Here is a 57,671-nt window from a genome sequence, read left to right as displayed (position 1 = left end):
CGGTACCGTCATCATTGATGACGATGATTGTTTTTTCATCTGTATTCATTTTATTTTCCCTCCAGGAATCGTTGTCTATCGAGGTACGATTGCAGAATTTGAACTGCAGCCAACTGATCGACTACTTGTTTTCTTTTTTTACGTGACATGTCTTGGTCAATAAGGACGCGGTTTGCCGCAACACTCGTGAGACGTTCATCCACAAGCGTAACCTTAACATTAAACCAAGTTTCTAATGTGTTTTTAAAATCTTCTGATAATTGCGCGCGGTCTCCAACATCATTGTTCATCATTTTGGGATAACCTAGGGCAATATTTTTTATGCGTTCTTTTGTAATTAGTTCTTCTAGCGGAGCCTTAAGTTCGTCTATAGACTCTTTATAATAGAGTGTTGCAACTGGGTGCGCATACATTCCTAACGCATCCGACATTGCAACCCCACATGTTTTAGAACCAAAATCTAATCCTAATGCTTTTCCGAGCATTACTTCTCCTCGAGATAGAAACGCACTAGTTCTTCAATGATTTCATAACGTTCAACTTCTTGAATCGTATTTCGTGCGTTTTTGTGTGAAGAAATATAAGCGGGATCATTTGAGATTAAATAACCAGATATCTGACTGACAGCTTGATAGCCGCGGTCGTCAAGAGCCTCTTTTACTTCCTTAACAATTTCTTTAATTCTTGCTTGACGAACTACTTCAGAATTATAAGCCATTGTTTCTGCTACATTATCTTTAGACATTTGTATCACATCCTTTGTTTCTATTTTATCGTATCACTGTGAAAAATTAAAGGATAATCCCTACTTTATTGTAGATTTCGCCTTTCGCATCACTGAGTTTGCTTAAATCTTTACCACCCGCTTGTGCGAAGTTTGGACGACCGCCACCGTTTCCGCCAGTTGTGACAGCTGCAAGTTTTGCTAAATCACCAGCCTTAAACCCTGCTTTAATTGCATTTTCGCTTGATCCAGCAACAAATACGAGTGATGATTCTTTCTTGTTTACTGCAACAACAATATCAACACTGTTTCGAACGCGTTCGACCATATCTTTTACGAAGTCAACATCTTGATCATCTAATTCGATCCACGAGAAGGATAGTCCAGCTTCGTTGCTTAGTGCATTCGCAATGTGATTTTGTGCTTGAACTGCAATAATTTCTGAAATCATCGCTGCGTATTTTCCTTCAAGGTCTTTCATTTCATCAACCATTTCATCGATTCTCATTTTTAATGTTTTTTGCGGTGTAAGGTGCAAGGTATCGCGTAAAACAGCGACTTCATGTTCATAAGCTTGATATGCTTCCAAGGCACCTTTACTTGTTTTACCTGTTATACGACGAACTCCTGAGCCCACACTTTCTTCAGAAATGAGTTTGAATAAACCGATTTCTCCGGTTCCTGTTGCATGAGTTCCTCCACATAGTTCTATTGAAACATCGCCCATTGAAACAACACGAACAACATCACCGTAGTTTTCTGAGAAAAGTGCCATCGCTCCCATTGCCTTAGCTTCATCGAGTGGTTTTTCTTCCGTAATGATTGGGAGGGATGCAGCAATCCATGCATTGAGTTGATCTTCAATTTGTTTATGCTGCGCATCTGTAAGTTTGTCAAAATGTGTAAAATCAAAACGGAAGTATTGATCATCGACATAAGATCCCGCTTGTGTAACGTGGTCTCCAACAATGTCACGCAACGCAGCTTGCAACAAGTGAACTGCAGAGTGGTTCTTACGAATTAAAATGCGACGTTCTCGGTCTACCTTTAAAGTTAGAATCTGCCCAACTTCAAGTGTTCCTTCAATATTCACAAAATGAAGGTTTTGCCCTCCGTTAGCACGTTTAACATCCAATACATGACCGTGAACAGTATCTGAAGCAAGCACTCCAGTGTCAGCAACTTGGCCACCACTTTCAGCGTAAAACACTGTCTTATCAAAGATAACATGACCTTTCCCTTCGAAAGATGTCACTTGTTTTCCATCAACAAACAATCCGATTACTTTAGCCTGCGTTTCAAGAGCGTCATACAAAAATTCACTTGGTTCTTTGAAATTCATGATATCTTCTTGTTGAGATCCCATTGATTCAGATTTTGTTCGACTTGAGCGTGCGAGTTCACGTTGTGCTTCAAGACTCACTTTAAATCCTTCTAAATCAACTTCAATGTGGTGTTCCTGAGCAATTTCTTGTGTTAATTCAATTGGAAATCCATAGGTATCGTAGAGTTTAAAAGCAACAGCACCTGGTAGTTTGTCATCTTCGAGATGTTCAATTGTATCCAACAATAATTTTTCACCACCACTTAATGTTTTTGCAAAACGTTTTTCTTCATTAAGAATCAATTCTTTAATCATCTCTTGACGATCTGTTAGATATGGATATGCCGGTTTCATGGTATCTACTACAACATCCACCAATTCACTTAAGAATAAACCTTCAATATTGAGAACCTTACCGAAACGAACTGCACGACGTAAAAGACGTCGAAGAACATATCCGCGTCCTTCGTTTGAGAACAGTGCGCCATCAGCAAGTGTAAAGACTAATGAACGAATATGATCCGCAACGACGCGATATGCCATCACATTCTCTTCGTATTTAATATCTGTCAAATTCGAAATTGCTAATAATAATGGTTGGAAAAGATCTGTTTCAAAGTTAGTATCTGTTTCTTGAACAATACTTACAAGTCGTTCAAACCCCATTCCAGTATCAATGTTTTTCTGTGGTAATTCTTTGAACGTCTCAATGGGTTGACCTTCTACAGCATCAAATTGAGAGAACACAACATTCCATACCTCGACATAACGATCATTTTCTAAATCTTCGAAAAAGAGTCTTTCACCGATGTTTTCGGGATCATATTTTTCACCACGGTCATAGAAAATTTCACTATTCGGACCACTTGGACCATTTCCAATCATCCAATAGTTATCATCGGTACGTAAGATTCGGGCAGGATCTACACCGTGATCATTTACCCAATAGTTGAATGCATCATCGTCAAGTGTATGTACACTAAAGTATGCTTTATTAACATCGAGTCCTAACCATTGGTCAGAAAATAAGAATTCGTATGCATATGCAATTGCTTCTTTTTTGAAATAATCTCCAATAGAAAAATTACCCATCATTTCAAAGAATGTATGGTGACGAGCAGTACGACCTACATTATCAATATCATTTGTACGTAGGGACTTTTGAATATTTGTAATACGCGGATTTTGTGGTTTTACAGAACCGTCAAAGTAGCGCTTTAAAGCTGCAACACCTGAGTTAATCCATAGCAATGTATCATCATTAATTGGAACAAGGGGAGCCCCTGGTTCAATCATATGGTTCTTTGATTCAAAGAATTCCAAGAACATTGTCCGTATTTGTTGACTTGTTAGTTGTTTCATTGTTTCTTCCTCCTGAATATAAAAAAAACATCCCCAACAGGAACGTTTTCACGCGGTACCATCCTGATTTATACTAGCCGTATACACCTCAATGTTTTTAACGCAAACACTACGGGGTACACGACCCATCTGTCAAAGGAGCACTTTTATTTATTCCACAAGATGTTTCACCAACCCATCTCTCTCTTAAGAAGAATTTAATATAAGTATATCTTTGGTACGATTTTCTCTTTGATTTTATCACAAAAAAAAGGCTATGCCTAGCCTTGTACCAACATTTCAACCTTAATCACATCTTGAATATGTCCGACAACCACAAGAACATCTTGTGCTTCAAAAACTGCGTCTGGACCTGGTGACAACATCATCTCTCCCTGTCGGCTAATTGCAATGATTGTCATATTCGTAATTTGGTAAAATGACGAACTGCGAATACTCTTACCAACTAGTTTGGACGATGGATCAATGTTGTACTCAAATCGTCTTAGGGGATCTGACGATGCAAAACGACTGGAGATATCCATTATTTCTTGAATCACATTGTTGATTTCTACATCAAGTTCATGACGTTTATCCATTAGAGACGTCAGTTTATGTTTTAAGGCCGTCGCATCATTTACCGATGCATTCCCATCTAAGTAGGCAAGCGCCTGAACCTTTGTACCAACAATGACACCGTAATTTGGTGCGACTTCGACGACATTTTCTTCCTCAAGTAGATTGATTGCTCTACGAATTGTTTCGGGAGACACTGCATATTCACTCGATAGTACCGAACGTCCAGATATACGTTGCCCTTCTTCAAAATCATTACGCGCAATCCGGGCAGCAATATCCATTGCAATTTGTTGATAGCGTGGTTGTTTCTTCATATCTTTCATTCGGTCACCTCTTCTTTTACTAATATATCAAAAAAGAACTGTTAATAACAGTTCTTACTCTGCAAACATTGGTGTTGAAAGGTAGCGCTCACCCGTATCAGGTAAAACAACTACAATTGTCTTTCCTTTGTTTTCGGGTAGTATAGCAAGTTTCATTGCAGCACTAACAGCCGCTCCTGAAGATACCCCAACGAGAAGTCCTTCTTCGCGTGCTAATCGGCGTCCCATTGCAATTGCTTCATCATCAGTAACTTTGGATATTAAATCATAGATTTTTGTATCTAGAATTCCAGGCACAAATCCAGCACCGATTCCTTGAATTTTATGAGGTGATGGACTTTCACCACTTAATACTGCTGAACTTGCAGGTTCTACTGCAACAACTTGGATATCAGCATTCTTTTCTTTAAGGAATTTTCCAGTTCCGGTAATCGTACCACCTGTTCCAATTCCAGCGACAAGAATGTCAACTGTGCCGTCGGTATCATTAAAGATTTCTGGTCCAGTTGTTTTATAATGCATTTCTGCATTGGAGTAGTTTTCAAATTGTGAAGGGATAAATGCATTATCATACGACCCCTTGAGCTCTTCAGCCTTCGCAATCGCACCTTTCATCCCAAGCGGACCTTCAGTTAATACGACTTCTGCACCGTACGCCTTTAAAAGATTACGGCGTTCAACACTCATCGTTTCAGGCATCGTAAGGATTACTTTCATTCCAAGAGATGCCCCGATTGATGCGAGTCCAATACCTGTGTTTCCACTTGTTGGTTCGATAATAACGGTGTCTTTATCGATAGCACCCTCTTCAAATGCTTTTGTAAGCATCCCTAACGCTGCGCGATCTTTCACACTTCCGCTCGGATTGAAGTATTCAACTTTAGCGTAGACATCAGCAACTGCACCTTCTGTTTTAGAGATATTTTCTAGTGCAATCAGTGGTGTATTTCCAATTAATTCACGTATGTTTTTATAGATTTTCATTTTAAACCCACCTTTTCGATATGTTAACTATGTTTTAAGTATACCATACCGTTTATCGGTTCGTAAACTGAAATGGTTAGAATGATTGACATTAATTTTCAAAACGAATAACATAGTGAATAAGGATGTGATAAAAATGAAATTATCCGCACGTACACGTTATGGCATTGCAGCCTTAACTTATATGCATATCAACGACCAAGAACTTACCACTCTAGTAAATATTGCAAAACACCTCAATATTTCTAAGATTTATCTTGAACAAGTCTTTTCGAGTTTGAAACAAGCCAACCTTGTAGACGCTGTGAAAGGTCCCGCAGGTGGTTACTATTTAAAATCTAATAATTGTAATATGTTGAATATCTTACTTGCTTTGGAACCTTCACTTTTTGAAAAAACACCACCGTCAACAGATGATGATGTTATCAATCGCGTGTTATGCACACATTTGTATACACCTTTGGATCAGTCAATTCGTGAACGCCTCGAAGCGATTCGATTAAAAGACATCGCCGAAATCATAAAATCTGAGTCCGGCGATGCCATAATGTATTATATTTAGATTAATCTTGCAAGTCGTCTTCGACTTGCTTTTCTTTTGTCACGCGGACTTTCGCGATAACCTTCTCATCGAGTTCGATAATAGAGAATCGATAGCCGCCAAAGACAGTATCAGACTCATCATTGATAACGTCTTCCATAGTTGGAATCCGGCCAAGTTCACTTACAAGGAACCCACTAAGTGTATCGTAGTCATCAATCGGTAAACCAATATCCAATACATCTTCAAGTTCTTCAAGATCAACAAGACCTTCGACAAGGTATTCCCCTTCATGCACTTCGACAATTTCGTTGCCTTCCTCGTCATCATACTCATCCATGATATTTCCCATGATTTCCTCAATAAGGTCTTCCATGGTTACAATTCCAGCCGTTCCACCGTATTCATCGATAACAATGGCCATATGCATTTTGACATTTTGAAGTTCTCTAAAGAGTTCATCAATTCGTTTTGAATCGGGAACATAGTAAGGTTCGCGAATTAATTCTTTAATATCAAACGGTTTTCCGTTTGCTTCTTTAACGTATCGAAGTAAATCACGCAAATGGATAATCCCAATGATTTTATCAATGCTATCGTCGTAGATTGGATAACGCGTAAAACGTTCTTCATCCACGAGATTCATAATTTCTTCAAAAGTACTTGTTGCATCGATACCAACTATATCTGTACGGTGCGTCATAATATCTGACACTTCTTGGTTGTCAAATTCAAAGATGTTATTGATCATTTCTTTTTCATTGAGATCAATTTCTCCTGCGTCAACCATGATTCGGATTTCTTCTTCCGTTACTTCTTCTTCCGCAGCATGTGGATCAATTCCAACTAAACGTAAAATTAGGTTGGTCGACATTGACAAGAACTTAACGATTGGTTTCGTAATTTTTGAAAGTATCGAAATTGGGTAAACTACAAAAAATGCAAATCCTTGCGGATTGGTCATCGCAATTCGTTTTGGAACAAGTTCTCCAAATACAAGCATCAGATATGATGTCAATAATGTAACTGCAATCATAGCCCCTGGTTTAACAACGGCTGGTGTTAAGTTCGCATTCGCTGTAATCCAATCTGTTAAGACTTGCGCAAATGCTTCAGACGCAAATGCCCCAGATAAAATACTTGCAAGTGAAACACCAATTTGGATGGTTGATAAGAATTGGTTTGGGTTTTCTTTTAAAGCTAAAACCGTAGCCGCCTTCTTATTTCCTTCCTCTTTCATTTGTTTAAGTTTGTTATTGTTAATCGATACGAACGCAAGTTCGCTTCCTGCAAAGAACGCATTAAGCATTACCAATACAAGTAACATTACTATTTGTAAACCCATATTATGCCTCCTCCTTTATAAACAAAAAGGATCTGAACGCCTTCTCCACATCAATTTTATGATTTATTATATTTAAAATAAAACACGTAGGACTACAACTGTCCTGGTCACTGTTTTCCACAAACAATCCTCCATTAATATATTCTACTCATAATTTTACACAAATCGGGTCTTTATTGTCAACTAAGTTGGTCTGATTCAAGTCGCTTTCTCGATAAAAAAACTCCCGAAGGAGTTTTAGTTATCAAAGGTCTTAAGCGCTTCGCTCATGTTAACATCATTGGCACGACGTGACATCACAAGATTGGTCACAACCGAGATAATGAATGTGATGAGTGTCGCGATAATAATACTAGACCACTGCAGTTCACGGTTAAACATAATTGCATCCAGTTCTGCCGATAAAACAACATAGCGATGCAGTATAAATCCAAAGACGATTCCACCCATTACACTTATAAACGTTAAGATAATATTCTCACGCATGATATAAGTTGACAATTCTTTAGGATAGAATCCTAGAACTTTTAATGTAGCCAGTTCTTTTTTACGCTCACTCATATTCATAGTAATAAGATTGAGTAGAACTATTAGCTCGAGGGCAAATGCAGCACCAACGATAACATACACAACGATATCAAAGTTACCCATGGACTCTCGGTAAGTTTCTTGCATAACATCCATATATTGCACCGAATAGACATTATCATTGGCGAGAATTTTTTCCGAAAGCATTGTATGATCGGCGTCTGTATTAAAGAGTGTTAAATTGGGATGAATGGTCTTCCCTGTTACCGACTCATACGTTTCGTCACTCATGTAAACATAATGAAGAACATAGTTTTCTGTGATTCCACCCACTGTAAAGGTGTAGTCAATATCATTTCGTTGGAGTGTAAATGGATCCCCAATACTTAACCCTTCAAGAATTGCTAATTTTTCAGTGATTACAACAGTATCATTCTTTAAAGGAATGGGTTCTTGATTACGTCGTGTTTGCATCGAAACAAATTCTGGTAATTTTTCAAAATCCTCAACTACAAATAATTGGCTATTTGTACCCGCTACATCGACAAACTCAGATGTGACATCTAATGTCGCAGTAAACGAAACATCACCAAAATCGCTCGCACCATCGTGCATAATCATGCCATCATATTTATTAATGGTATCAAACTGTTTGTCGACGATTGAGTAAATTGAATGGCGAATTCCAATCCCAGTGATTAGTAATCCGGCACAGCCACCGATACCAATCAGGGTCATCATAAACCGTGTTTTGTTTCTAAACAGATTCCGCAAGCTTACTTTATAGAGGAAACTTAGACGACTCCATACTGGCGTTACTCGTTCTAAAAGCATCCGATTTCCTGCCTTAGGCATTGGAGGACGCAAGAGATTTGCAGTACCTTCACGACTTACTTTCGCAGCTTTCACAAATGCAATTCCGACACTCGAAATAAAACTTACGAGCAACGGTTGCCATGCATACGACCAGACAATTTCTGGCACAAGCGGTGGTGTTTGATACATAATTCGATATGCATCATAAATAAGTGTTGGAATAAGATAAAAGCCAAAAATAATCCCTATTACCGAACCAATGAACCAACTAAAGAATGCAAAACCAACAAACTTCATTGAGGCGTAAATCCAACTATAACCCAAGGCTTTATATACGCCAATTTGTGATCGTGATTCATCAATCATTCGTGAGATGGTACTTAAAGTGACGAGAATTGCGACACCAAAGAATATCAGTGGAAAAACCTGACCAATTGCTTCAATACGGTCACTATCTTGATAAAATTCATTGTACCCTATGAGGACGTCTTTACGCTCAAGTACAAATTGTTTTCCATTGTTTTTACTTTCAAGTTCAGTGTAGCCATTATCGATTTTACGTTGTGCATCATTGATTGCGGCTGCGACTTCGGTTGTTTTCGTTTCTAAGGATTGGACACCGTGTTCGTAGGTTGCCATTCCTGCATTATATTGTGTAATACCTGCTTGAAGTGTTCCTTGTGAACTTCGAAGTGAATCGATGCCTGCATTTGCTTCCGCAAGTTTCGATTCTAATTCTTGTTTCATTGCGATGGCTTCGGCCTTTTGGGCAAGCAGTTGGTATTTTTGACTATTCAATTCCACAAGGCTAGCATCAAACTGTACAATGCTTGCTTCAAGAGCAGCTTTTTCCTCATCCGTTAAAGTTGGATTCGCCAGCAATGCAATAGCATCTGCTTTCTTTGTTTCAACTTGGGCAATCCCCGTGTTTAATTCAGCTTCGGTCGCTTCAATCACGCTAAGATTTGCGTCAATTTGTGCAATTCCATCAGTCAATTGTTTTACATCAATATTTACTTTTCCATCAGTAATTCGTACGAGAGCATCAAGCTTGTCTTGAAGAGATCCTGTGACAGTTTGCGTTCCAAGACCTTGCGCCATAGTGTTTAATCCCGCGTTTAAATCAATATAGGCTGCATCAAGAGTTTCTTTCGCTGCGGCTAAGTCTTGTTTTGCTTTATTAATTTCTGTGACAGCCGTTTCGTTTTCTGCATTTAACGTTTCTTGGGCTGCTTCAAGTTCTTCAATGATCGGAGCACTTAGGCGATCAAATCGATTCTTAATTAATGACTGCTCTTGATCAATAACAGCTTGTCGTTGGACACTCACATCTGCTTCAGGATTTAGATTAAACCGTGCGCTTGTAAAGACATCTACCTTTTTATCCAAGTCTTGTGCATAAATAAAGCCTGAAACATTTCCCGAACCGATGGTTGTGGACCCACGTTCAAGATTCATATAAAGATTAGACTGGACATAGCCAACAATCGTCAGATCTGATGCCTCAAAGATATCATTACTCTTAAGTTGAACTTTACCGCCAATTTGGAAGTTGCTGCGTTCCTTAAACATACTATCGACAACAACTTCATTTTTTTGTGTTGGCATACGTCCTTCAATAAGTGTTAAGTCACGCGCAGTGCTATCATTTAGTTCCACAACATGAACGACAGCGTCTCCTTGAGAAATACCGATAAATGCATCCGTATCGTACACTCCCACCGCAGTGCCATCAACGATTGTACTCAGCTCATCTAACATTTGTTGGTCAATTCCTAATGTATTGCGGTATTCAAAGTCGAGTGCCTCACTTGTTTCCATATAGCGGTCTGCTGTAGTTCGCATGTCGTATCCTGTAACGCGAATTCCAGCAAAGAAACCAACACCCAATGCAGTAATCGTAACAATTGCGATAAATTGAAACCATTTGGCTTTAATTTCACGCAGTATATCTTTTACCATTTGATATCATCCACATCTTTCACAAACATGTTTTCACGATCGGATACTACGCGGCCATTTTTAATTTCAATGACACGATCGGCGACTTCTGTAATTGTCTGATTATGCGTAATGATGACGACGGTCATACCGTAAATATCTGAACATTCGCGAAGGACACGCAAGATTTGCTGCCCAGTTTCAGTATCTAAAGCACCTGTTGGCTCATCACACAATAAAAGTTTTGGGTTTTTGGCAATGGCCCGTGCTATCGCAACACGTTGTTGCTCTCCACCACTTAACTGTGCTGGAAAGTTATCTAAGCGAGCTTCCAGCCCTACTTGTTTTAATACATCTTTGGGGTTTTTCGCTTCTTTTCGAATTTGAGTTGCAAGTTCTACGTTTTCCAGTGCTGTGAGATTAGAAATCAAGTTGTATGATTGAAAGACAAAACCAACATCATCACGACGGTATTGGGTCATTTCTCGATCATTAAGATCGGTGATGGTTTTTCCATCAACGATAACCGTTCCCGATGTCGGTTGATCCATACCTCCAAGAATATTCATGACTGTCGTTTTACCAGCACCCGAAGGTCCCACGACAACAATAAACTTTCCTTGGTCCAAATTAAATGTCACACCATCAGATGCTCTGATTTCGACGTCACCGACTTTGTATACTTTTGTAATATCTTGAATTTCTATATAGCTCATTGTAATTCCTCCATTATATATGCAGTTAATGCTTCTTTTGTATTTGTGATGGTTTGGTTAATGACGCCATCTAAAAGACGTTCTAGAACAATTTGAGTCTGCGAAAGCGCAACTCCTAACGCTTGAATTTCTAGTGGTGACAACGCTAAATCTCGGACATGTGTCGGGTAATTTTCTTCTTGTATGGTTTGAATGAGTTGTTCGAATTGCGCTGTCTTCTCCAACTGATACGCTGCTTTATCCGATTTAGCTAAATTATCTGCGTGCTTGAGTCGAATTAGATCTTGGGTCCATGCAAGTCCATGAACTCTAATTAATTGTTGCATCTGACTCAATGATACTTCTAAATGCATGCTGTGATACGTTATTAAATCAAGAATATAGTTAATTTGCTTTTTGGGAAGTTGCAATGACTCTAAGATGGGTTGTGCTAGGTGTTTGCTTTCAATGGCATGGCCACGGTAGTGTGCAATCCCTTGATTGTCAATTGTCTGCGTGTTTACTTTACCGATATCATGAAATAATGCCGCATACCGGATTTCTAGTTTTCGGGGTGTTCCTGCGACGACAGTCAATGTGTGGTTAAAGAGATCTCGATTGTGGTAGGGATTCTTTTGGTCAAAATGGATCGTCGCTTCAAGGGGCGCAAATACCTTTCCCAATACCCATGGATTCGCAATCATCGTTGGATAACATCCAACACTTAATAAGAGTCGTGTAATTTCATGACGTAAATTTACACCCTGAACTGACATTAAATGGTCTCGATTCATGTAGGCTGCATTAAACGTTGCAGCATCAACCTGATACTGATGTTCACCCTGGAATCGAAATAAACGTAAAATTCGAATGGGATCTTCTCGAAAGCGGACAATGGGATCACCAATCATTCGTATGCGCCTTGAGGCTAAATCAGCCATGCCACCATGAAAATCAAGAATGCCATTGCTACGATTGTAATAAAGAGCATTAACTGTGAAGTCACGGCGAACGGCATCATCAAGTGGCGTCGTAACGAATTCAAAGGCGTCAGGGTGACGTGTCGTATCATTATAAGTCTCACGTCGCATGGTGGTAATCTCAAAATTGTATGCGCCACGTTCAAATTTAATGCCATATTGGTTCATTTTCACGTTCGTTTCAATTGTTTTGAATAATGGATACAACTGCTCTGGACGGGCATCTGTTGCAATATCGAGATCAGTACTCAGTTGACCTTCAAGGGCATCGCGAACAAATCCCCCGACAATATAAGCCTGGTATCCTTGGTGTTCTAAGTGTTGTAATACGTCTTGAATTTCATCTGAAAGTCTAATCATAGGCCACCTCTTTTGATAAGTATAACAAATTTTTGCAATCGAAACGTGAATCCTAGTTGATAATCTTAACAAAAAAAGAGTTGCCTGAGGCAACTCTTAAACCGCTGTTTCGTTTTCAATCTTCTCTACTTTAGTGAGTAATGCATATCCAATTATAAATAGAACCACCAATAGTAAGACACCATAACGTGAATGTCCGAATACAACCGATGAAATTGCTATGATTAAAGGTCCCATAAAATCGGCAAATTTTCCAAAAATATCAAAGAAGCCAAAGTACTCGTTTGCTTTGTGTTTGGGAATCATTTGTCCAAAGTATGATCGTGATAAAGATTGAATTCCACCTTGGGCCATTCCAATCAAAATCGCTAAGAACCAGAACTGCCATGTATATTTCAAGAAGAAACCAAAGACCGCAATAAACATATACATGAGAATGTAGAATTTGATGACTTTAATTTGTGAGTATCGTTTCGCAAAATTAACTGAGAAAATTGCAAATGGGAATGCTACAAATTGCGTTAATAACAACGCAAGAAGCATTTGGTCCGATGAAATTCCGACTTCGCCACCATACGCTGTCGCCATCGATATAATCGTATAAACTCCATCAATGTAGAAGAAATAAGCTAAAATGTAGAATAAAATACGTGGTGATTGTTTAATATCTACCAGTGTTTTTCGAACGCGACTCACGCTTGAAGTCACAATATTATCTTGTTTTTCTAAATAATGAATTTGCTCAACATTTTTGATGAGAGGAATAGATAATACTAACCACCAAACAATAATGATGACAAATGATAATTGTGTTGCCAGTTGTGTTGAAATTCCAATTTTCTCACCAAAGAAAATAAGCAAGATTCCTGCAATAAATGGAATGGTACTTCCAATATATCCATATGCATACCCTAATGACGAGATATGATCCATCCGCTCATCTGTGGTGATATCAACAAGCATTCCATCATAGAAGATATTACACGCGGAATATCCCAAACGCGCAACAATATAAAGTGCGATAAATACTTGCCAATCTGTCGCAAACGTAAATGCGAAAGCAGAAACAACTGAAATCAGTAATCCAATAACAAACAAACGTTTTTTATAGCCTTTATAATCAGCCATTGCGCCTAAAAATGGTGATAAACACGCTAATACAAGTAAAGAGATCGATGTCGCAGTTCCCCACCACGCACTGACAATATTGTCAGCTACGCCAGCGGATTCTGCCATCGCCCGAAAGTAAATTGGAAGTGTCGCTGTAATAATAAGTGTAAACGCTGAATTCGCGACATCATAAAGAATCCAAGATCGTTCTTGTTTTGTTAGTTTCATAGTAATCCCCCTTAAGGTTACCGGAATAGTATACCGCCGATTAGTTTGGTAGTCAAAGTAAATCGTCTCTCCCTACTATCTTTATACCACAAACAAAAAAAGCATGATACCTTTTTAGGAACCATGCTTTGTGATTAACAGAATCTTTACTTAATCGTAATTCTGTTAACGATATCTTCTTTATTCTTTTTCGGTAAAATAACTTTTAGAACACCATTTTCATAACTGCCGTCAACTTTGGATTCATCAACGTCTGCAAATCGAATTTGTCGGTGTACACGATCTGTCCGACGTGATTTATAGAAATAATCCTTTGTTTCATCTTCAGATTTTACGGTATGTGAAGCTTGAATGGTTAAAACATCACCATTAAACTGGACATCAATATCTTCTTTTTGGAAGCCAGGAATTTCCAAATCCACGATATATTTATCATCTTCTTTATAAATATCGATTCCTGTTCCGTAGGTAACATTATTCGCGATATCATCGCCGAAGAGGCTTTCGAATAATGTACTTGGTCGTTTCGTTACTTCATTTCTCATAATGTACCTCCTTGGCACTCTCGTGTATAGAGTGCTATTACATAGTTAGTATATCACATCATTTAGCAATGTCAACACAAGAGTGCTAAAATATCATAAAAAGAAAACTCAGTCTCCTGAGTTTTAGGTTTTAGAATACTTTTACTTTGTCGGCAACAGGTGCAAGTTCTTTTGCTTGAGGTGTATCGACTGCTTCACCAAATGGCATTTGAGCTACCAGTTTCCAGTTTGCAGGAAGATCCCACTCTTGTGCAGCAGCAGCGTCAACGATTGGATTGTAGTGTTGTAAGCTAGCACCAAGACCTGCTTCGGTTAATGCTGTCCAAACTGTATATTGGAGCATTCCATTTTCTTGTTGTGCCCAAATTGGGAAGTTATCTGCATATAATGCGAATTGTGATTGTAACCCTTCAACAACGTTTGTATCGTAGAAGTAAAGAATCGTTCCGTTACCTTGTTTGAATGATTCTAATTTAGCAATTGTATTTTCAAATCCTTCTGCGGGAGCAACTTTACGAAGCTCTTCACGTGTTAAATCCCAGAATTTGTCTGATGCGTCATCAAATAATACTACAACTCGTTGTGTTTGTGCATTGAAAGCTGATGGTACAACTTGAACTGCTTCTTCTACAAGTGCACGCACTGCATCGTTTGAAACTGTTGTACTCTTAGCTAGACCGTAACGTGTGCGGCGTTCGTTCATGATTGATAAAATCTTTGACATTTTAATTCCTCCTGTGTCACTATGTTTTACAATCGTCATTATATAGTGGTTAACTATGTTATTCAATACTTTCGCACTATTATTTTATTTTTTTTATACCACCTCACGTGCAAAGATTCACAATTGGGTGTACACTATAATTATCTTATGAGGAGGAATCAATTTATGATGCAATTAGTATTAGTACGACATGGCGAAAGTGAATGGAACCGAAAAAACCTCTTTACTGGGTGGGCTGATGTCGAATTATCTGAAAAAGGCGTTGAAGAAGCAATTCAAGGTGGTAAATTACTGAACGAAGCACAGTTTGATTTTGATATTGTTTATACGTCTTATCTAAAACGTGCCATCCACACAATGGAGTACATCCTTAATGAAATGGATCGCAATTGGTTACCAATCGTTAAAGATTGGCACCTAAATGAGCGTCATTATGGCGCCTTGCAAGGTCTAGATAAAGCCGAAACGGCAGCAAAATATGGTGAAGATCAAGTACTTATCTGGCGCCGTTCATTTGATGTCAAGCCACCCGTTCTTGAAAATGACGACCCACGAGCACCTCGGAATATGGATGCCTATCGTGATGTCAGTGATAAATCGATATTACCACTCCACGAATCATTGAAAGAAACAATCGAGCGAGCTGTTCCCTATTTTGAAACGGTCATCAAACCACAAATGGTTGATGGTAAACGCGTGCTCATTGTTGCTCACGGAAATTCATTACGTGCTCTGGTTAAATATTTTGACAATATGAGTGATGATGCAATTATGGGTGTCAATATCCCTACAGGTGTTCCTTTAGTTTACGAATTTAACGAAGACTTCACTGTCGCGAACTCGTACTATCTTGGTGACCAGGACGCATTAAAAGCAAAAATGGAAGCTGTTGCCAACCAAGGCAAAGCCAAATAACAAAAAATCCGCGCATCAATGCGCGTTTTTTTATGACTATTTAAGATAAAAGAAAGTTACATGACTAGGCGAATATCGTGTCATGTTGTACAATGATACCAGAACTTGGAGGTAGTTTATGCAAACAAACAATATAGGTGTCATCGGATTAGCCGTAATGGGCTCAAATCTCGCACTGAATATGGCAGATCACGGGTATCAGGTAGCAATTTATAACCGTACATACGCTGTAGGGGAAGCTGTTATTGCCGATAATCCACATGACAATTTACATTTATACAAAACACTTGAAGATTTTGTGGCTTCATTAGAAACCCCACGAAAAATGGTACTTATGGTCAAGGCTGGAATGGCTGTTGATAAAGTGATTGAAGGATTACTTCCTTTATTAGACGAAGGCGATATTATTATGGACGGTGGTAATTCCAACTTCCACGATACAATTCGTCGTACACAAGAAATTGAAGCTCAAGGATTCCGCTATCTAGGTGTTGGAATTTCTGGTGGTGAAGAAGGAGCACGCTTCGGCCCTGCTATCATGCCAGGCGGAAGTGCTGATGCATACCAATATGTCCAAGCCATTCTCGAAGACATTTCAGCGAAATATAAAGGTGAACCATGCGCAACATACATGGGAACTGACGGTGCTGGACACTATGTCAAAATGGTTCACAACGGTATTGAATATGCAGATATGCAATTAATTGCTGAAGCTTATTCAGTGCTGAAACACATTGGTGGTTTCAACAACGACGAGCTCGCCACCATTTTTGATACATGGAATAATGGTGAGTTAGAAAGTTTCTTAATCGAAATTTCAGCTCAAATATTCAAAGAAATTGATCCCAAAACTGGTAAGCATCTTGTCGATGTCATTACAGATACAGCCGCTCAAAAAGGAACTGGTAAATGGACTGCTGAAGAGGCGCTCACAACGGGAACTGATGCTTCCTTATTAGCATCCGCAGTTTTCGCACGCTTCATGTCGAGCCAAAAAGATGCACGTATTCATGCAGCATCCATTCTAAACTTTGATGCTCCACGTGTTACCATTGAGGACAAAGATGCATTTATCGAATCCGTACGTCAAGCATTATATGCAAGCAAGATTATTGCTTATGCACAAGGATTTGATCTCTTGAAGAATGCTTCAGTTGAGTATAACTGGGACTTAGACTTTGGAGCAATTGCACGTACTTTCCGCGAAGGTTGCATTATCCGCGCCGCATTCTTAAACCGCATCAGTGATGCATATATCACAGATTCAAGCTTAGCAAATCTGATGATTGATGCATCCTTTAAAGAAAATCTCATGGACTACCAACAATCTTTGCGTGATGTCATCGCATCCGCAATCCAACAAGGAATTAGTATGCCGGCTTTCACCAGTGCAATTAGCTACTTTGACGCTTACCGCACCGGACGCGGTAATGCAAATCTAATTCAAGCACAACGTGACCTCTTTGGCGCACATACTTTCGAGCGTCTTGACGAGCCTGGACATTTCCATCATGAATGGAATCAAAAAAATGCATAAGGACAATCACATTGTCACTATCTTTGGCGGTACGGGGGACCTTACGTATCGTAAGCTCCTCCCTGCTTTCTACAATCTGAAGTGCACGGATAACTTTCCGGACCACTTACATATTGTCATAATTGGTCGTCAACCGCTAACCTCTGAATCGTACCGTGACCTTGCGCGCCCATGGCTCCAAGAACATAGTCGCATTCATGTGAGTGATGACCACCTCGATGCATTTTTAAATCATGTCACCTATTTTGAAATGACCTTTACCGAAGATGAAGGTTACGAACGTCTGTTCACACGGTTCCAAGATATCGATGCCAACGCAAAAAAACTCTACTATTTTGCAGTCGCCCCTTCTTTTTTCGAGATAATTGCTCAAAAACTTGAGAAACACAACCTCGCCAAAGATAGTAAAATTATCATCGAAAAACCGTTTGGTAATGATTTAAAATCTGCAGAATCCATCAATCACACACTTTCCAATATATTTGATGAAGATCATATCTATCGCATTGATCATTATGTTGCGAAAGAAATGGTACAAAACATCTTCACCATTCGCTTTGCAAATGAAATCTTCAAAAATATCTGGAATGCTGATAATATCGCGAATATCCAGATTTCTGCAAATGAGCTTGTCGGTGTCGAAAATCGTGGAAACTATTATGACCACACTGGTGCACTCAAAGATATGTTCCAAAATCATTTACTTCAAATTTTATCAATTGTAACGATGGATAAACCTGAAACAATGGATGCAACATCAATTCATGAAGCACAAGAAGCGATTCTCGATAACTTATACATTGAAAATATGGATCAAGACGTCATCTTTGGTCAATATACACAAAATCAAGAATCCATGAGCTATCGTGATGAAGATAAAGTGGATGAGCATTCACGTACTGAAACATTTGTTGCGTTGAAACTTGGTATTCGAACACCACGATGGCGCAACACCCCAATCTATGTTCGAACTGGTAAAAGGATGCATAAACGCATAACCGAAGTAGTCGTTGAATTTAAGCAACAAGATCATGCACCGGCAAACGTCTTGATTATCAAAATTCAACCGGAAGAAGGTATCTACCTACGCTTCAACATCAAGAAACCTGGCCAATCCCATGAAACACAATCTGTGTTAATGGACTTCTGCCAATCATGCGACTATGAAAACCGTATGAATACGCCTGAAGCCTATGAACGCCTTCTCAATGCAGCTCTTGAAGACGACCACAGTCTCTTCGCTAGCTTTAATCAAGTCAAACGCAGTTGGGCCTTTGTTGAAGACATAATTCGACACCATCAAGGAGATGAACCGGAAACTTATCCAGCGTTTACCAATGGTCCTCAGGGATCACACGATCTCTTAGCACGCGATGGATTCACATGGATTGAAGAAGAAATTCGCAATGATGCCTATGACCTTTAAATCTACCCTCGGGTAGATTTTTTGTTTAATTTCGAAAATAAGTTATACTTAATATAGTGCAGCTTTATTAAAAAGCGTCAAACACAAACATTTTACTGTATGAATAGAGAAAGGATGATTTTTTGGACATACTTTTAGATAAATTTAAAGAAGTTGCTGGGTCCGTATTGCCAATTGTTGCGATCGTACTCCTTCTTCATTTCACCATTGCACCACTTGCATTAGATGTACTCATTCGCTTTATAATCGGATCCATCTTTGTAATCATCGGATTGGGTATCTTCCTATTCGGAGCTGAAATTGGAATTACCCCCATTGGTTCATTACTTGGAAAGACCATTGCGAAAACAAATAAAACGATTGTAGTTATTGTTTTAGGCTTTATCCTTGGGTTTTTAATAACAGTCGCTGAACCGGATCTTGCTATCTTAGCCAATCAAATTTTTAGCGCTTCAGGGGGTGCTTTAGCTCCAAGTTTTATTATTACGATTGTTTCAATTGGAGTTGGAATTATGGTTGTAGTAGGACTTTTGAGAATCCTCTTCAACGGATCCTTAAATCGCTTTTTCATCGGTTTTTATGGATTGTTATTTGTTTTGGCATTTTTTGTCTCCGAAGAATTTCTCGCTATTTCAGTGGATGCTTCCGGAGCAACTACAGGTGCCATGACAACACCATTCATCCTAGCACTGGGATATGGTGTCTCTCAGCTTAAAGGTGGTAAAACAGCTGAAGAAGACAGTTTTGGACTTGTTGGGCTTGCTTCAATCGGACCTATATTAATGATTATGTTGATGAGCATCATCCTTAACTTTACGGAAATTCAAGGTGATGCGGTTGCTGTAATTCCGACTGTCGGAATCCTTAAACCATTTTTAATAATGCTTCCGCATGAATTTCAAGCAGTCACCATAACGTTAATTCCATTAACAATCGTCTATCTTTTATTCAATCATTTTGGGTTTAAATTAAAACGCCGGCGCCATCATCAAATACTACGAGGACTTGCCTATACACTTGTCGGATTGACCTTATTTTTAACTGGGGTTAATGCAGGGTTTATGGAAGTGGGGCGTATCATGGGTGAGACACTCGCACGTGACGTATCTGGACTCGTACTTGTTCTAGTTGGGTTTGGTATAGGAACCGTTGTTGTTTTAGCAGAGCCCGCTGTATATGTTCTCACCGAGCAAATTGAAGATGTTACTGCTGGTGGGATTCCGAAAAGAATTATACTGATTACACTTTCCATTGCGATTGCTCTAGCTGTCAGTCTTTCAATGATCCGCATTCTGATTCCTTCAATTAAGCTTTGGCACTTCTTACTCCCAGGATTTGGTCTTGCGCTATATCTTTCGCGTAAGGTACCACCTATTTTTGTTGGGGTCGGATTTGATGCCGGAGGCGTAGCTTCAGGTCCCATGACTGCCACATTCGTACTTGCTTTCGCACAAGGTGTCGCCACTGTCATCCCTACTGCAAATGTTATGGTGGATGGCTTTGGTATTATTGCGATGATTGCTATGATGCCAATTGTTGCTGTACAAATCTTAGGTGTTATTTACAAGAAAAAGAGGTCTCAATCATGATCGATACACAATTCGCACATTTAAAACTTATCATCGGTGTTGTTAATGTACATCAAGCGTCACGCTTTTTGGATTACACAGACCCTAACCTATATCTTGGTTCATTGATTATTCCAGGGCATACCGTAATTCATGATATGTTGATGAATTGGTTTGGCTTTGAAGATCAACGAAAAGAACTTGCGCTATTGATTGCTGAATCGTCATATGAAGAAGCAATTTATGAAAATATAAAGAAACGGTGGAAGAAACGTCTGAATGGGACAATTACCACAATTAGTTTAGATATTGATTATGGAATGACACCGACAACCTTATACAACTGTCGCCAAGAAGGAGGAACCGATATGGGTTATGAAATAATAGTTACAATCGTTGATCACGGTAAAGCAGATACAGTCATTGATGCTTCAAAAGAAATTAGTAGTGTTGGTGCTACCGTGATTCATGCTCGAGGACGTGCAAATCCAAACGATCCGAAACTTTTTGGTATAAATATTGAACCTGAAAAAGATATGGTATTAATCCTTGCACCTAAGGATCAAACATTAGCCATTATGGAAAAAATCCGTGAATCATTGGATATTGAATCACCAAATAAAGGAATCATATTTACCCTTGATGCAAGTCGGGTTATGGGCTTAAACGATTACAATACATCAAAATAAAAAAAGGGAGACTGCATGAAGCAATCTCCTTTTCTTTACATTTTCTTCTGAACTGAACGTGCAATCGCTGTCGACAGCCTTGGTATGATCTGGTTCTTACGTGACACAACGTCAGGTAGGAATGAGCGATCGTCCGATTCTGATTGTGGGAAGGCATCCAGAACCGAAGATTTCAATGAACCCGCTGAAACAATAATCGATCCATTATCTTCGATACTTGTGAAGACAACGACAAGTAAGTCTAAGCCATGTTTATTGACATACTCTTCCATTGATTCTTCAAAAGTTTCGTGGATGGCATCGAGTTCGGTGAAGTGATAAATAACCACTTGCGATACCATAACTTCTTTTCCTGAGATGTGGAATGTCTTGATATCTTGATTAATGATGTCTTCATACGGTTTGTTTCGTAATGATGACGTGACTTCATACATCTCTTGCGAGAATGAGTAGCGATCCAATCCTGATATTGCCTCAAGTTGGTGTGCTATGCGAAAATCTTGCTTCGTTGTTGTTGGCGACTTAAGATTTAAAGTATCGGAAATCAATGCCGCTAATAAAATAGATGCAATATTACGTGGAATGTTGACACCATTTTCATGATACATTTTTGTAATAATTGATGCGGTAGATCCGATAATTTCGTTGCGGAAATAAATGGGTTTAACCGTATTTAAATCTCCAATACGGTGATGGTCAATGACTTCAAGAATTTCAGCCTCTTCCACCCCTTCAACACTTTGGGAATATTCATTATGGTCTACCAAAATCAAACGTTTACTTGGGCTGTTGAGAATATGGTAGCGTGCGACAAATCCGAAAATACGGTTATCATCATCAACAACTGGGTAGGATCTGAATCGCGTTTTAAGCATCTGTGACTCTACATCGTCTACAAATTCGTTCTTATTAAAGTAGAGTAAATTGGTTGTCATGATTTCACGAACACTTGGCGAAAAAATAAGATAACGTGACGTATTCATTGAACCATGGGACGATAAAATAATGGCACAACCGAATTCAATTGCATGTTGTAAGACTTCATCACTAATTTCTTCCGTCCAGACAGCAACAATACATGCTGCACCTTTATTGATTGCTTCAAGCTGGGCTTCTGAATCATTCCCTAAAATGACCAAACGGTCTTTGAGATTATAGTTTTCTAACTTTGATGATGCTAACGCAACGATGCTAGTTTTTCCATTGAAACGGAATTCTTTAGGTTTATAGACTAGTGTTCCATCGATTGCATTTACAATATTCTCTACGGGTGTTCGTTTCAAGAGTTCAATAGAGTGCGCCGTATCACCCATGGCAATGTGTGCCAAATTTGATGATGTAACAACCCCAACCAGATTATGGCGGTCATCAACGACAGCAAGCGTTTGACGCTTTTCTTGAAGAATGTCCATCGCATCCTTGATCGATGTATCCAAATGAATTTCAGTTGCCTCATCCAACTCAATTTCATCCAAAGTTGCACGTGCATCTTTTAATAAGATTGGTGCCTCAAAACCGAACTTATCAAGAATGTACTCTGTTTCTTCGCTTAACTTCCCCAAACGACACGCTATGGCAGGAATCCCTTGTTCGTTTTTCAAATGTGCATAAGCGATCGCTGATACAATTGAATCCGTGTCGGGATTACGGTGGCCATGGATATAAATGTAATCCTTTTCGTTTTTCATATATTACCCCTTTATAAAGTTATATCTGCATATAGTGTACCATAAACCATCCATAATGGAATAGAATCTAAGTGTCTAAAACAATACAAAAACAGGTAGCATAATGGAGTATATGCTACCTATTTCTTATGAGAACAATGGTGTTAGTTCATTAACCATATCTAAAATTGCTTGGTATCCGCCTTCTGTTAAATACCAGCTTTCTGGATTTACATAGATAATTCGATTGTTTTTTGCTGCTGGAGTGTTGTTGACATAATCGTTATCCATGAGTGTTTTGGCTAAAGTTTTGCCACCTGTTACTGCAGCTCGGTCCATAACAATCATAATTTCTGGTTGTAATGCATTAATAAGTTCAAATGATACGGATGCACCATGTGTTGATGGATCAAGTTCATGATCAACTGGAGTAAAACCAAATTCGTTAAAGACATGATCGTAACGACTCTTTGCTCCGAATGATTTTGCTTCATCACCATTTGCCATGATAAACATTGTTGAAAGGTTCGATGCTTTTGCTTTCGTAGCCAGATTTGTTACAGCATCATTTAACGGTTTCATAGCATCTTTGAAATCTGTATCTGTATAGATTTTTGAAAGAGTATCGATATTTGCTGCGACGGATTCTAATAATCCAGCATCACTCGAATCACGTCCCATATAAATTGTAGGCGCTATTTTCGAAAGTTCATCGTAGTGTTTTGATGCACGTCCCGAAACTATAATTAGCTCTGGTCCAAATTCTGCTAGAGCCTCTAAATTAGGCTCAAACAATGTTCCTGCGTCCATAACGGCCTCATCATTATAAGCATCCAACGACTTTGGTAGAGACGCTTTAGCAACTGCACCAACCGGCAGTTCAAACTTTTGATAAATATCTAAAATTCCCATGTCAAATATGACTACTTTATCGGGATTTAAGGTAACATTGGTCGTTCCAAGTTTATGGGTTATTTCAATATTTCCCTGTGTTTTTCCTTTGGGTGCACACCCTGCTAACACGAGCACCGCCATTAAAACTACAATAATTTTTTTCATATTTTCCTCTATTCTATAAATGCAACTTTATGAGAAGCACATCCTTGTACCGTAAACTTCATTCCATAAATATCAAACAACATGCGAGGATTGAGCACATCCTCAACACACCCATCACACATCAAACGACCATGTTTTAGTGCAATCACATTGTCAGCATAACGGTACACCATATTAATATCATGCATAATAATCACGACAGTTTTGTTTCGTTCATCCACAAGTCGACGAATGATTTCCATCATTTCATGTGCATGTTTTAAATCAAGATTATTTAAGGGTTCATCAAGCAACATGATGTCTGTATCCTGTGCAAGTATCATCGCTATATAAACCCGTTGGAGTTGGCCCCCACTCAACGTATCAATGTATTTATCACGTAAATCTAAACAATTCATAAACGCTAATGATTCTTCCACAATCAAAAGATCCTCATCACACAGTTTCCCCTGGTTGTGTGGATACCTGCCAAAACAGACGAGATCTTTAACCGTCAATCTGAGGTTAATACCATTCGATTGTTTTAAAGTTCCTACCTTTTGCGCAAATTCCAAGTGACTATAGTCGTGGATATCTTTATGCGCTACAGATACACGTCCCTGAGTAGCTGGTTGGAGACGCCCTAAAATATTAAGTAATGTTGATTTCCCAGAACCATTCTCGCCAACAATGGCTGTGATTTTATTGCGATGAATGTCGAGTGTTAACGTATCCAATGCAAGAAAATCACCATATTTTTTTGATAGATTTGTTATTTCAATCATTTAAATCGCTCCCTTAACATGAGATAAATAAAGTAGACGCCCCCTAAAAGGTTAATAAATACACTAACACTTGTATTCAAATTCAACAGTCTTTCAAAGAGAAGTTGTGATGCCAGTAGCAAACTTGTAGAGAAGAAGACACCCTGCGTAATAATCGAACGCGTTGTGTGTTTCTGCAAGAATTCTCGTGCTACGTTCGTGCCGATAAGTCCTAAAAAACCTATAGGACCGACAAGCGCTGTAGAAATCGCAGTAAATAGCGCAACAATCGCTAAACTATAAATCTGAAATTGTGGTATATGAATGCCAAGATTTATAGCATGGTCAGTACCCAGAGCCACAACATCAATTTGATGATGGATGCGGTACACGAGAAACCAGCCTACCAAGGATAATCCCATACCAATAAATAATACATTGGTATCAACTGCATTAAACGATGCGAACGATTGACTTTGAATCATCGAGAATTCATTCGGATCCATCATCATTTGCATCGTGGCACTGATACTGGAAAATAACGTTCCAAGAACCGTTCCAACCAATAGTAATACAAACAGATCCCGTTGCATTTTTTTAAGAATAATGCCATAAAACAATGTACCAATACCGACCATTACAAAAACGGATACAAGAAAGTTTAAGGATGGTTTCATGAAGATTCCCAGTAAAAACACAATAACTGTTTGAACCAGAATATACATGCGTTCGAATCCCAACAGTGATGGCGTTAGAATTCGGTTGTTAGTCGTAACTTGAAAATAAGTTGTCGCGGTTGTAGTTAGCAGTGAAACGAACCACATCGCCAGCAATCGCGTACTACGACGATACATCAGGTATTGATAATTATTGCTATTCATTCCCCAAAAGAAGTATACAAGGGATAACATTACGGCAATTATGAGCCATTCATATCTACGTTTCATAATTACCTCGCAACAAAATAAATAAGAAGTACGCTGAACCTATAATCCCTAAAACTAGACTTACAGGCACTTCATATGGATAAATAACTAAGCGTGCTATGAGGTCACAAACGAGCAATAAATTTGCGCCCAACAATGCTGTATCAAAAAGCATGTCTTGATGACCATCGCCAAACCGATACGCAATGACATTGGGTACAATTAACCCTACAAACGGAATGCTTCCTATTGTTACAATGACACTTGCGCTTAGTGTTGCGACAATCAAGATTCCTAATAGCATGACACGTTTGTAGTTCATACCAATGTTATGGGCAAAATCTTCACCCATGGCGACGATACTAAACCGATGGACATAGTGAACCGCAATTATAATAAGTGGAATACTAATAAATAATAACTCGTATTTTCCTTGCAGGATTGGTGTGAAGCTACCTGTCATATAGCCTGACAAAACTTGTAACAAGTCAAACTTAAGGGCTAAAAATGTTGTGATAGAATCGATGATCATACCAATCATAATTCCTAATAATGGGACAAACACGATATTCTTAATTTTTAGTTTTGAAACTGCAGTCATAAATAGCACTGTGCTGACTGCAGCAAAGAGTAATGCAAAAATGGAAATGCTCCACAGCGATTGGTTTGATAAGACGATAAACGCAACCAAGATTCCCAAACGGGCGCCGTCCATCGTCACGGCAGTGGATGGTGAAACAAAGCGATTTTGTGATAGCTTTTGCATAATGAGACCTGCAATAGACAGCGAAATACCCGTGAGAATAACTGCAATAACTCGTGGCAAACGACTATACATTAATGTATGCCACGCATTGGTATTACCTGCGAGTAACTGTAACAACGACATGTCCAAAGCGCCTACGAATAACGATGCAAGTCCTAAGAGAACAAGACATCCAACAGCTAAGTATCGATACTGATTACGATCAACTAACATATGAATTACCACATTCCTTGTACTCAATATCACAAACTTCACGATTTCTGACATTGAGTAAAAGCACTGCAAACGATGCATTATAAACATAGACTCGAGATTTTATTTGCATTATGTTCATTGAAATGCCTCCCTTGCTCTCTTAGTTTAGTTTTATTTAGAGAGCAAAACAATACAATTCACTAATCTAATTCGCAAATACTTTCACAAAGAACTGAATACTGCGGTTGTAACAATATTCTTGTGAAACACTGCACAAATTATACTAATGGATGATGATGGCTATTGAAATCATTATCATATAAAAAAAACAGCATGTGCTGTTCTCTTTTAAAATCTAGTACTGTGCATTATAGAGAGATGCATAAACTCCTTCTTGACGGATTAACGACTCATGGTCTCCAGTCTCTGCGATTTTATGATCATCCAACACAATAATCCGTTTCGCATTTCGAATTGTCGAAAGACGATGCGCAATGACGATTGTGGTTCGGTTAGCTGCAAGAGTTTCCATAGCTTCTTGAACGACACGCTCACTTTCATTATCCAACGATGAGGTTGCTTCATCAAAAATAAGTACAGGTGGATTCTTTAGGAACACACGCGCAATGCTTAAGCGTTGACGTTGTCCTCCCGACAATTTCACACCACGATGACCTATATCGGTTTGGTAACCATTTGGCAGTGACATAATAAAATCATGGGCATTGGCTTGTTTGGCAGCCGCAATGACATCGTCCATACTTGCATCATGTTTCGCATAAGCAATGTTCTCGTAGATTGTGCCCGAGAATAGATAAACTTCTTGCTGAACAATTCCAATGTTATTGCGCAATGAGTCAAAGGTAACATCACGGACATCTACTCCATCAATTCTAATCGCGCCGTGTGTAACGTCATAGAAGCGAGGTAATAAAGAAGTTAATGTTGATTTCCCCGATCCCGATGCACCAACAAGCGCTACAAATTCTCCTGAGTTGACTTCAAAATTAATGTCATCAAGAACATTGATTATTCCATCGTCATAGCAAAATGATACATGTTCAAACTCAATATTGCCATCCACTGTTCCAAGTACAATTGCCCGATCTTTTTCTTTAATGTTTGGCTCGATATCCATAAACTCTAAAAAGCGTTTGAACCCAGATGCACCATCTTGGAATAGAAGCATTGAGTGCATAAACTTAAGAATCGGATTGGTGAAATTAGACATGAGTAAGAAGAAAGCAAGAAGGTCTGCTAAGTCAATCGCATTCATGTACAATGCAAAGCCTCCAAAAGCAAGTAAGATTGCAGGCATAGCCGTTATAAACCCATCAAGACCTTCATAGAATAAAATCTCCGATCGATAGAACGCCTTTTTACCTTCGATAAAAGTATTGCCTAACTCTGCAAACATCGCTTTTTCATGATCCTCATTCGCAAATGATTTAACGACACGAATTCCCGACAATGATTCTTCAATCGACGCATTCATATCGCTCATAATACCTCGGTTAACACCATATTGTTTCCCCATTCGTTGACTCATAACAAGAGCATAAATGAAAATTAAGGGAATCAAGGCGAAGAGTATCAGTGCAAGCTTTACATTTATGAGAAGCATTAGAATTAACGCTCCGACAAAACTCACACTCGTCATAACCATATCTTCTGGTCCATGGTGTGCAAGCTCTCCAATATTGTATAAATCACCGGTGATTCGTGACATTAAAGAACCTACTTTATGATTGTCGTAAAAATCCAGGGATAAATCTTGATAATGTGAAAATAATTCTTTACGCATATCATTCTCAATACGAGCCCCCGTCATGTGGCCTTGGTACGATAAATAGAATGATGCTGCTGTATAGATAAGAACCAGTAATAACATTCCTGTGACAACTGGTACAATGATTGACACGTTACCGACTTCAAGTTCTTTTGTCGCATAGCGAATAATCATTGGAAAAAGTAGCGAAATCAGTGATAATGCAAAAGCACTCAATAACACCACAGTAAAAATAGCCTTATATGGCTTATAATATGAAAAAAAACGTTTAATATTGTTCATGTGAACCCTCTCTTAATTAATAATCGCGAGGTGTTTTCACAGTCAGAGTATTCTTATAGACTCGAGTGGAGCTGTGAACGCACGCTCATTTCGTTTTGGTTAGTAATCTTATGTAGAATTTTTTGCATGGTAATGCTCCTCTCTTTAATATGATTTACTATACACAGATTTATTTTGAATTGCAATCATTGTTCTATTATTTGAGAAAAAAGGAGCCTTAATTGGCTCCTTTGTATACATTTTCACTATTTTTGAAGACGTCGACGTTGCACTATTAGAAGACCAGCCGCTGATAAAACCAGTCCCACAAATACAAAATTATCGGAACTTTGTCCCGTTGCTGGTAACGTTTTATCAATAGATTTTGCTTCCCACTTCGCGAAAAGTGTAATATTTTTATCGACAGTGTCTGTATCAAAATTCCAAGATGTTGTCATGGCTTCATCCACAAACCATCCTTTAAAAGTATATCCTGAACGGCTTGGATCTAGCGGTTTGGAAATTTTTGCACCTTTTAATAGCCCCACTTGACTTGAAATGGCAGAGCCGCCATTACTGTCAAATGTAACATCAAACGTTTCAACCACTGGATTTACATCCCACTTAGCATAAAGTGTTGTGTTTCCAGTAACTGTGTTCATATCAAAATTCCATGATGTTGTCATGGCTTCATCCACAAACCATCCTTTAAAAGTATATCCTGAACGGCTTGGATCTAGCGGTTTGGAAATTTTTGCACCTTTTGATAGCCCCACTTGACTTGAAACGGCAGAGCCACCATTACTGTTAAATGTAACATCAAACGTTTCAACCACTGGATTTTCATCCCATTTTGCGAAAAGAGTCATATTATTCTCAACACGATTGAATGCAAAGTCCCATTTTTGTGTTAATGCTTGGTCAACGAACCACCCTTTGAAAGTAAATCCAGTTCGGGTTGTTTGCGGCATGGATATTGTTGAACCTGCTACGATATCGAGAATACTTTGAACTGCGGTTCCGCCGTTCGTCTCAAAATTTACAGTATACTTCGGTTTCGCAATATTTATCATGAGATTCTCAATATCTGTTTTGTTCGCAAAATCACCGTTCGTGTAAAGACCGCCTTCAAACGTGTAATTTGCCTTAACGGTTGAATCATCAAGCTTAAATTGTTGAACAAATTCACGCGACTCACCAGGTGCGATCACATCATAACCCGCTTCAGTAGTTATGGGTTTGACGAAAATATCATCAATCAATTGCCAACCACCCTCTACTGGCACAAAGCCGTTTGCTTTTTCAAATAGATTAATATTTGTAATGTTATACGGACCTGTGTTTGTCACGGTATATTTGAGCGACAACGTTTTGTCTGCTGGGTTGAACGGTGTCTCAACTTCACGCGTTAATCCGTAATCTGCAAAGTAAACATAACCAAATTTATTATTTGCAGGCAAATCGCTTTCTGGACTAAAAGCACTGAACACAAAATATGGGTATGGCTTATCTGCACGTGGTTGTCCATTACCAACGACTTTATAATTAAATTTGATTGGACCTGATGCCTTCATTGATTTATATTGGGCACCATAAACACCATAATCACTGCCTTCTTCTGTTGGGCGCACATAGACACGGTATCCATTCTTTGTAAAATCTTGCGTTAGTTCCACAAATTGATCACGGTTAATCGTTGTATAATCTTCTCCACTTAACCATGTTGTAAATTCAATACCATCCGTTTGACCAAAATCCATAATTTTAACAACAGCACCATAATGTTGGTTGTCTTCAGTTACAAATTCTAATTTCGGAAATTCGATGCTTTGGAGTTCAATCGAACTATCCGTGGACTCAGAAAAGAAGTGAAACATCAGTGCCTCACGATACATCCCCTGCATGTGAGTTTGAACATCTGTATCAAACTCAAAGTTATTAATGGAATACGTAAATTCGTCTCCAACTTTGACTGATTTGGAAGATGTGGTGAGACTGAGATCCGGATAGACCACTTTCTCTTGCGCATCCGCATGAACATTCATGCTTGCACCACTCATTAGTAAAACAAGGGTGACAAAAAGACTCATTATTTTTTTCATATTATACCCCCCCGGTATGTTTTCATTATAGACCTATTTTATGTGTTTGTGAATATTTTTACATAAAATTAATATTTGCATGGCGTTCACATCAATAAAAAAACCAATTCCACAAAAAATTGTGAAATTGGTCGAGAAATATTATTTTTTAATTAAAGATGTTTCCCATACTGGATTTGGTTCAATATCAAGTAAGTCGGCAACTGTTGCTGCGACGTTAGCGAGTCCATAATTACCGTCTTGTTTTAGTTCCACATCGCGGTTGTAAACGATGAATGGTACTGGGTTCAGACTGTGTGATGTCTTCGCATTACCTTTTTTATCAATCATTTCATCAGCATTACCATGGTCTGCAAGAACGATTAAAGTTGCATCATGTTTTTCAACAACTGGTAACAAACGACCGATTGCAAGATCAACTGCTTCAACTGAAATAATCGAAGCGAGCATATCACCAGTATGTCCAACCATATCCCCATTAGGGAAGTTGAGACGAATGAAGTCATAGTTTCCACTTTGGATTGCAGCAATAACTTCATCAGTGATCTCTGCTGATTTCATCCAAGGACGTTGATCAAAAGTAACATCATCACCTTTGATTTCAACAAATGTTTCGAGTGTCTCATCAAATTTATCAAGTTTATTACCATTCCAGAAATATGTAACGTGTCCATATTTTTGAGTTTCTGAAATTGCGAATGATGACTTGTTATTTGCGATGAGTGTTTCAGTTAATGTATTTGAAATACGTGGAGGTTCAACTAAGAAGTTCGCTGGAATTCCTAAATCTCCATCGTATTGAAGCATCCCTGCAAATTTGACATTAGGAACACGAACACGGTCAAATTTATCAAATGATGCATCGCCTTCAAATGTTTTTGAAATTTCAAGCGCACGGTCACCACGGAAGTTAAAGAGAATTACGGAATCTCCATCAACGATTGGTGCAACTGCTTTACCATCTTTACCAACCACCCAAGCTGGAATATATTGGTCTGATAATTTTGGATCTTCAGTACGGAAGTGTTCGATTGCAGCTTGTGCCGATTCAAACATTTCTGCTTCACCCAAGACATGAGTTTTCCATCCACGTTCGACCATGCCCCAGTCCGCATCATAGCGATCCATTGTAACGAGCATACGACCACCACCACTTGCGAATTCAGCGTGGAATGTGTCATCATTCAATGCATCCATAACTGCTTGGATACGGTCAATATAAATAAGTGCTGATTGTTGTTCAACATCTCGACCATCTTGAAGTGCATGTAATGCTAAGTGTTTAACACCAGAATTTTTAGCTTCTTTAATTAATGCCTCGACATGGTTAACATGTGCATGAACATTTCCATCTGATAATAACCCTAAAAGATGTAACGTATTGTTTTCGAGTGAATCGGTTAATAGGTTCCATGCTTTTGATTCAAAAAGACTGCCATCTTCGATTGATTCATTAACAAGTTTCGCACCTTGTGAGAAAATTTGTCCAGATCCTAAAGCATTGTGACCTACTTCTGAGTTTCCCATGTCTTCATCTGTTGGTAATCCAACTGCAAGTCCATGAGCTTTTAATTCAATATTTGGTGAGCTTTCCATTAATTTATCGAGGAATGGAGTATGTGCTTGAGCAACTGCGTTACCTTCAACTTGGTCTGTTAAACCAACACCATCCATGACAATTAAAACTACAGGTTTCTTATTCATAAAATCCTCCTACATACTGCTCTATTTTAGCATTTTTTTTGGGTGCTTGCTAGACAAAAGAAAAGCCTGTATGCTACAGGCTAAAAGAATGTTAGAATTTCATCCATAGATGCTAGTATTTGTGAAGCCCCATGCATTTTTAACTCTTCCACAGCACGGAAACCCCATGCGACCCCGATTGGTGTCATGCCAGCATTTGCGGCAGTCTTCATATCGACATCACTATCACCTACAAAAAGAATTTCGCTTGGGTCTACACCCATTGTTTGTGCAATGGATAATGGATAATGTGGGTTTGGCTTATGTTTGCCATCAAACTGATCACCAATCACGGCCACAAAATCAATATCACCCAGATACGCTTCTACAATTCCATCAGTATATTCTTGTTTTTTGTTGGTTGCGATTGCGATTGGAACATTACGCTCATTCAACGTCGTTAATGTTGCAACAACGGTATCGTAGGGCTCAGAATCATCCGCATAATGATGCGCATAATCATCGAGGAAATCTTGAAGTAATCCCTCAAAATCACCATAACCCTCAGGCATGGAACGCTCTGCGAGTTTAGGAATGCCATTACCAACAAATGTTTGATAGGTTACGAGTGTATGTGTTGGTAAACCACGCTTTTCAAGTGAGCGGTTCATACTGTTTCCCATATCTGCAATGGTATTCATCAATGTCCCATCCAAGTCAAAAATTACTGCTTTATACATTTAATACTATGCCTCGATTCTAAAAATATGATTTTTATACAATGGTTTGTAACACTGTGTACTTGCTATTTGCTCTGTCCAATTCAAGAACGATTCAAGATTATGAATACTTTCTCCAAACTGCATTGGGAAAAAGTACTTCGGTTTAAAACGCTTGATAACAGTTCGTGCACCTAAGTCATAGTCTTGCATCATTTCTGGATCAATTGAAAACATCATTAGATCGATTGTCTCAAAGCGATGGAGTGGAATCAAGGCATTCTCAAAGCGTTCAACAGCTGACTTGATTTGTCGTTGTGTTGAAAGTCGTGACCAATGCCAGTTGTTCAAATCACCACCGTGAACAATCACGCGATGCTTTTCCTCGATTACGAAATAGACACCCGAGCGGGTCGCTTGATAGACATACACACGTGCATGACCCAGGTGAAGGATATCCCCGGGCTCAACCTTTTGTACATCAATCGAGCCTGTTACATTCTTTGTACCCCCATAAAATACAGGTTTACGATATGCCAAGATGGAGTCACTAAACCGCTTCTCATCTGTGCTCGTCACAAAGAAATAGGTAGGCTTCTTACTAAATAAATAATGCGATGGTAATTGTCCCCCTACATAATCAAAAACATAAATACCAGACTCTGTTTCAACCGTATATCCACAATTATCTAAATATTCTACATTTAACATATATGTTACCCCCGACAGGCTAATTATAACAAGAAAAAGGTGGCAAAAGCCACCTTTACGTTAATTGTGTTTGACCTGAGTACAGCGATGCATAGCGACCACCCATAGCCACTAATTCATCATGATCCCCACGTTCAATAATTTCTCCGTGTTCTAAAACGATAATTGCGTCGGAATTTCGCACCGTTGAAAGACGGTGAGCAATAATGAAAGTTGTTCGACCTTCCATTAAAGAATCCATTCCTTGCTCGATTAGACGTTCTGTTCGGGTATCGATAGATGATGTTGCTTCATCAAGGATTAAAATACTTGGGTTCGCAACTGCTGCTCGCGCAATATTGAGCAGTTGTTTCTGTCCTTGTGAAAGCTCAGAACCCGTACCACTTATTACAGTATTATAACCATGTTCTAAAGTTTGAATGAAATGATGCGCGTTCGCAAGTTTCGCTGCGTCGATACATTCTTCATCGGTTGCCTCAAGATTTCCATAACGAATATTTTCCATGATTGTTCCACTAAACAAGTGTGTATCTTGAAGTACCATTGCAATATGCTTCCGTAAGCTATAACGGTTGATTTCCGAAATTTCCTGACCATCTATAAGAATTTTTCCTGCATTGATTTCGTAGAATCGTGAAATCAAGTTCGTAATAGTTGTCTTACCAGCACCCGTTGATCCAACGAATGCGATTTTCTGGCCAGGGTTTGCCCAAAAGGAAACATCTTTAAGAACAGGAACATCTGGATTATAGCCAAATGTAACATTCTCAAAACGAACATCTCCAATTACGTTATCCAAGATAACATCATCAGCATTTACCATTTCCTCTGTCCAATCAAGCAATTCAAAGATACGCTCAGCTGAGGCAATTGCAGATTGCAATGTTGTGAACTGACTCGATATCTCATTGATTGGTTTTCCTTGTGTCCGTGTCATATTAACATAGGCACCAAGGTTTGCGACACTCAACATCCCATTAATCGATAACCAACCACCCGCAATCCCAATGATTGCATAGCTTATTGTATTAATATTCTGCATTAAAGGATAAATCATAATAGAAATAATTTGTGCAAACTGCGAGTTTTTTCGATAGATTTTATTCTTAACTTGAAAATCTTCTCGCGCTTGTGCTTCATGGTTGAAAAGTTGCATCACCATTTGGCCTTCCATCGTTTCCTCGATATAACCATTTAAATCACCCAATGATTGTTGTTGTCGCTTCGAGTAAATTCGCGATTTCTTAATAATGACATTTGACATCAAACTTAATAACGGAATGATAATCAGGGTTAAAACAGTTAAAATCGGACTCAACATAAACATAACGATAATTGTACCAATCAACGTAAAAACATTGATGATAATGGAAGCTGCAGCGGTATTTAAGCCTTCACCAACCAAATCAATATCGTTGGTGAAACGACTCATTAAATCCCCATGTGCATTCGCATCATGATGGCTGACTTTCATACGTAAGACATGTGAGAACATTTCTTTCCGAATGGTTTCCACCGTTCTCTGAGATATCTTTACCATCAAACGTGCAGACAAATACATTGTTGCAACTTCAATAGCAAAAATGACAGCCAACACTAGAATTTGAACTCCTAATTGTTCAATCATCATGTTGCGGGTAATAACACCATTTAAAGCATTTTGAATAATTTGAATCATTGGTGAGATGGCATACGCTCCATAAAGCCCACCTAATGTCGATAAGACCGACGCAATGATAACTACGGTCAATAAGACTTTACTTTCACCAAGGTATGAAATCAAACGTCCCAAAGTTTTCTTCTGATCTTTAGGCTTATGCTTTCCGATAACTAAACTTTTTTGACTCATTACTCCATACCTCCTTTACTCATTTGACTGTGATAGATTTCTTGGTAAACGGTACATGATTCAAGGAGTTCATCATGTTTACCCAAACCAACAATCCGTCCTTCGTCCAATACCACAATTTTATCGCTGTCAGCAACTGAGCTGATTTTTTGAGCGATACTAATTACCGTAGTTTCACTATACATTTTGGCAATGGATGCTTTGACAGTTTGTTCCGTTGCAGCATCCAATGCGCTCGTACTGTCATCCAAAACAAGGATACGTGGATTCACCATTAACGCACGAGCAATACATAAACGTTGACGTTGTCCACCTGAGAAGTTCGTTCCCCCCTGTTGTACAGGATAATCAAATCCTTGCGGATTTTCTTGGATAAACGAGTAGATTGAGCTTGCCTCAGTAGCTCGACGCATGTCCGCTTCAGTTCCATTTTCGTTACCGAGTCGTAGGTTTCCACCAATTGTTCCAGTAAACAGGACATTCTTTTGCGGCACAAAGCCAAATTGGCTACGTAAGAAGGCCATATCCAGATTTCTGATATCAACACCGTCTAGCGTAATCTTTCCTTCAGAGACGTCGATTAAACGGGCCATGAGGTTTATTAAGGTAGACTTACCACTTCCCGTTGATCCAATAATTCCAATATGCTCACCCGGGTTAATATCTAGATTAATGTTATGAAGTACATTATTCGCATCATCATAGTAACGATACGACACATCTTCAAATCGAATATGTCCTTTAACATCATCTAATTGGTATGCGTCTGTAGCATTACGAATATCTGAATCAGTATCCAATACTTCTGATAAACGAATGACTGACGCTTTACTTCGTGATACCATCATCAGAACATTCGTAATCATCATCATAGAGAACATCGTAAATCGTAAATAGTTGATGAACACAAGCAAGTCTCCAACTTGAATCATATTTTGATCCACAATCAAGAATGCCGAAATCCAAACGATAAATAATGTTGCAAAGTGAACCGCACCCGTTAAGGCCGGGTTCATCACAATCATCAAATTCATTGCTGATACGTTCGCATCAAACAATTGTTTATTCTCTGTATCAAATCCGTCATCCTCAAAATCTTCTCGAACAAATGATTTGATAACGCGTATATTCATGAGCGACTCTTGAACTTTACGGTTCATATGGTCAACCATTTTTTGTAATTTTACAAATCGTGGGAACCCTGCTTTAATGACATAAATTAAAACAAGTGATAGAAAAACTACAGCACCGAGCATTACCCAAGATAACTCTGGGCTAATAATGTATGTCAGGTATACTGTACTCACCAAGAACACCGGCGCCCTTACTAAAAGACGCAAACACATCATAAGTGTTCTTTGTAAAAAGTTAACGTCATTGGTTAAACGTGTAACAAGTGAAGACGTTTGAAACGTTGACATATTCTTAATTGAAAATGTTTGAATCCGTTTAAATAAATCTTCACGTAATCGTAATGCAAAGTTATTTGAGACTTGAGATGGAAACACAAGACCTAACATTGCCACTGCAGCTGCGAATAAAGCCAGCCCCATCATCTTGAGACCTACAGACAAAATAACATTAAAGTCTGATTGTGCAATCCCTACATCAATGATTTCAGCCATCAATTGTATTTGGTACAGTTCGATAAACGCAACACCACCTACAAAGATAATTCCCAATATCGCAGCTGGAATTTCAGGTTTAAAATACTTAAAAAATTTCTTCATCTTTCCAACTCCTTTTCCAAATCATCTAACATAATTTTAAATGTAACAGCTAAATTTTCGCGTTGTGATTCTGACAGTGATTGAAAAAGCACTGTATCAATACGCTCAAACCCTTCTGTAAAATCTAGTACGAGCTCTTCCCCTTTGTCAGATAGAAATAGGTGCTTCTCCCTACGATCTGACTCACTTACTGCTCTATTAATGTACCCAGCTGCTTCGAGACGCTTCACGGTCACTGAAACGGACTCCTTTGATACGTTCATAATTTCAACAAGTTCTTTTTGCGTAATTCCCGGATTACGTTTCAAAGTCGATAAAAATCGTGGTTGTCCAATATAGAGATCGTAATCATCTAAATAGTTTTGAACAACTGCACGATGTTTTGACGTCACTTGTCTGAAAAGCGTAATAAGCTGGTTTTCCATACTATCTCTCCTTAATTAGTTAGTCGACTAACTAATTATAGCATAGTCACTTTCTGTTGCAACCTATAATGCTCTAGATAAAGAAAAAGCGTCGCATGGACGCTTTTTTGATTATTGCGTTGCAAGTTCTGCTCGGTAAGCAGCAACTTCTTCTTCATTTGCCCAAACAAAATGTCCAGGTCGAATTTCTACGAAAGAAGGTTTTGACGTTTCATAATCGTGCATATCTTCTTTATAGATGATAAGTTTTTTATTGCGTTCAACTTGTGGATCCGGAACCGGAACCGCAGAAAGCAATGATTTTGTATATGGGTGAATTGGGTTACGGAACAATTCTTCTGTCTCTGTTAACTCAACAATAACCCCATGATGGATAACTGCAATACGATCCGCAATGAAACGAACAACAGATAAATCATGCGCAACAAATAGGTATGTGAGCGATTTATCTTCTTGAAGTTCTTTCAAAAGGTTTAGAACCTGCGCGCGAATTGATACATCAAGTGCTGAAATCGGTTCATCAGCAATAACAAACTTGGGTTCCATGACAAGCGCACGAGCGATCCCAATACGTTGACGTTGCCCACCTGAGAATTCATGCGGATAACGTGTCAAGTGTTCTGGAAGTAAACCAACGCGTTGAATAATGTTTTCAACTTTTTCAATACGGTCTTCTTCATTTTTATAGAGTTTAAAGTTATGAAGTCCTTCAGAAACAATATAGTCTACAGTAGCACGTTCATTTAATGATGCAGCTGGATCTTGGAAAATCATTTGAACATTTTTAATAATGTTCTCACGATCTTTCTTCGCCATTTTACGCTTAATTTGAAGATCTTCAAATTGAATTTCTCCATCAGCAATTTCGTTAATTCCGACGATTGTACGACCAATAGTCGTTTTACCGGATCCTGATTCACCTACAAGCGCAAACGTTTCGCCACGATAAATATCAAAGCTAACTTTATTTACAGCGGTAAATACATTTTTACCACTACCGAATTGAACAACAAGGTCCTTAATCGATACAATAACATCTTTATCTTTAGACATTTGTTGATTCCTCCTCAGTGTGCATATGTTTTGATTTATTCATGCTTTCAATTTTCAGAATTTTACTGTGTAAGTCACGAATAACTTCTGGTTTCTCAATTTTTGGAGCACGTTCATCACACAACCATGTTCGCGCAAAATGAGTTTCTGAAAGTTGGAAACGTGGTGGTTCTTCTTCAAAATCTATTTGCATCGCAAATGGATTACGCGGTGCAAAAGCATCCCCCACAACTTCATTATAAAGTGATGGTGGTGTTCCTGTAATCGAGAAGAGTTTTTCACCTTTAACGCCTAATTGAGGTAATGATGATAGTAATGACCATGTGTAAGGATGGCGGCTTTCATAGAAGATTTCCTCTACCTTGCCATACTCTACAATTTGGCCTGAGTACATAACAGCTACTTTATCTGCAACCGATGCAACAACACCTAAATCATGCGTAATATAAATTGTTGTAAATCCATAGTCTTTTTGTAAGTCTTTGATTAATTCAAGAATTTGAGCTTGAATGGTAACATCCAATGCTGTAGTTGGTTCATCACAAATTAAAATATTTGGACGACACGCCAATGCAATGGCAATAACGATACGTTGACGCATCCCTCCTGAGTATTGGAAAGGATAATCATCAAAACGTTTCTCAGCCATCGGAATTCCTGTACGCTTCATCAAACTGATAGCTTCAGCTTTAGCTTCCACTTTTGACATACCTTGATGCTTGATAATTACTTCCGTAATTTGCGAACCAATAGTACGAATTGGGTTCAATGATGTCATTGGATCCTGAAAGACCGTTGCAATTTTTGCACCACGAATGGATTCCCATTCTTTGTCTGTTTTAATATCTGTTAAAACAATGTCGTTATAGCTAATTTTACCAGATGAGATATATCCATTAGATTCTAACATCCCAGTAAATGTTTTCGTAAGAACCGATTTACCTGATCCTGATTCACCTACAATTGCAAGTGTTTCATTTTCTAGAATATCAAGCGAAAGATTACGGATCGCTGTTAACTCGCGATCACGAACCTTAAACTTTACGACGATATCTTCTACTTTTAATATAGTTTTATTCATAATGCACCGCCTTACATGTGTGTTCTTGGATCTGAGGCATCAGCAAGTGTTTGTCCAACGATATAGAGTGAGACAGATACAAGCGCTAAAACTCCTACAGGAATCCAGAACAGATATGGATGAGTTGTCATACTTGATGTATACGTTGAAATAATACGACCAAGTGATGGAATATTCGCTCCAAGTCCAACACCAATATAGGAAAGGAAAACTTCACTAGAGATGAAAGCTGGAAGAGAACGAGACATTTGCGTTACGATAACTGAAATTAAGTAAGGCAAAATGTTCTTTTGAATAACACGTGGAAGCGGTGTTCCTAATGTTTGTGACGCAAGGTTATATTCACGATCACGCATGATCATAACTTGAATCCGAATGCTATATGCCGTACCAACCCAACTGGTGATACACATCGCAAATAGAAGATTCCAGAAGCCCGATCCCATTGCATATGAAATAACGATAACAATTAAGATGTATGGAACGTTACTTACAACGTTATATACTTCGATCATAATTCGATCTAAATGTTTTGAATAACCCCACACAGCTCCAACAGTAATACCTACAACAAATGTAAAGAGCGTTGCAAGCAACCCGATTGAAAGAGACGTCTTAGCCCCCGCCCATACGGCATCGAAGAGTGAGTGACCATTTCCATCGGTACCAAACCAGTATTGGAATGATGGCCATTGGTAACGAGCACCAATATCATTAATGTTTGATGTATCCATGAAGTCATATCCTGAGAACATCGGTTGAATAAATGACATAAGTAATGTTAATGCCAATACGACAAGCATCGTAACAGCTACTTTATTACTAATAAATTTACGCCAAACAGAGTTCCAATAGGAGTAGCGTGGTGCATCAATACGTTCTGACGCTAGAGCATCAAGTTTTACGAACTGAAATCTTTCGTCTGCTGTTTTTTGCATGCTATTTTCCTCCCTTTGTATCAAGTTTGATTCGTGGGTCAACTTTTGTTAACAGAATATCCCCAAGGAGTACTGAAATAATTGACATTGTTGTAAAGATGAATACTAGTCCAATAACGATTGCATTATTATGTTGCAATATCGCATCCGGTAACATTTTACCCATTCCAGGCATAGCAAATACTTGCTCAGTAATTGTTGCCCCTGCAATCGCACCGATCACAGATGCTGGAATACCTGCTGTAATTGGAATAATTGCATTTTTGAAAATATGATTTTTAGAAATTTCTTTATCTGAAAGACCTTTTGCTTTCGCAAATTTAACATAGTCTGCGGATTGTTGGTCAATCATATAACGACGAATCCACATCATAATTCCAGAAACTGAAAGAAGTGCAAGAATAATCGTAGGCATTACGTAAGACAGCGGATTTGAAGGTCCCAATGTTGGGAAGTTCTCAGGCATTCCAAAGAATGATGATCCAATCATACGGAAGAAGTAAACTGAAGCTAAACTTGGAACCGAGATTAAAACAGTAATGATTGCAACACCAAAACGGTCCACAAACATTCCTTTTTTACGTGCCATAACAACTCCAGCAGGAACTGCTATTGCATAAGCTAGAATAACCGACATTACTCCTGTAATAAATGACATACTCAACATTGAAGGTGCATCATTTACTGAAAGACAGTCTGTATAGTTATCATTAAAGTTTTCTTTATCGAGTCGGTCTAGGCGATCGGATGGACGGTACTTACATGTTCCAAAGTCAAGTGCGGAATTCCCTGTTTTTCCAGTTTCAAAAGTAACTTGGCGTGATACTGGTGATCCTTGTGATCCACCAATTACCTGTGTTACATCTTGTCCCTTGTAAGTTGGATATGCTTTTCCTAGATTGATTTTAATAAAGTTTTGATGAATAAATGGGAATGTACCATTTATATAAAGTTGATTTTTGCTTTCACAGCCATCACAAGTGACAGCTAATCCAACATTCTCATTCATTGATAGCCCTAATCCACGGGATAAATCAGGATTTGACGCATCCTGAACTCTCCATGGATGGTCAATTTGTAAGAATGATCCGTAAAAACGGACAACTTTTTCGAGTGTAGGTATTTCTCGTGTTGCATAAGGTTTTCCTGACATAGGCATAGTGTTAACTACCCATTTGGAATTCGCTTGTGCCCAAGCATCGATATATTGTTTACCATTTCCATCAACACAGTCTGTGTACTCTGCATCTGTTGATGTAGCAGCTGTACAAAGTTGTGAAGGATTATAGTAATCCAAATAACCGTTACTTTGGTATGTGACATTTTCATAGTCTAAAAGTTCATCTGGTTGTGCTTTCAATTTTGTATAGGTAGGATCTGAGACAAAAATATCTTGACGTGGAACCAATGAGTATACAAGAACGAAAGCAATTGTTGTTACGATAAGAATCGAAAGAATTGAACGCAGAATACGTTGCAATACATATTTTTTCATTGCTTTACCTCCTTAGCGCCACAAAATGAGGGTTAAATTATTAACCCTCACCTTACGGCTGTTTAAATGTATTTAATATTTATTAGTTTTGTTTTGTGCGTTCTGCATCCCATGCTTTTTTCGCTTCATCGCGTTGAGCAACTGTTACAGGTTCTTTTTGTACTTTCATGAACTTGAATCGGTTTGTTGATAAACCTGACCAACCCCATGTACGTGAGTAAGGAACTGTAGTTGTTACACTTGGTGTTCCACCTTGTGCATAGATAGGAATGAATAACATTTCATTATTTAACCAAGCTTCTGCTTTAGCAAATTCTTTGAAACGTGCTTCTGGGCTATCTGTGATTGCAGCTGCTGCATCAAGTAATGCATCGAATTCAGCAAGTCTGACTGCTTTAATTGCGTCAACTGAGCTTGCGTTTCCGTTAGGGTTTGTTGAACCATCTAATCCAAGAACTTGAAGAACATCACCATTACGTGAGTTAAAGATATTCAAGTATGTCATTGGATCTAGGTAGTCTGGACCCCATCCTGATGCTGTTGAGAGGTCGAAGTCTGATTGAGCACCTGACTCTGCAAAGTATGTAGCATTGTAGTATGGATCTTTATCAAGCAATTGTAAGTCAATTTGTACATTTTCTGTACCTAATGATGTTTCAACTGATTGTTTTAAAGATTTAGCCATATTTACTTGGATTTCGCTTGTTTGTAATACTGGAACATCAATACGAATTGGGAATGTTACACCTGGTAACTCAGCTTTTGCTTTTTCGATTAATCCTTTAGCAACTTCTGGGTTGTAAAGTGCGTCATGTCCATCTTCGATTTTGAAGTCTTTGTATAGTTCAGCATCCAATGCTTGCATTTCAGCTGTTACAAGTTGTCCATAGTCATGACCAGGAACAGTAACAAATGTAGGTGGAATTAAAGTGTTACGTAAAGCAACTGACTTCAAATCATCTCCAACTGATTGTGCATTGTATGATCCACGGTCGAATGCATGACCAATAGCTTGACGGAAGCTACGGTTTTGAATCGCTGCTTGTGTATCCGCTTTTTCTTGATCTGTTGTTTTGCTTGTGTGGTTGTATGATGCACGGTTAACATTGAATGTAGCATAGAATGTTGTTCCGTTTGTATCTGACGTAATAATATTGTCAGCGTATTTTTCTTTAACTTGTGCATATCCAGGTGAGTTAGGGTAAACACGTGCAGTTGTTAATTCACCTTTTTCCATACGGTTGATGAATTCATCTGGTTTTTTACCATCATCATAGATAAGTTTGATTTCATCTAAGAAGACATTTTTTTCATCCCAGTATGCTTTATTTTTTTCATAACGAATTTCTGATTTTGCAGTGTTATTTACAAGAACATATGGTCCGTTATAAAGGATACTTGATGGATCCGCTCCACCAAATGCATCCCCTTGATTTTTCAAGAATTCAGCATTGATTGGGTATAAGATACCGTAAACAAGTTTTGATTGCCAGAATGTTTCTGGTTGGTTCAATGTAACTTCAAGTGTGTAATCATCAAGAGCTTTCATACCGACTGATTCGATACCTAAAGCTGGGTTTTCGCGGTATTCTGCGAGTCCTTTAATACTTCCGATTACGATTGGGAGAGATTGTGAATTTTCTGCAACTGCATGTTCAATTCCAGTTACCCAGTCTTGAGCTTTAACTTCTGCATATTCATCCCCTGTGTTTGTAACCCATTTTACGCCTTGGCGAATTTTATATGTATAAACGAGTCCATCATCTGAAACTGTGTGTGATTCAGCTAATGCTGGCACAAAGTTTCCATAAGGGTCATTTTCATATAATCCATCTACAAAGTTACCAAAGTGGTCTCCATCTGTAGCTTTCATTGATACTGTATAGTCCAACATGTTTAAGTCAGTTGAATATACATATGAGTATTTATTAGACAGTTCGGCTGAGCCACCGCCTTTTGATTGTCCACAACCTGTGAGAACCAAAAGAACTGCTAATGAAAGTGCAAATATCTTTTTCATTACTTCTTCCTCCTTATTTACAAGTAAATACCTACGTGACTTACTGTATGTTTGTAATTATATATCATTTCATACAATTGTCAATTGATTTTTCATAGATTACACAAATATTTGAAAAAGTTTTGTAAATTACTGAAAATTGTTTCATTTGTAGTTACATTCAGTGTTAAATAGCGTCTGGATTGCGTTTCATGCCTTTATATAAGCAATAGATGAGCTTATGAAACGCTATTAAACATTTTAATTCTGCATCTATTATTGCAAAATATGAAGCAACGTCTGAAAATTGTTTCAGAATAAAGAAAAACCCGCAAATTTTGCGGGTTCCTTTGATTAGATATGAATTGGTAATCCTAATGATAACTCTGACGCATCCATGATTGTCTCTGACAATGTAGGGTGAGCATGAATTGTTAATGATAAATCTTCAACATTCATACGAGCTTCAACAGCTAATCCAATTTCAGCGATGATATCTGATGCTCCAACACCTGCAACTTGACCACCTAATAGTAATCCTGTTTCTTTGTCTGAGATCAAACGAACGAAACCTTCAGTTGCATTCAATGAAAGTGCACGACCATTCGCTCCAAATGGGAATTTAGAAACTTTAACAACAAGTCCTTGTTCTTTAGCTTCTTTTTCAGTTAAACCAACTGTTGCAAGTTCTGGGTCTGTAAAGCAGACTGCTGGAATTGCAACGTAGTCAACTGCTGATGGGTGTCCTGAGATTGCTTCAGCAGCAACTTTTGCTTCGTATGAAGCTTTATGAGCTAATGCTGCTCCAGGAACGACATCTCCGATTGCGAAGATATGGCTTTGGCTTGTACGGCCTTGATTGTCAACAGGGATTAATCCGCGCTCACCAACTTCAACGCCAGCTACTGTCAAGCTTAATTCGTCTGTATTTGGACGACGTCCAACAGTTACTAATACGTAATCAGCTTCGATTGTTACATCTTTTCCGTCTACTGCATATGTAATTGCTACTGCATCATCAAGCTCTTTTGCTTCTTTAGCCATTGCATTTGTTACGATATTAACATTTTTTGATTTAAACTCAGTTTCAACAAGTTTAATCATGTCTTTGTCGAATTGAGGAAGAATTGATGGACCACCTTCTAAGATTGTGATCTCAGTTCCTAAGTTAGCATATACACCAGCTAACTCACTTCCGATGTAACCACCACCGATAACAACTAAGCGTTTTGGAATTTCTTTTAAGTTCAATCCGCCTGTTGAATCAAGAACTCGTTTACCATATTTGAAACCTTTGATTTCAATAGGACGACTTCCCGTTGCGATGATTGCATTTTTAAATGTATATGATTGTGCATCATCTCCATTAACAACACGTAATTGGTGTGTATCATTGAAGAATGCTGTTCCACGAATGATTTCTACTTTGTTCTTTTTGAGAAGCATTTCGACTCCAGATGTAAGTTGTTTAACAACTTTAGTATCTTTCCATTCTTGAGTTGCTGCAAAATCAATTGTTACATTGTCTGCTGAGATACCGAAAGCTTTTGAATCTAATGATTCGCGGTAACGGTGTCCTGCATTGATTAATGCTTTTGATGGAATACATCCGACGTTTAAGCAAACGCCGCCGATGTATTCTTTTTCAATAATTGCTACTTTTTGTCCAAGTTGTGCTGCACGAATAGCTGCAACATATCCACCAGGACCTGAACCGATAACTACTGTTTCGAGTTCTAATGCTAAATCTCCAACTACCATATTTTATGTCCGTCCTTCTATTATGATTCCATTAAGAGAAGCTCTGGATTGCTTAAGAGGCGTTTCACTTCGTTCATCGCCATTTGAGCTGTCATACCATCGATAATACGGTGGTCAAAGCTTAATGATAACGCTAGTACATTACCAACACCAAGTGTTCCATCTTCAAGAACGACTGGTTTCTTGTCGATACGGCCGATACCTAAGATTGCAACTTCTGGGAAGTTGATAATTGGTGTAAACCATAATCCACGTGCTGATCCAATATTAGAGATTGTAATTGTACCATCTCGCATATCTGGTCCTGCAAGTTTGTTGTCGTTTGCTGCTGCTGCAAGTTCTGTAATTTCTTTAGCAATAGTAAAGATACCTTTTGAATCTGCATTTTTCACGTTTGGTACGTATAGTCCATGCGGTGTATCGGCAGCAAATCCGATATTGTAGTAGTTTTTGTATACAATTTCATTCGTTTTGTCATCAACACTGCTGTTGAGAACAGGGTATTTACGAACAACTGCAACTAAAGCTTTCACAACGTAAGGTAAGAATGTGAGTTTTACATCTTGTGATGCTGCCACATCTTTAAATTTCTTACGGTGGTTAACGAGTGCTGTTACATCCACTTCGTCAAAAATCGTAACGTGTGGTGCTTCTTTTTTACTTGTAACCATTGCTTTAGCGATTGCACGACGTGTTGGTGTCATTGCTTCACGAGTTACTTCACCTTTAGGTGCTACAACTGCTGCTTTAGCTACTGGAGCTGCTGCTTTTTCTTCTTTGATTGATTCTGGTGCGAATGATGCTGTTTCTGTTGCTGCTGCAACTGGTGCACCACCTGCTAAGAATGCATCAACATCTGATTTACGGATATGTCCGTGTTTACCGGATGCTGAAACTTGTGTTAAATCAACACCTTTTGAACGTGCATATGAACGTACTGAAGGCATTGCAAGAACACGGTTAGCAATTGTATTGCCAGCATGTTGAACTCCGTTTGATGCCGGTGCTGCTACTGGAGCTGCGGCTACTGGAGCTGCTGTTTGAGTTGCAGGTGTTGATACGCCGCCTGTTGTTGAGATTTCAACTAAAGCGTCACCGACTGTTGATACGGTTCCTGGTGTGACATGAATTTTTGTAATTGTTCCAGATACTGGAGCTGGAATTTCTTGAACAAGTTTATCATTTTGAATTTCAAGTAATGGTTGATCTTCTGAGATAGTATCTCCTTCTTTAACAAACCATTGTACGATTTCACCTTCAGCAATTCCTTCTCCAACATCTGGCATGTTGAATACAAAACTTGCTGATGCAGCTGGTGCTGCTGCAGGTGCTGCGGCTACTGGAGCTGCTGCTTCTGCTGGTGCTTCAGCGGCTGGAGCGCCACCTTCTACTGCAAATTCAACAAGGTCGTCACCGACTGTTGATACGGTTCCTGGTTCTACAAGAATTTTTGTAATTTTTCCTGAAACAGGTGATGGAATTTCTTGAACGAGTTTATCGTTTTGGATTTCTAATAAAGGTTGATCTTCTGAAATTGTATCTCCCTCTTTAACAAACCATTGTACGATTTCACCTTCTGCGATTCCTTCACCAACATCAGGCATTTTAAATTTGAATGACATATTATTTGGCCTCCTCTATTAGTCGAAGTTTACTGTTTCGCGAACTTTATTGATGATATCTTGTGCGTTTGGTAACCAATCGCTCTCTGCCATACCGAATGGGAATACTGTATCCGGAGCAGCGACACGACCGATAGGTGCGCTTAGTGTAAGAATTGCACGTTCTGCAATTTCTGACATAACAACTGCACCAACACCTGCTTGGCGTTGTGCTTCTTGGACCATAACAAGACGGCCTGTTTTTGTTACTGAAGCAACGATTGTTTCAATATCAATTGGAGATACTGTACGTAAGTCGATAACTTCTGCGTTAATTCCGTCAGCTTTTAATGCTTCTGCAGCTTTAATTGCTTCACGAACCATGTAACCGTAAGTTACGATTGTTACATCAGTACCTTCTGTTACGATGTTAGCTTTTCCTAATGGAATTGTGTAGTATCCTTCTGGAACTTCATCACGGAATGAACGGTATAACTTCATGTGTTCTAAGTAAACAACTGGATCGTTGTCTTCGATAGCTGCAAGAAGAAGACCTTTTGCATCATAAGGGTTTGAAGGAATAACAACTTTAATACCTGGTGTTTGTTGCATTAATCCTTCTAAGTTATCTGAGTGAAGCTCAGGTGTATGAACTCCTCCACCAAATGGTGAACGAATTGTAATAGGCATTTGACGTGTGTTTCCTAGACGGTAACGAGTACGTGCCATTTGAGCAACAACAGAGTCCATTACTTCGAATACGAATCCGAAGAATTGAATTTCAGGGATTGGACGGTATTTTTCTAAAGCCAATCCGATTGCTAATCCACCAATTCCTGATTCAGCAAGTGGTGTATCGAATACGCGGTCTTCACCGTGTTTTTCTTGAAGTCCGTCAGTAGCACGGAAAACTCCACCGTTTTTCCCAACGTCTTCACCAAAAATTAATGTATTTTCATCGCGTTCAAGGGCAATATCAAGCGCTTCTGTAATGGCTTGAATCATAGTTAGTTGTGCCATTATTTTTTACCCTCCTTTTCTTCAAAGTATGCAATTTGTTCTGCAATAACGTTTGTTGGTTCTTCAAACATATTTTTCAAGAAGTCAGAAACTTTTTGTTTTGGAGCTGAGTCCGCTAATTTAACTGCTTCTTTGATTTCTTCGTCAAATTGATCAATTAAAGCAACTTCTTTTTCTTCTGTCCACAAGCCTTTTTCAGTTAAGAAATTACGCATACGGATCAATGGGTCTTTTTTATCCCATTCATCGAAACTTGCTTGATCACGGTAACGTTTTGGATCGTCTCCTGACAGTGAGTGAGGACCGAAACGTGATGTTAATGTTTCAATTAATACAGGACCATTTCCTGCAAGTGCCCAATCACGAGCTGCTTTTGAAGCAACATAAACTGCTAGTGGATCCATTCCATCAACTTGAATTCCTGGAATACCTGCTGCTGCTGCTTTTTGAGCTAATGTAGGCGCTGCTGTTTGTCGATGACGTGGTGTTGAAATAGCATAACCATTGTTTTGGATGTAGAAAACGACTGGTGCTTTAAATGCCCCTGCGTAGTTCATACCTTCGTATGTATCACCTTGTGATGATCCACCGTCTCCTGTATATGTAAATGCTACTTGTGGTTTTCCACGTTTTTTCAATCCAAGACCAGAACCTGCTGCTTGAATAATTTGTGCCCCAATAATAATTTGTGGTGGCATTGCTTGTAAATCTTCAGGGTAGTTATTTCCCTCTACGTGACCACGGCTCCATAAGAATGCTTTGTGGAGTGGTAATCCGTGTTGTACCAATTGAGGAATATCACGGTATCCTGGGAATAGGACGTCTTTTTTGTCAAATGCAAAATGTGATGCAATTTGTGATGCCTCTTGACCTGCTGTAGGTGCAAAGAATCCAAGACGACCTTGACGTGCTAATGTTGTTGAACGGTCATTCAACGCACGTGACCATAACATCTTCTCGAATAACTCGACAAGTTGCTCGTCAGTTAAGTCAGGTAACAAGTCTTTGTTAACGACTTTTCCAGTTTCGTCTAGAATCTGGAATGTTGGGTATAGTTTCTCAACTGCATTGAGTTGAGCTTCAAAGTCCAACGCTTTGATTTTTTTAGTTTGTGCCATAAAAAATCTCCATGTCCCTTCTATTTACTAGGTCTTAGTGCCTAGCAATACATATTAAATGTACCATGTAAGCTTGTTTCATTCAACGATAATAATGTATTTACTGTGAATATTTGTTAAATGTGGTGTGTTTCTCACAATTAATCGAACATTACCGAAAGTATTTCGTCAAGAGTAATAGTGCCGAAGTATTTATTGAGTGTAAATTGTTCAAAGACTGCCGTTACATCAGCACGATTGAATCGTGTGCCTTGCATTCTTTGTTCAATTGCTTCAACATCTTCAATTCCAAGGTAGTCACCAATAAATCGAACGGAATCAATACGTCCATCTGTTACGTGCATCAAGACCTCAATACGTCCACCTGGGAATCGTTTGCTATTTTTAAGATTAAACTCTGGTGATGCACCATAAATCCAATCCCAAGTTCCAAAGCGATTCACTGCTTCGTATTCAATCTTCGCTATATCTTCGTTCGTCAGAATAATTTCTTCATCTTTTCCTTCATTCGATAAGTAAAATTGTAATGCATCCCAAAATTGTTGGAGTGTCGTACCCTCAGGGAGATGCTCCTTAATATTGGTAACACGTGAACGAACAGATTTTACGCCATTCGAAGTAATTTTATCGGGATCAACATTTAACGCTTCAACCAATGTTTCAACATCCACATCAAACATAAGCGTGCCATGATGCATAAGTTTGCCATTCGCCATACGTTGCGCATTTCCTGATATTTTTAGACCATCAACAAGAATATCATTTCTTCCTGATGCTTCGGCTGTTACACCCATACTTGCAAGCGCGTCAATCACAGGTTGAACAAACTTTTTATAGTTAACTTTGCCTGGATCGTCGACATTGATGACAAACGTAAAGTTCAAATTACCGATATCGTGATACACAGCACCACCACCAGAAACACGGCGCGCTACTTTTATCCCTTTTTCATCGATAAATTTTTGGTTAATTTCCTCAGCTGTATTTTGGTTTTTACCAATAATTACAGAAGGCTCATTTTGCCACAAAAAAAAGAAATCTTCATCACAATCTATATGCTTCATCGCATATTCATCCAACGCTAAATTGAAATATGGATTGGTCGAAGGATTCTTCAAATATCTCATTGTAATACCTCACTCTCTGTCTCACTGCTCTATTATTCTAAGCCCTAATCCGTTATAATTCAACTAAAGTGATGGGGTTTTACAGCCTTTTCATTTGTTATGATTTGGACAATCTAGAAGGAGAATTTATTATGAGTTTCACATTTGATTTTGCATTGACGACGCCCGCTTTGGTCTTTCCTGCAATTTCTTTATTAATGCTCGCATACACGAATCGTTTTGTCGTTTTGGCGGATTTAATCAGACAACTCTACGACCGGCATAAAGAGTACCCCAAAGCAGAAAACTTGAATCAAATACTGAACTTGCAATATCGCATGAAAATTATCAAACGCATGCAACAGTGCGGAGCGACAAGTTTTGCATTTGCGGTCTTAAGTATGATTACTTCAATGCTTTACATCCCTTATTTATCGGGAATTCTGTTTTTAACAAGTCTAGTTTTATTATTATTTTCTTTAGTTTTTTTGCTAAAAGAGCTCAGCATTTCAATAGATGCGCTCACAATGCAGCTTGATGATCTGACCGTTCAGGTCAATGAAGACTAAATCCCTACAAAAAAAAGCCCAAACATCTTCCGTTCGGGCTTTTTTTAATGCATAAGGCGTTCTTCATTATTGACGAGTTCGACAAACTCTTTAATTGTTTCAAAAATCGATTTAATTTGTTCGGGATTCATTGCCGTTTCATCTCCCGTTAAGAAGAATTCTACGATAGGCAAAACATCCGCTTCTTCCATTGCATCCCGAAATGCTGTTACAAAATCAATAATGTAATTAGCAAGTTTTTGATCAAAAATATTTCGTTGAATTTCATGCGTTACCGATTCGAAATCATCTTCTAGTTCGAATAAATTGATTGGACGAAACGGTGGAATCACAATTTGTAATGAAGCATCTGCCGGGTTTTTATTCATAATAATAAGTTGATTCATTTGATTTTCCATAATATCAGCGTCCTTTCATATTTAGTATAGCATAGGCTTTAGGACATTGCATTTTGGATACTCAAGTGCCTATAATAGTGCAAAGGAGATTAATTATGAACCGTATACAAAAATTACAAGCTATTATGGATGTTAAGCAATTGATTATATCTGATCCAGCAATGCTCTATTATTACACCGGACACCGTTTTGATGTTGGAGAACGTATGATTGCACTTCTTGTTAAAAAAACAGGTGCTCCGACACTTTTCTTAAACAAACTTTTTGAAGCTCCTGATGATTTGCAAACTGTTCAATTCAGTGATTCCGAGGACTCGATTGGTATTCTTGGATCTTATTTAGAATCAGGACCACTTGCAATTGATGGAAATTGGCCTGCACGTTTCGTCATACCATTCATCACTACCCATACATTAGTAAATGCATCACCGCTTCTCGAACAAATTCGTACGATCAAAGATGCTCATGAGTTAGCGCTTCTTGAGACTGCATCACATCACAATGACCGTATTATGACCGAAATGCGCGACTTAATTAAAGTAGGAATGACTGAGCGAGAACTCGCTGAGATAGTTCGAACGAAACAAAGTACTGCGCCACTTCAGGGACCCAGCTTTGAACCGATTGTTATTTTTACTCAAAATATCGCAGACCCTCACGGGATTCCAACAGACCGAGTTCTACAAAACGGCGATGTGGTTCTTGTCGATATGGGTGGATTCTACGAAGGCTATGCATCAGACATGACCCGATGCTTCTTTGTTGGAACTAATAAAGAGCTTGAACCCATTTATGAAATTGTACGTCAAGCTAATGAAGCAGCCATTGCCGCTGTTAAACCAGGGGTTACATTAGCAAGCATTGATAAAGCTGCTCGAGATGTGATTACCAAAGCGGGTTATGGCGAATACTTCATTCATCGTACCGGTCACGGTATTGGAACTGAAGCTCATGAAAATCTTGATGTTTCCGAAACCAATCAAAAAATCGTTGATGTCGGTATGTGTTTCTCCATTGAACCTGGTATCTATCTTCCAGGAATTGGTGGCATTCGAATAGAAGATCTCGTTCATGTTACAGCAGACGGAGTCCATGTTATGAATCACTTCAGCAAAGAACTCACACGAATCTAGCGAATATATAAAAAAACAACCGTGTGGTTGTTTTTTTAATCGATAAATTCTACTGTAGCGATGCGTTGATCTGTATCGGGACGATCGTTACGATTACGACTTACAGATACGATTTCTTGAATTGTATCAAGACCTTCGATTACTTTTCCAAAAGAAGCATATTGACCATCTAAATGTGGAGAATCTGCTGCCATGATGAAAAACTGACTTCCTGCACTATTTGGATCCATTGCACGTGCCATTGAAAGTACGCCAAGAGTATGTTTCAACTCATTTTTAAATCCATTTGATGTAAATTCGCCGTCAATTGAATAACCAGGGCCACCCATACCTGTTCCATCAGGGTCGCCACCTTGAATCATAAATCCTGGAATAACACGGTGGAAGATTAAACCATCATAAAATTTATCTTCAACAAGTTTTGTAAAGTTTGCAACCGTTTTCGGTGCAATTTCAGGATAAAGTTCAGCAATCATTGTTTTGCCATTTTCCATTGTAAATTTGATTGTATTTTTCATTGAAATACCTCCTCAAACATCATAACAAACATGGTATAATTTTACTAGGAGGATACCACAATGAAAGTAATTATTAATGCGGATGATTTTGGATTAACTTCAGGCGGAAACCGTGCCATTATTGAATGTCACAAGAACGGAGTCCTTACATCCACAACACTTATGGCAACAACGAAATACACTCAAGAAGCGATTCAACTTGCAAAGGAAAACCCATCACTCGGTGTTGGTGTACATATGGTCTTGACTACAGGTCGTCCCATCTTGGATTCACACAAAACCCTCGTAGACGAAACCGGCAAGTTTAAATATACAATTAATACTATCGATGATGCAATTGACCATGAAGAACTCTTTGCAGAATGGGATGCTCAAATTGAATCAATCAAACAACACTTAGATATTACGCATCTCGACTCCCACCATCACGTTCATATGCATCCAAAAATTAACGATGTCGTTGTTCGGCTTGCAAAGAAACATAATGTTCCTTACCGATCAGAACGTTTAAACCTTCCCACCGAAGTCTTAGTTGATGGGGCTTTCTATAAAGAAGGAGTATCACTTGATTATTTTAAAGAACTCTTCGAATCCGATAAAGCAGCATGTGTCGATGTTATGACTCACCCTGCCTATGTTGATGACTATCTTGAATCAATTTCAAGTTATACTTCATGGCGTCAAGTCGAATTAGAAATACTTACCAGCCAAGCGCTAAAAGACTTAGTTAACAAACATAACATTGAATTAATCACTTACCGTGATATTACGGCTTAAACATTGAGTTTAAGCCTTTTTTTTGTTATAATGTAAGAGATTACAACGACACGTGGGGATGACTATGACACATAAATATCAGAGTATTAGTTCCGACATAGAACAACGTATATTAAGTGGTTATTATAGCGATGGCAATAAACTTCCTACTGAGGAAGAGTTGGGTAAAGAATTCAACGTGAGCCGCAATACAATTCGCAAAGCAGTTGATACACTTGTAAAACGTGGATATATTATGGCGGTTCAAGGAAGCGGTATGTTTATTCGTAATATCGCACAACAAGATAATTCAATCATTAATTTAGAAAATTTTCGTGGCTTAACCGCTGATTTTCAAAACAGTACCATTGAATCACAAATCATTGAATTCAATGAGACCACCGCAACTGAATCTCTCGCAGAAATTATGAACTGTGCGGTTGGTACAGAATTGTATTACATTAATCGACTTCGAATCATTGACGGTAAACGATGGGTTGTTGAATATTCATACTATAACAAGCAATACATTCCGTTTCTAAATGAAGATATCATTAATGACTCCATTTATGATTACATTCGTAATGGTTTGAATCGGCAAATAGGATATGTAGACCGTGTTATTGAAGCAGCACCACTCAATCTTCGTGATGCACATCTTCTGGGTTTGCAAGAAGGTGACCCAGCGTTAATTTCGACCAACAAATCGATGTTCAAAACAGGAGAAATTTTTGACTACTCCATTGATATTCACCATTATAAATATACCAAATTCTTAAAACTGTCCAATCTATAAAAAAGAACTTCACCGGATGATAAATCCTCAGTGAAGTTCTTTTTTATATTTCAACAACTTGGAAGAACAATGTTCGTCCTAAGTCTGATTCTTTGATACGATCTTTAAATAAACGTATTGCCCGATCCATTTGATCTGGTTTATTTACTGAATAAATCAATTTAATCCCTTGTTCTTTTTCGAGTGTATATACAAAGCCTTCGACTTCGTAATCCTCAAATAAACCTTTAATAAAATCACGTTTTAATGGACTTGAAATTTGAATCATATTACTCTGCCTCCCCCTCTACTAACATTTTAATACCTTCGATACGAGCTCTCACTTTCTTCTTTGCGCTACCACGTAAAATTGGTAGTGACATGAGACTGTAGTTTAGCGATCGCAACGTACTTTTTTTACCTTTACCACTTTCGCTTGCAGTAAGGTAAGTACCTGTTCCAGCTTCATCCGTTTCAAGAATGTACTCCGTCTCAACCAGATCACGACCTGACTCAGACTGAATAATCAAACGGTGTGGTTTTTCTTGAATTGTGACCTCTTGACGAATGGCAATGACTTTACCAGTAAAATTCATGGTTTCCGCTTCAATTGTTTTACCAAGTAATTTTGATGGACTTGTTTTAAAGACCTTCGCAAATTCAAGTTCGATAAAATTCCATACTTCTTCAATAGGTTTCTCAATGTAAATCGTTTCTTTAATCATGTGTGCTCCTTCAATAGATAAGTCCTGTATAAATAGATTATACAGGACTTCCGAATATATTTCTATTAAGAAAGACGTCTAATCTATGCTTCAATACCTTCTGCGCGGTTTGCAACAAATACGAATGGTACGTAGAATGCAAATGCGATAGCAAAGTTAACTGCTGCGATAATACCAGCACCAATGCTGAAGTTTGTAGCTAATAATGCATTCAATACTGGAGGTGTTGTCCAAGGAATCGAGTTAACGATAGGACCAGCAAATCCTGAAATTGAAGCATAATATCCGATCATTGCAAGAACTGGTTGGTTCAATACAAATGGGATAATGTAAATTGGGTTCAAGACGATAGGAATACCGAATAGAACAGGTTCGTTAATCATAAAGATACCAGGAGCGAGTGATAAACGCGCAACCTCTTTTTGATCACGTAATTTTGAGAAGAGTAAGATTGCAAGGATTAGTGGAAGTGTTGCTCCCGATCCTCCGTGCCATACATATGCATCCCATGAACCACTTACCCAGTATGCTAAAGTATTTTGTCCGAGAGGGTCAAATCCAACATCTCTAACACCTTGAGCATAAGCTTGTAAGTTGTGGTTTTGTAAGTTTCCATAGATTGGACTCATAACTGGAGCCAATAAGTTAGCACCGTGTAATCCAAAGAACCATAGAATTGGAACAAGAATTGTAATAATTAAGATCAATGTTGGACCTTGTGAAATTGATGCAAATGGTTTCGCAATATATACTTCAAAGAGCATGAAGATATTTGGGTTTGCAGCAGCCTCTCCAAACATTTGTTCTAATCCAGACCATTGGACTTTAGTAATTGCAAATTTAACTGCAGCAAATAAGAACAATACAACTGTACCAGGAATGATTCCTGTAAATCCACGTGATACTGCAGGTGGGACTGTATCCGGCATTTTAATTGTAAGGTTGCGGTTAACAATTGCGAAGTAAATTGCAGGAACGATAAGTCCAACAATTAAGGCAACGAAGACTCCTTGACTTCCCAAGTAGTGACCAATCCAAGGGGCGATCATTTGGTTCTTACGTCCTAAAGCACCTAAGATGATAAATGATCCAATTGAAATTGTACCTGTGACAAGAGCATCTTGTCCTTCATTTTGTGCACGTAGGTAAGCAATTGCGAATGCGAGTGCTAAACCTAGAATTGAGAGTGTTCCTGCATCCATAGTTGCAAGAATTGGTGAAATATATTCCCCTGTAAACTTGAAGAACCCGGATTCAGCTGACCCGCCAACAAAAGTTGACAATAAGCCAGTTGGGCTGAATACAACGTTATTCAATAGTAATGCAACAGCACCAGCCATAACAAGTGGCATCAATGCAGCAAACGCATCACGGATTGCAATCAGGTGACGCTGATTACCAATCTTAGCAGCAATTGGGACTAACTTGTCCTCAAAAAACTGGATAATTCCTTCCATAACTTCCTCCTCTTAACATCTCCTACGATGTCCTTGTACCTTCATTATAAAAGTTGTAGGTACGAATTACAGTCATATTATATCTAACATTATAATCTTTGTAAAGGCTTTCTTTGCGAAATGTTATAACGTTTGAACCAAAAACCACTCATAAAGCCGTATAATCTAAAAAAAAAACTACTTTTTAAAGTAGTTTTCCTAAATTCAAATCTCAACCGCACCACCAAGGTGCGGTTGTTTTTGTATAATAAAAGGAGCCCACCCGACTAAAAGGAGCTCCCATATGAAGTATAAGCAATTAAATAGAAAAATAAAAGACC

At 38.6% G+C, this 57,671-nt stretch carries 52 protein-coding genes (1 of these 52 running past the window's edge); 10 read left to right on the top strand and 42 right to left on the bottom strand.

Going from position 1 to position 57,671, the window contains the following annotated elements; all coding sequences use genetic code 11:
* The 6 genes from GVV19_RS08845 to cysK all read right to left on the bottom strand — a co-directional run.
* Positions 1-49, bottom strand: partial view of a DUF1292 domain-containing protein gene (locus GVV19_RS08845; protein ID WP_159640066.1) — the start only. It extends 290 nt beyond the left edge of the window; the window shows 49 of its 339 coding nt (coding positions 1-49); it begins with the start codon at positions 47-49; its stop codon lies off the left edge, out of view.
* A gap of 1 nt (position 50) precedes the next feature.
* On the bottom strand, positions 51-485 hold the full coding sequence (gene ruvX / locus GVV19_RS08840; RefSeq protein WP_159638148.1) for a Holliday junction resolvase RuvX: 435 nt from the start codon (positions 483-485) through the stop codon (positions 51-53).
* Positions 485-745: an IreB family regulatory phosphoprotein gene (locus tag GVV19_RS08835; protein ID WP_159638146.1), complete on the bottom strand. Its 261-nt coding sequence runs from the start codon at positions 743-745 to the stop codon at positions 485-487. Before GVV19_RS08835 ends, ruvX begins: the two co-directional genes overlap by 1 nt.
* A gap of 46 nt (positions 746-791) precedes the next feature.
* Positions 792-3,410 carry an alanine--tRNA ligase gene (gene alaS, locus GVV19_RS08830; RefSeq protein WP_159647095.1) on the bottom strand — a complete coding sequence of 873 codons (2,619 nt, stop codon included), beginning with the start codon at positions 3,408-3,410 and terminating at the stop codon, positions 792-794.
* Between the two features lie 260 nt (positions 3,411-3,670).
* Positions 3,671-4,291, bottom strand: a complete 621-nt coding sequence (locus GVV19_RS08825; protein WP_159640060.1) for a TrkA C-terminal domain-containing protein — start codon at positions 4,289-4,291, stop codon at positions 3,671-3,673.
* Between the two features lie 54 nt (positions 4,292-4,345).
* Entirely contained in the window at positions 4,346-5,275 is a 930-nt protein-coding gene (gene cysK, locus GVV19_RS08820) for a cysteine synthase A (RefSeq protein ID WP_159647093.1), read from the bottom strand.
* A 136-nt stretch (positions 5,276-5,411) separates the two neighbouring features.
* Between cysK and GVV19_RS08815 the strand changes: the two genes are divergently transcribed.
* On the top strand, positions 5,412-5,837 hold the full coding sequence (locus GVV19_RS08815; RefSeq protein ID WP_159638138.1) for an RrF2 family transcriptional regulator: 426 nt from the start codon (positions 5,412-5,414) through the stop codon (positions 5,835-5,837).
* Between the two features lies 1 nt (position 5,838).
* Here the strand turns inward: GVV19_RS08815 and GVV19_RS08810 are convergent, their stop codons facing one another.
* From GVV19_RS08810 to GVV19_RS08780, 7 genes are all read right to left on the bottom strand, one after another.
* Positions 5,839-7,161 (bottom strand): hemolysin family protein, encoded by a 1,323-nt coding sequence (locus tag GVV19_RS08810; RefSeq protein ID WP_159640054.1) that lies wholly within the window; start codon positions 7,159-7,161, stop codon positions 5,839-5,841.
* Positions 7,162-7,398: 237 nt separating this feature from the next.
* Positions 7,399-10,467: an FtsX-like permease family protein gene (locus tag GVV19_RS08805; RefSeq protein WP_159647091.1), complete on the bottom strand. Its 3,069-nt coding sequence runs from the start codon at positions 10,465-10,467 to the stop codon at positions 7,399-7,401.
* A complete protein-coding gene (locus GVV19_RS08800) occupies positions 10,461-11,162 on the bottom strand; it encodes an ABC transporter ATP-binding protein (RefSeq protein ID WP_159638132.1) in 702 nt (233 codons plus the stop codon). Before GVV19_RS08800 ends, GVV19_RS08805 begins: the two co-directional genes overlap by 7 nt.
* On the bottom strand, positions 11,159-12,481 hold the full coding sequence (locus tag GVV19_RS08795; protein ID WP_159647089.1) for a CCA tRNA nucleotidyltransferase: 1,323 nt from the start codon (positions 12,479-12,481) through the stop codon (positions 11,159-11,161). The genes GVV19_RS08800 and GVV19_RS08795 overlap by 4 nt, the downstream gene beginning before the upstream one ends.
* Positions 12,482-12,577: 96 nt before the next feature.
* Positions 12,578-13,819: an MFS transporter gene (locus GVV19_RS08790; protein WP_159638128.1), complete on the bottom strand. Its 1,242-nt coding sequence runs from the start codon at positions 13,817-13,819 to the stop codon at positions 12,578-12,580.
* Between the two features lie 146 nt (positions 13,820-13,965).
* Positions 13,966-14,364 (bottom strand): Hsp20/alpha crystallin family protein, encoded by a 399-nt coding sequence (locus GVV19_RS08785; protein ID WP_159638126.1) that lies wholly within the window; start codon positions 14,362-14,364, stop codon positions 13,966-13,968.
* Positions 14,365-14,494: 130 nt separating this feature from the next.
* Positions 14,495-15,088, bottom strand: a complete 594-nt coding sequence (locus GVV19_RS08780) for a nitroreductase family protein (RefSeq protein ID WP_159640046.1) — start codon at positions 15,086-15,088, stop codon at positions 14,495-14,497.
* A gap of 165 nt (positions 15,089-15,253) precedes the next feature.
* Here GVV19_RS08780 and gpmA point away from each other — a divergent pair, with 165 nt between their 5' ends.
* The 5 genes from gpmA (at position 15,254) to GVV19_RS08755 (ending at position 21,223) form a co-directional block, all read left to right on the top strand.
* Complete coding sequence (gpmA, locus tag GVV19_RS08775; protein ID WP_159640044.1) at positions 15,254-16,003, top strand: 2,3-diphosphoglycerate-dependent phosphoglycerate mutase; 750 nt, start codon at positions 15,254-15,256, stop codon at positions 16,001-16,003.
* A gap of 118 nt (positions 16,004-16,121) precedes the next feature.
* On the top strand, positions 16,122-17,540 hold the full coding sequence (gene gndA, locus GVV19_RS08770; protein ID WP_159647087.1) for an NADP-dependent phosphogluconate dehydrogenase: 1,419 nt from the start codon (positions 16,122-16,124) through the stop codon (positions 17,538-17,540).
* Positions 17,515-18,966: a glucose-6-phosphate dehydrogenase gene (gene zwf / locus GVV19_RS08765; RefSeq protein WP_236262340.1), complete on the top strand. Its 1,452-nt coding sequence runs from the start codon at positions 17,515-17,517 to the stop codon at positions 18,964-18,966. The genes gndA and zwf overlap by 26 nt, the downstream gene beginning before the upstream one ends.
* Positions 18,967-19,088: 122 nt before the next feature.
* Positions 19,089-20,555 (top strand): DUF1538 domain-containing protein, encoded by a 1,467-nt coding sequence (locus GVV19_RS08760; protein ID WP_159647085.1) that lies wholly within the window; start codon positions 19,089-19,091, stop codon positions 20,553-20,555.
* Positions 20,552-21,223, top strand: a complete 672-nt coding sequence (locus GVV19_RS08755) for a P-II family nitrogen regulator (protein WP_159647083.1) — start codon at positions 20,552-20,554, stop codon at positions 21,221-21,223. Before GVV19_RS08760 ends, GVV19_RS08755 begins: the two co-directional genes overlap by 4 nt.
* A 35-nt stretch (positions 21,224-21,258) precedes the next feature.
* Here the strand turns inward: GVV19_RS08755 and GVV19_RS08750 are convergent, their stop codons facing one another.
* From GVV19_RS08750 to GVV19_RS08640, 24 genes are all read right to left on the bottom strand, one after another.
* A complete protein-coding gene (locus GVV19_RS08750) occupies positions 21,259-22,911 on the bottom strand; it encodes a putative manganese-dependent inorganic diphosphatase (protein WP_159640036.1) in 1,653 nt (550 codons plus the stop codon).
* 126 nt (positions 22,912-23,037) lie between these two features.
* On the bottom strand, positions 23,038-23,949 hold the full coding sequence (locus GVV19_RS08745) for a siderophore ABC transporter substrate-binding protein (RefSeq protein WP_159647112.1): 912 nt from the start codon (positions 23,947-23,949) through the stop codon (positions 23,038-23,040).
* A gap of 8 nt (positions 23,950-23,957) precedes the next feature.
* Positions 23,958-24,713 (bottom strand): ATP-binding cassette domain-containing protein, encoded by a 756-nt coding sequence (locus GVV19_RS08740; protein ID WP_159640034.1) that lies wholly within the window; start codon positions 24,711-24,713, stop codon positions 23,958-23,960.
* Positions 24,710-25,639: an iron chelate uptake ABC transporter family permease subunit gene (locus tag GVV19_RS08735; RefSeq protein WP_159640032.1), complete on the bottom strand. Its 930-nt coding sequence runs from the start codon at positions 25,637-25,639 to the stop codon at positions 24,710-24,712. The genes GVV19_RS08740 and GVV19_RS08735 overlap by 4 nt, the downstream gene beginning before the upstream one ends.
* Positions 25,629-26,597, bottom strand: coding sequence for an ABC transporter permease (locus GVV19_RS08730; protein WP_159647081.1), 969 nt, complete (start codon positions 26,595-26,597; stop codon positions 25,629-25,631). The genes GVV19_RS08735 and GVV19_RS08730 overlap by 11 nt, the downstream gene beginning before the upstream one ends.
* Positions 26,587-26,718 (bottom strand): hypothetical protein, encoded by a 132-nt coding sequence (locus GVV19_RS10875; RefSeq protein ID WP_255466701.1) that lies wholly within the window; start codon positions 26,716-26,718, stop codon positions 26,587-26,589. Before GVV19_RS10875 ends, GVV19_RS08730 begins: the two co-directional genes overlap by 11 nt.
* Positions 26,719-26,934: 216 nt before the next feature.
* Positions 26,935-28,650, bottom strand: coding sequence for an ABC transporter ATP-binding protein (locus tag GVV19_RS08725; protein ID WP_159647079.1), 1,716 nt, complete (start codon positions 28,648-28,650; stop codon positions 26,935-26,937).
* Between the two features lie 245 nt (positions 28,651-28,895).
* A complete protein-coding gene (locus GVV19_RS08720) occupies positions 28,896-30,731 on the bottom strand; it encodes an InlB B-repeat-containing protein (RefSeq protein ID WP_159647077.1) in 1,836 nt (611 codons plus the stop codon).
* A gap of 141 nt (positions 30,732-30,872) precedes the next feature.
* A complete protein-coding gene (gpmI, locus tag GVV19_RS08715) occupies positions 30,873-32,435 on the bottom strand; it encodes a 2,3-bisphosphoglycerate-independent phosphoglycerate mutase (protein WP_159640024.1) in 1,563 nt (520 codons plus the stop codon).
* Positions 32,436-32,515: 80 nt separating this feature from the next.
* The gene (locus GVV19_RS08710) at positions 32,516-33,154 is read right to left on the bottom strand and encodes an HAD family hydrolase (RefSeq protein WP_159640022.1); all 639 of its coding nucleotides are present in this window, start codon (positions 33,152-33,154) and stop codon (positions 32,516-32,518) included.
* Between the two features lie 6 nt (positions 33,155-33,160).
* Positions 33,161-33,844: a metal-dependent hydrolase gene (locus GVV19_RS08705; protein WP_159647075.1), complete on the bottom strand. Its 684-nt coding sequence runs from the start codon at positions 33,842-33,844 to the stop codon at positions 33,161-33,163.
* A 55-nt stretch (positions 33,845-33,899) separates the two neighbouring features.
* Positions 33,900-35,693 (bottom strand): ABC transporter ATP-binding protein, encoded by a 1,794-nt coding sequence (locus GVV19_RS08700; RefSeq protein ID WP_159638096.1) that lies wholly within the window; start codon positions 35,691-35,693, stop codon positions 33,900-33,902.
* Positions 35,693-37,423, bottom strand: a complete 1,731-nt coding sequence (locus GVV19_RS08695; protein ID WP_159647073.1) for an ABC transporter ATP-binding protein — start codon at positions 37,421-37,423, stop codon at positions 35,693-35,695. Before GVV19_RS08695 ends, GVV19_RS08700 begins: the two co-directional genes overlap by 1 nt.
* The gene (locus GVV19_RS08690) at positions 37,420-37,848 is read right to left on the bottom strand and encodes a MarR family winged helix-turn-helix transcriptional regulator (RefSeq protein ID WP_159638092.1); all 429 of its coding nucleotides are present in this window, start codon (positions 37,846-37,848) and stop codon (positions 37,420-37,422) included. The genes GVV19_RS08695 and GVV19_RS08690 overlap by 4 nt, the downstream gene beginning before the upstream one ends.
* A 111-nt stretch (positions 37,849-37,959) precedes the next feature.
* Positions 37,960-38,901 (bottom strand): ATP-binding cassette domain-containing protein, encoded by a 942-nt coding sequence (locus tag GVV19_RS08685; protein WP_159640014.1) that lies wholly within the window; start codon positions 38,899-38,901, stop codon positions 37,960-37,962.
* Entirely contained in the window at positions 38,894-39,982 is a 1,089-nt protein-coding gene (locus GVV19_RS08680) for an ABC transporter ATP-binding protein (protein ID WP_159647071.1), read from the bottom strand. The genes GVV19_RS08685 and GVV19_RS08680 overlap by 8 nt, the downstream gene beginning before the upstream one ends.
* Positions 39,983-39,993: 11 nt before the next feature.
* Positions 39,994-40,920: an oligopeptide ABC transporter permease OppC gene (gene oppC / locus GVV19_RS08675; protein ID WP_159638086.1), complete on the bottom strand. Its 927-nt coding sequence runs from the start codon at positions 40,918-40,920 to the stop codon at positions 39,994-39,996.
* 1 nt (position 40,921) lies between these two features.
* Positions 40,922-42,415: an ABC transporter permease gene (locus GVV19_RS08670; protein ID WP_159638084.1), complete on the bottom strand. Its 1,494-nt coding sequence runs from the start codon at positions 42,413-42,415 to the stop codon at positions 40,922-40,924.
* 82 nt (positions 42,416-42,497) lie between these two features.
* Positions 42,498-44,435: a peptide ABC transporter substrate-binding protein gene (locus GVV19_RS08665; RefSeq protein ID WP_159640012.1), complete on the bottom strand. Its 1,938-nt coding sequence runs from the start codon at positions 44,433-44,435 to the stop codon at positions 42,498-42,500.
* 333 nt (positions 44,436-44,768) lie between these two features.
* Complete coding sequence (lpdA, locus tag GVV19_RS08660) at positions 44,769-46,175, bottom strand: dihydrolipoyl dehydrogenase (RefSeq protein WP_159638080.1); 1,407 nt, start codon at positions 46,173-46,175, stop codon at positions 44,769-44,771.
* A 20-nt stretch (positions 46,176-46,195) separates the two neighbouring features.
* Positions 46,196-47,797: a 2-oxo acid dehydrogenase subunit E2 gene (locus tag GVV19_RS08655; RefSeq protein ID WP_159647069.1), complete on the bottom strand. Its 1,602-nt coding sequence runs from the start codon at positions 47,795-47,797 to the stop codon at positions 46,196-46,198.
* 18 nt (positions 47,798-47,815) lie between these two features.
* On the bottom strand, positions 47,816-48,796 hold the full coding sequence (locus GVV19_RS08650; protein ID WP_159638076.1) for an alpha-ketoacid dehydrogenase subunit beta: 981 nt from the start codon (positions 48,794-48,796) through the stop codon (positions 47,816-47,818).
* Positions 48,796-49,914: a pyruvate dehydrogenase (acetyl-transferring) E1 component subunit alpha gene (gene pdhA, locus GVV19_RS08645; RefSeq protein ID WP_159638073.1), complete on the bottom strand. Its 1,119-nt coding sequence runs from the start codon at positions 49,912-49,914 to the stop codon at positions 48,796-48,798. The genes GVV19_RS08650 and pdhA overlap by 1 nt, the downstream gene beginning before the upstream one ends.
* Positions 49,915-50,054: 140 nt before the next feature.
* Positions 50,055-51,041 (bottom strand): lipoate--protein ligase, encoded by a 987-nt coding sequence (locus GVV19_RS08640; protein WP_159647067.1) that lies wholly within the window; start codon positions 51,039-51,041, stop codon positions 50,055-50,057.
* A 131-nt stretch (positions 51,042-51,172) separates the two neighbouring features.
* Between GVV19_RS08640 and GVV19_RS08635 the strand changes: the two genes are divergently transcribed.
* On the top strand, positions 51,173-51,589 hold the full coding sequence (locus GVV19_RS08635; protein ID WP_159638069.1) for a DUF2721 domain-containing protein: 417 nt from the start codon (positions 51,173-51,175) through the stop codon (positions 51,587-51,589).
* A gap of 44 nt (positions 51,590-51,633) precedes the next feature.
* Here GVV19_RS08635 and GVV19_RS08630 read toward each other — a convergent pair whose 3' ends face one another.
* Positions 51,634-51,987: a hypothetical protein gene (locus GVV19_RS08630; protein ID WP_159640006.1), complete on the bottom strand. Its 354-nt coding sequence runs from the start codon at positions 51,985-51,987 to the stop codon at positions 51,634-51,636.
* A 95-nt stretch (positions 51,988-52,082) separates the two neighbouring features.
* On the opposite strand from GVV19_RS08630, the gene GVV19_RS08625 reads away from it, so the two are divergent.
* Positions 52,083-53,120, top strand: coding sequence for a M24 family metallopeptidase (locus tag GVV19_RS08625; protein WP_159640004.1), 1,038 nt, complete (start codon positions 52,083-52,085; stop codon positions 53,118-53,120).
* A gap of 35 nt (positions 53,121-53,155) precedes the next feature.
* On the opposite strand, the gene GVV19_RS08620 is transcribed toward GVV19_RS08625, so the two are convergent.
* Entirely contained in the window at positions 53,156-53,638 is a 483-nt protein-coding gene (locus GVV19_RS08620; RefSeq protein WP_159638063.1) for a peptidylprolyl isomerase, read from the bottom strand.
* Between the two features lie 60 nt (positions 53,639-53,698).
* Here GVV19_RS08620 and chbG point away from each other — a divergent pair, with 60 nt between their 5' ends.
* Positions 53,699-54,415 (top strand): chitin disaccharide deacetylase, encoded by a 717-nt coding sequence (chbG, locus tag GVV19_RS08615; protein ID WP_159640000.1) that lies wholly within the window; start codon positions 53,699-53,701, stop codon positions 54,413-54,415.
* Between the two features lie 64 nt (positions 54,416-54,479).
* Entirely contained in the window at positions 54,480-55,190 is a 711-nt protein-coding gene (locus GVV19_RS08610; protein ID WP_159639998.1) for a GntR family transcriptional regulator, read from the top strand.
* Positions 55,191-55,233: 43 nt separating this feature from the next.
* Here the strand turns inward: GVV19_RS08610 and GVV19_RS08605 are convergent, their stop codons facing one another.
* The 3 genes from GVV19_RS08605 to GVV19_RS08595 form a co-directional block, all read right to left on the bottom strand.
* Entirely contained in the window at positions 55,234-55,458 is a 225-nt protein-coding gene (locus GVV19_RS08605) for a hypothetical protein (protein WP_159638057.1), read from the bottom strand.
* Between the two features lies 1 nt (position 55,459).
* Positions 55,460-55,894, bottom strand: coding sequence for an SRPBCC family protein (locus GVV19_RS08600; protein ID WP_159638055.1), 435 nt, complete (start codon positions 55,892-55,894; stop codon positions 55,460-55,462).
* Between the two features lie 83 nt (positions 55,895-55,977).
* Entirely contained in the window at positions 55,978-57,351 is a 1,374-nt protein-coding gene (locus tag GVV19_RS08595; RefSeq protein ID WP_159639992.1) for a PTS sugar transporter subunit IIC, read from the bottom strand.
* Positions 57,352-57,671 lie beyond the last annotated feature (320 nt).

The organism is Erysipelothrix anatis, from assembly GCF_009828745.1.
In the GTDB taxonomy this organism is placed as follows: domain Bacteria; phylum Bacillota_I; class Bacilli_A; order Erysipelotrichales; family Erysipelotrichaceae; genus Erysipelothrix; species Erysipelothrix anatis.
This window is presented reverse-complemented; position numbering and strand designations above follow the sequence as displayed.

Bases quoted from the DNA above. Each gene is read 5' to 3' on its own strand.
- GVV19_RS08720 (WP_159647077.1), bottom strand. From the start codon at position 30,731: ATGAAAAAAATAATGAGTCTTTTTGTCACCCTTGTTTTACTAATGAGT.
- GVV19_RS08780 (WP_159640046.1), bottom strand. From the start codon at position 15,088: ATGTCAAAGATTTTATCAATCATGAACGAACGCCGCACACGTTACGGT.
- GVV19_RS08785 (WP_159638126.1), bottom strand. From the start codon at position 14,364: ATGAGAAATGAAGTAACGAAACGACCAAGTACATTATTCGAAAGCCTC.
- GVV19_RS08600 (WP_159638055.1), bottom strand. From the start codon at position 55,894: ATGATTAAAGAAACGATTTACATTGAGAAACCTATTGAAGAAGTATGG.
- GVV19_RS08625 (WP_159640004.1), top strand. From the start codon at position 52,083: ATGAACCGTATACAAAAATTACAAGCTATTATGGATGTTAAGCAATTG.
- GVV19_RS08685 (WP_159640014.1), bottom strand. From the start codon at position 38,901: ATGTCTAAAGATAAAGATGTTATTGTATCGATTAAGGACCTTGTTGTT.
- GVV19_RS08670 (WP_159638084.1), bottom strand. From the start codon at position 42,415: ATGAAAAAATATGTATTGCAACGTATTCTGCGTTCAATTCTTTCGATT.
- GVV19_RS08635 (WP_159638069.1), top strand. From the start codon at position 51,173: ATGAGTTTCACATTTGATTTTGCATTGACGACGCCCGCTTTGGTCTTT.
- gpmA (WP_159640044.1), top strand. From the start codon at position 15,254: ATGATGCAATTAGTATTAGTACGACATGGCGAAAGTGAATGGAACCGA.
- oppC (WP_159638086.1), bottom strand. From the start codon at position 40,920: ATGCAAAAAACAGCAGACGAAAGATTTCAGTTCGTAAAACTTGATGCT.
- GVV19_RS08610 (WP_159639998.1), top strand. From the start codon at position 54,480: ATGACACATAAATATCAGAGTATTAGTTCCGACATAGAACAACGTATA.
- GVV19_RS08740 (WP_159640034.1), bottom strand. From the start codon at position 24,713: ATGATTGAAATAACAAATCTATCAAAAAAATATGGTGATTTTCTTGCA.
- GVV19_RS08595 (WP_159639992.1), bottom strand. From the start codon at position 57,351: ATGGAAGGAATTATCCAGTTTTTTGAGGACAAGTTAGTCCCAATTGCT.
- GVV19_RS10875 (WP_255466701.1), bottom strand. From the start codon at position 26,718: ATGAACATAATGCAAATAAAATCTCGAGTCTATGTTTATAATGCATCG.
- GVV19_RS08700 (WP_159638096.1), bottom strand. From the start codon at position 35,693: ATGAGTCAAAAAAGTTTAGTTATCGGAAAGCATAAGCCTAAAGATCAG.
- zwf (WP_236262340.1), top strand. From the start codon at position 17,515: ATGAATGGAATCAAAAAAATGCATAAGGACAATCACATTGTCACTATC.
- GVV19_RS08835 (WP_159638146.1), bottom strand. From the start codon at position 745: ATGTCTAAAGATAATGTAGCAGAAACAATGGCTTATAATTCTGAAGTA.
- GVV19_RS08620 (WP_159638063.1), bottom strand. From the start codon at position 53,638: ATGAAAAATACAATCAAATTTACAATGGAAAATGGCAAAACAATGATT.
- GVV19_RS08690 (WP_159638092.1), bottom strand. From the start codon at position 37,848: ATGGAAAACCAGCTTATTACGCTTTTCAGACAAGTGACGTCAAAACAT.
- GVV19_RS08605 (WP_159638057.1), bottom strand. From the start codon at position 55,458: ATGATTCAAATTTCAAGTCCATTAAAACGTGATTTTATTAAAGGTTTA.
- GVV19_RS08730 (WP_159647081.1), bottom strand. From the start codon at position 26,597: ATGTTAGTTGATCGTAATCAGTATCGATACTTAGCTGTTGGATGTCTT.
- ruvX (WP_159638148.1), bottom strand. From the start codon at position 485: ATGCTCGGAAAAGCATTAGGATTAGATTTTGGTTCTAAAACATGTGGG.
- gpmI (WP_159640024.1), bottom strand. From the start codon at position 32,435: ATGAATAAGAAACCTGTAGTTTTAATTGTCATGGATGGTGTTGGTTTA.
- GVV19_RS08795 (WP_159647089.1), bottom strand. From the start codon at position 12,481: ATGATTAGACTTTCAGATGAAATTCAAGACGTATTACAACACTTAGAA.
- GVV19_RS08655 (WP_159647069.1), bottom strand. From the start codon at position 47,797: ATGTCATTCAAATTTAAAATGCCTGATGTTGGTGAAGGAATCGCAGAA.
- GVV19_RS08745 (WP_159647112.1), bottom strand. From the start codon at position 23,949: ATGAAAAAAATTATTGTAGTTTTAATGGCGGTGCTCGTGTTAGCAGGG.
- chbG (WP_159640000.1), top strand. From the start codon at position 53,699: ATGAAAGTAATTATTAATGCGGATGATTTTGGATTAACTTCAGGCGGA.
- GVV19_RS08750 (WP_159640036.1), bottom strand. From the start codon at position 22,911: ATGAAAAACGAAAAGGATTACATTTATATCCATGGCCACCGTAATCCC.
- GVV19_RS08735 (WP_159640032.1), bottom strand. From the start codon at position 25,639: ATGAAACGTAGATATGAATGGCTCATAATTGCCGTAATGTTATCCCTT.
- GVV19_RS08710 (WP_159640022.1), bottom strand. From the start codon at position 33,154: ATGTATAAAGCAGTAATTTTTGACTTGGATGGGACATTGATGAATACC.
- alaS (WP_159647095.1), bottom strand. From the start codon at position 3,410: ATGAAACAACTAACAAGTCAACAAATACGGACAATGTTCTTGGAATTC.
- lpdA (WP_159638080.1), bottom strand. From the start codon at position 46,175: ATGGTAGTTGGAGATTTAGCATTAGAACTCGAAACAGTAGTTATCGGT.
- GVV19_RS08805 (WP_159647091.1), bottom strand. From the start codon at position 10,467: ATGGTAAAAGATATACTGCGTGAAATTAAAGCCAAATGGTTTCAATTT.
- GVV19_RS08695 (WP_159647073.1), bottom strand. From the start codon at position 37,423: ATGAAGAAATTTTTTAAGTATTTTAAACCTGAAATTCCAGCTGCGATA.
- GVV19_RS08790 (WP_159638128.1), bottom strand. From the start codon at position 13,819: ATGAAACTAACAAAACAAGAACGATCTTGGATTCTTTATGATGTCGCG.
- GVV19_RS08665 (WP_159640012.1), bottom strand. From the start codon at position 44,435: ATGAAAAAGATATTTGCACTTTCATTAGCAGTTCTTTTGGTTCTCACA.
- GVV19_RS08810 (WP_159640054.1), bottom strand. From the start codon at position 7,161: ATGGGTTTACAAATAGTAATGTTACTTGTATTGGTAATGCTTAATGCG.
- GVV19_RS08705 (WP_159647075.1), bottom strand. From the start codon at position 33,844: ATGTTAAATGTAGAATATTTAGATAATTGTGGATATACGGTTGAAACA.
- GVV19_RS08650 (WP_159638076.1), bottom strand. From the start codon at position 48,796: ATGGCACAACTAACTATGATTCAAGCCATTACAGAAGCGCTTGATATT.
- cysK (WP_159647093.1), bottom strand. From the start codon at position 5,275: ATGAAAATCTATAAAAACATACGTGAATTAATTGGAAATACACCACTG.
- GVV19_RS08815 (WP_159638138.1), top strand. From the start codon at position 5,412: ATGAAATTATCCGCACGTACACGTTATGGCATTGCAGCCTTAACTTAT.
- GVV19_RS08825 (WP_159640060.1), bottom strand. From the start codon at position 4,291: ATGAAAGATATGAAGAAACAACCACGCTATCAACAAATTGCAATGGAT.
- GVV19_RS08755 (WP_159647083.1), top strand. From the start codon at position 20,552: ATGATCGATACACAATTCGCACATTTAAAACTTATCATCGGTGTTGTT.
- GVV19_RS08680 (WP_159647071.1), bottom strand. From the start codon at position 39,982: ATGAATAAAACTATATTAAAAGTAGAAGATATCGTCGTAAAGTTTAAG.
- pdhA (WP_159638073.1), bottom strand. From the start codon at position 49,914: ATGGCACAAACTAAAAAAATCAAAGCGTTGGACTTTGAAGCTCAACTC.
- GVV19_RS08725 (WP_159647079.1), bottom strand. From the start codon at position 28,650: ATGAACAATATTAAACGTTTTTTTTCATATTATAAGCCATATAAGGCT.
- gndA (WP_159647087.1), top strand. From the start codon at position 16,122: ATGCAAACAAACAATATAGGTGTCATCGGATTAGCCGTAATGGGCTCA.
- GVV19_RS08640 (WP_159647067.1), bottom strand. From the start codon at position 51,041: ATGAGATATTTGAAGAATCCTTCGACCAATCCATATTTCAATTTAGCG.
- GVV19_RS08800 (WP_159638132.1), bottom strand. From the start codon at position 11,162: ATGAGCTATATAGAAATTCAAGATATTACAAAAGTATACAAAGTCGGT.
- GVV19_RS08630 (WP_159640006.1), bottom strand. From the start codon at position 51,987: ATGGAAAATCAAATGAATCAACTTATTATTATGAATAAAAACCCGGCA.